The 57,671-nt window shown below is 35.9% G+C and carries 51 protein-coding genes and 1 pseudogene (1 of these 52 running past the window's edge); 20 read left to right on the forward strand and 32 right to left on the reverse strand.

Annotated features, from left to right (window positions below; all coding sequences use genetic code 11):
- Positions 1-225: 225 nt before the first annotated feature.
- From RV15_RS12135 to RV15_RS12180, 10 genes are all read right to left on the reverse strand, one after another.
- Positions 226-2,106 carry a serine hydrolase domain-containing protein gene (locus tag RV15_RS12135; protein WP_071878311.1) on the reverse strand — a complete coding sequence of 627 codons (1,881 nt, stop codon included), beginning with the start codon at positions 2,104-2,106 and terminating at the stop codon, positions 226-228.
- Positions 2,107-2,161: 55 nt separating this feature from the next.
- Positions 2,162-2,464, reverse strand: coding sequence for a hypothetical protein (locus tag RV15_RS12140; protein WP_071878312.1), 303 nt, complete (start codon positions 2,462-2,464; stop codon positions 2,162-2,164).
- Between the two features lie 93 nt (positions 2,465-2,557).
- Positions 2,558-3,331: a hypothetical protein gene (locus tag RV15_RS12145; RefSeq protein WP_071878313.1), complete on the reverse strand. Its 774-nt coding sequence runs from the start codon at positions 3,329-3,331 to the stop codon at positions 2,558-2,560.
- Positions 3,331-4,257: an ATP-binding cassette domain-containing protein gene (locus RV15_RS12150; RefSeq protein WP_071878314.1), complete on the reverse strand. Its 927-nt coding sequence runs from the start codon at positions 4,255-4,257 to the stop codon at positions 3,331-3,333. The genes RV15_RS12145 and RV15_RS12150 overlap by 1 nt, the downstream gene beginning before the upstream one ends.
- 187 nt (positions 4,258-4,444) lie before the next feature.
- The gene (locus RV15_RS12155; protein WP_071878315.1) at positions 4,445-5,575 is read right to left on the reverse strand and encodes a low temperature requirement protein A; all 1,131 of its coding nucleotides are present in this window, start codon (positions 5,573-5,575) and stop codon (positions 4,445-4,447) included.
- 300 nt (positions 5,576-5,875) lie between these two features.
- On the reverse strand, positions 5,876-6,424 hold the full coding sequence (locus RV15_RS12160) for a cysteine hydrolase family protein (RefSeq protein WP_071878316.1): 549 nt from the start codon (positions 6,422-6,424) through the stop codon (positions 5,876-5,878).
- A 31-nt stretch (positions 6,425-6,455) separates the two neighbouring features.
- The gene (locus tag RV15_RS12165) at positions 6,456-7,148 is read right to left on the reverse strand and encodes a 5'-methylthioadenosine/adenosylhomocysteine nucleosidase (protein ID WP_071878317.1); all 693 of its coding nucleotides are present in this window, start codon (positions 7,146-7,148) and stop codon (positions 6,456-6,458) included.
- A 16-nt stretch (positions 7,149-7,164) separates the two neighbouring features.
- Positions 7,165-7,461: a cell wall synthase accessory phosphoprotein MacP gene (macP, locus tag RV15_RS12170; RefSeq protein WP_071878318.1), complete on the reverse strand. Its 297-nt coding sequence runs from the start codon at positions 7,459-7,461 to the stop codon at positions 7,165-7,167.
- Positions 7,458-8,042, reverse strand: a complete 585-nt coding sequence (locus RV15_RS12175) for an NUDIX domain-containing protein (protein ID WP_071878319.1) — start codon at positions 8,040-8,042, stop codon at positions 7,458-7,460. Before RV15_RS12175 ends, macP begins: the two co-directional genes overlap by 4 nt.
- Before the next feature lie 251 nt (positions 8,043-8,293).
- Positions 8,294-8,992: a hypothetical protein gene (locus RV15_RS12180; protein ID WP_071878320.1), complete on the reverse strand. Its 699-nt coding sequence runs from the start codon at positions 8,990-8,992 to the stop codon at positions 8,294-8,296.
- Between the two features lie 276 nt (positions 8,993-9,268).
- Here RV15_RS12180 and RV15_RS12185 point away from each other — a divergent pair, with 276 nt between their 5' ends.
- A complete protein-coding gene (locus tag RV15_RS12185; RefSeq protein ID WP_071878321.1) occupies positions 9,269-9,931 on the forward strand; it encodes a 5-bromo-4-chloroindolyl phosphate hydrolysis family protein in 663 nt (220 codons plus the stop codon).
- Between the two features lie 268 nt (positions 9,932-10,199).
- Positions 10,200-11,387, forward strand: coding sequence for a toxic anion resistance protein (locus RV15_RS12190; protein WP_071878322.1), 1,188 nt, complete (start codon positions 10,200-10,202; stop codon positions 11,385-11,387).
- Positions 11,388-11,483: 96 nt separating this feature from the next.
- Here RV15_RS12190 and RV15_RS12195 read toward each other — a convergent pair whose 3' ends face one another.
- The gene (locus RV15_RS12195) at positions 11,484-11,798 is read right to left on the reverse strand and encodes a CHY zinc finger protein (RefSeq protein ID WP_071878323.1); all 315 of its coding nucleotides are present in this window, start codon (positions 11,796-11,798) and stop codon (positions 11,484-11,486) included.
- Position 11,799: 1 nt separating this feature from the next.
- The gene (locus tag RV15_RS12200) at positions 11,800-12,345 is read right to left on the reverse strand and encodes a biotin transporter BioY (RefSeq protein ID WP_071878324.1); all 546 of its coding nucleotides are present in this window, start codon (positions 12,343-12,345) and stop codon (positions 11,800-11,802) included.
- 257 nt (positions 12,346-12,602) lie between these two features.
- Between RV15_RS12200 and RV15_RS12205 the strand changes: the two genes are divergently transcribed.
- Both RV15_RS12205 and RV15_RS12210 read left to right on the forward strand, forming a co-directional pair.
- Positions 12,603-13,430 (forward strand): NUDIX domain-containing protein, encoded by an 828-nt coding sequence (locus RV15_RS12205; protein WP_139243027.1) that lies wholly within the window; start codon positions 12,603-12,605, stop codon positions 13,428-13,430.
- Positions 13,431-13,461: 31 nt separating this feature from the next.
- Positions 13,462-13,983 carry a GNAT family N-acetyltransferase gene (locus RV15_RS12210; RefSeq protein ID WP_071878326.1) on the forward strand — a complete coding sequence of 174 codons (522 nt, stop codon included), beginning with the start codon at positions 13,462-13,464 and terminating at the stop codon, positions 13,981-13,983.
- A gap of 146 nt (positions 13,984-14,129) precedes the next feature.
- Here the strand turns inward: RV15_RS12210 and RV15_RS12215 are convergent, their stop codons facing one another.
- The 7 genes from RV15_RS12215 to RV15_RS12250 all read right to left on the reverse strand — a co-directional run bounded on the left by RV15_RS12215 (position 14,130) and on the right by RV15_RS12250 (position 23,930).
- A complete protein-coding gene (locus RV15_RS12215) occupies positions 14,130-15,998 on the reverse strand; it encodes an acyltransferase family protein (RefSeq protein WP_071878327.1) in 1,869 nt (622 codons plus the stop codon).
- A gap of 595 nt (positions 15,999-16,593) precedes the next feature.
- Positions 16,594-17,847 (reverse strand): threonine ammonia-lyase IlvA, encoded by a 1,254-nt coding sequence (gene ilvA / locus RV15_RS12225; protein ID WP_071878384.1) that lies wholly within the window; start codon positions 17,845-17,847, stop codon positions 16,594-16,596.
- Positions 17,848-17,919: 72 nt separating this feature from the next.
- Positions 17,920-18,915, reverse strand: coding sequence for a ketol-acid reductoisomerase (gene ilvC, locus RV15_RS12230; protein WP_071878329.1), 996 nt, complete (start codon positions 18,913-18,915; stop codon positions 17,920-17,922).
- 54 nt (positions 18,916-18,969) lie between these two features.
- Entirely contained in the window at positions 18,970-19,452 is a 483-nt protein-coding gene (ilvN, locus tag RV15_RS12235; protein ID WP_071878330.1) for an acetolactate synthase small subunit, read from the reverse strand.
- A 1-nt stretch (position 19,453) separates the two neighbouring features.
- Complete coding sequence (gene ilvB, locus RV15_RS12240) at positions 19,454-21,148, reverse strand: biosynthetic-type acetolactate synthase large subunit (RefSeq protein ID WP_071878331.1); 1,695 nt, start codon at positions 21,146-21,148, stop codon at positions 19,454-19,456.
- Positions 21,149-21,161: 13 nt separating this feature from the next.
- On the reverse strand, positions 21,162-22,853 hold the full coding sequence (gene ilvD, locus RV15_RS12245; RefSeq protein ID WP_071878332.1) for a dihydroxy-acid dehydratase: 1,692 nt from the start codon (positions 22,851-22,853) through the stop codon (positions 21,162-21,164).
- Between the two features lie 561 nt (positions 22,854-23,414).
- Complete coding sequence (locus tag RV15_RS12250) at positions 23,415-23,930, reverse strand: hypothetical protein (protein WP_071878333.1); 516 nt, start codon at positions 23,928-23,930, stop codon at positions 23,415-23,417.
- A gap of 314 nt (positions 23,931-24,244) precedes the next feature.
- Between RV15_RS12250 and clpP the strand changes: the two genes are divergently transcribed.
- Complete coding sequence (clpP, locus tag RV15_RS12255) at positions 24,245-24,841, forward strand: ATP-dependent Clp endopeptidase proteolytic subunit ClpP (RefSeq protein ID WP_010760682.1); 597 nt, start codon at positions 24,245-24,247, stop codon at positions 24,839-24,841.
- 107 nt (positions 24,842-24,948) lie between these two features.
- The gene (locus RV15_RS12260) at positions 24,949-25,470 is read left to right on the forward strand and encodes a DsbA family protein (protein WP_071878334.1); all 522 of its coding nucleotides are present in this window, start codon (positions 24,949-24,951) and stop codon (positions 25,468-25,470) included.
- Between the two features lie 14 nt (positions 25,471-25,484).
- On the opposite strand, the gene RV15_RS12265 is transcribed toward RV15_RS12260, so the two are convergent.
- The 7 genes from RV15_RS12265 to uvrB form a co-directional block, all read right to left on the reverse strand.
- Positions 25,485-25,727: a hypothetical protein gene (locus RV15_RS12265; protein WP_245791361.1), complete on the reverse strand. Its 243-nt coding sequence runs from the start codon at positions 25,725-25,727 to the stop codon at positions 25,485-25,487.
- 6 nt (positions 25,728-25,733) lie between these two features.
- Positions 25,734-26,669 (reverse strand): DNA-binding protein WhiA, encoded by a 936-nt coding sequence (whiA, locus tag RV15_RS12270; RefSeq protein WP_071878336.1) that lies wholly within the window; start codon positions 26,667-26,669, stop codon positions 25,734-25,736.
- Positions 26,670-26,696: 27 nt separating this feature from the next.
- Complete coding sequence (locus tag RV15_RS12275; protein ID WP_071878337.1) at positions 26,697-27,695, reverse strand: gluconeogenesis factor YvcK family protein; 999 nt, start codon at positions 27,693-27,695, stop codon at positions 26,697-26,699.
- Positions 27,692-28,576 (reverse strand): RNase adapter RapZ, encoded by an 885-nt coding sequence (rapZ, locus tag RV15_RS12280; protein ID WP_071878338.1) that lies wholly within the window; start codon positions 28,574-28,576, stop codon positions 27,692-27,694. The genes RV15_RS12275 and rapZ overlap by 4 nt, the downstream gene beginning before the upstream one ends.
- Before the next feature lie 422 nt (positions 28,577-28,998).
- The gene (locus RV15_RS12285; protein ID WP_071878339.1) at positions 28,999-29,205 is read right to left on the reverse strand and encodes a hypothetical protein; all 207 of its coding nucleotides are present in this window, start codon (positions 29,203-29,205) and stop codon (positions 28,999-29,001) included.
- A 445-nt stretch (positions 29,206-29,650) separates the two neighbouring features.
- On the reverse strand, positions 29,651-32,467 hold the full coding sequence (uvrA, locus tag RV15_RS12290; RefSeq protein WP_071878340.1) for an excinuclease ABC subunit UvrA: 2,817 nt from the start codon (positions 32,465-32,467) through the stop codon (positions 29,651-29,653).
- Between the two features lie 347 nt (positions 32,468-32,814).
- A complete protein-coding gene (gene uvrB, locus RV15_RS12295) occupies positions 32,815-34,809 on the reverse strand; it encodes an excinuclease ABC subunit UvrB (RefSeq protein ID WP_071878341.1) in 1,995 nt (664 codons plus the stop codon).
- A gap of 465 nt (positions 34,810-35,274) precedes the next feature.
- On the opposite strand from uvrB, the gene RV15_RS12300 reads away from it, so the two are divergent.
- From RV15_RS12300 to RV15_RS12310, 3 genes are all read left to right on the forward strand, one after another.
- Entirely contained in the window at positions 35,275-37,431 is a 2,157-nt protein-coding gene (locus RV15_RS12300; RefSeq protein WP_071878342.1) for an amino acid ABC transporter substrate-binding protein/permease, read from the forward strand.
- A 1-nt stretch (position 37,432) separates the two neighbouring features.
- Complete coding sequence (locus RV15_RS12305; RefSeq protein ID WP_071878343.1) at positions 37,433-38,170, forward strand: amino acid ABC transporter ATP-binding protein; 738 nt, start codon at positions 37,433-37,435, stop codon at positions 38,168-38,170.
- 214 nt (positions 38,171-38,384) lie between these two features.
- Complete coding sequence (locus RV15_RS12310) at positions 38,385-39,572, forward strand: acyltransferase family protein (protein WP_245791362.1); 1,188 nt, start codon at positions 38,385-38,387, stop codon at positions 39,570-39,572.
- A gap of 194 nt (positions 39,573-39,766) precedes the next feature.
- Here the strand turns inward: RV15_RS12310 and trhO are convergent, their stop codons facing one another.
- Positions 39,767-40,708: an oxygen-dependent tRNA uridine(34) hydroxylase TrhO gene (gene trhO / locus RV15_RS12315; protein WP_071878345.1), complete on the reverse strand. Its 942-nt coding sequence runs from the start codon at positions 40,706-40,708 to the stop codon at positions 39,767-39,769.
- 188 nt (positions 40,709-40,896) lie between these two features.
- Between trhO and RV15_RS19185 the strand changes: the two are divergent.
- Positions 40,897-41,025, forward strand: a pseudogene (locus tag RV15_RS19185) (DUF3788 family protein); the annotation flags it as partial.
- A gap of 195 nt (positions 41,026-41,220) precedes the next feature.
- Here RV15_RS19185 and RV15_RS12325 read toward each other — a convergent pair.
- Both RV15_RS12325 and RV15_RS12330 read right to left on the reverse strand, forming a co-directional pair.
- Complete coding sequence (locus RV15_RS12325; protein ID WP_071878346.1) at positions 41,221-41,592, reverse strand: VOC family protein; 372 nt, start codon at positions 41,590-41,592, stop codon at positions 41,221-41,223.
- Between the two features lie 857 nt (positions 41,593-42,449).
- A complete protein-coding gene (locus tag RV15_RS12330; protein WP_071878347.1) occupies positions 42,450-44,303 on the reverse strand; it encodes an AAA family ATPase in 1,854 nt (617 codons plus the stop codon).
- A gap of 515 nt (positions 44,304-44,818) precedes the next feature.
- Here RV15_RS12330 and RV15_RS12335 point away from each other — a divergent pair.
- Both RV15_RS12335 and RV15_RS12340 read left to right on the forward strand, forming a co-directional pair.
- On the forward strand, positions 44,819-45,484 hold the full coding sequence (locus tag RV15_RS12335) for a recombinase family protein (protein ID WP_071878348.1): 666 nt from the start codon (positions 44,819-44,821) through the stop codon (positions 45,482-45,484).
- Positions 45,485-45,737: 253 nt separating this feature from the next.
- The gene (locus RV15_RS12340; protein ID WP_071878349.1) at positions 45,738-47,630 is read left to right on the forward strand and encodes an LPXTG cell wall anchor domain-containing protein; all 1,893 of its coding nucleotides are present in this window, start codon (positions 45,738-45,740) and stop codon (positions 47,628-47,630) included.
- Positions 47,631-47,733: 103 nt separating this feature from the next.
- On the opposite strand, the gene RV15_RS12345 is transcribed toward RV15_RS12340, so the two are convergent.
- Together RV15_RS12345 and RV15_RS12350 are read right to left on the reverse strand one after the other, a co-directional pair.
- Entirely contained in the window at positions 47,734-48,078 is a 345-nt protein-coding gene (locus RV15_RS12345; RefSeq protein ID WP_217265825.1) for a hypothetical protein, read from the reverse strand.
- 191 nt (positions 48,079-48,269) lie between these two features.
- Positions 48,270-49,499 carry a hypothetical protein gene (locus tag RV15_RS12350; protein WP_071878351.1) on the reverse strand — a complete coding sequence of 410 codons (1,230 nt, stop codon included), beginning with the start codon at positions 49,497-49,499 and terminating at the stop codon, positions 48,270-48,272.
- A gap of 474 nt (positions 49,500-49,973) precedes the next feature.
- Here RV15_RS12350 and RV15_RS12355 point away from each other — a divergent pair, with 474 nt between their 5' ends.
- The 8 genes from RV15_RS12355 (at position 49,974) to RV15_RS12390 (ending at position 57,213) form a co-directional block, all read left to right on the forward strand.
- Positions 49,974-50,294, forward strand: coding sequence for a hypothetical protein (locus RV15_RS12355; protein WP_071878352.1), 321 nt, complete (start codon positions 49,974-49,976; stop codon positions 50,292-50,294).
- Between the two features lies 1 nt (position 50,295).
- Positions 50,296-50,568, forward strand: a complete 273-nt coding sequence (locus RV15_RS12360) for a hypothetical protein (protein WP_071878353.1) — start codon at positions 50,296-50,298, stop codon at positions 50,566-50,568.
- 64 nt (positions 50,569-50,632) lie between these two features.
- Positions 50,633-50,800: a hypothetical protein gene (locus RV15_RS18765; RefSeq protein ID WP_167364103.1), complete on the forward strand. Its 168-nt coding sequence runs from the start codon at positions 50,633-50,635 to the stop codon at positions 50,798-50,800.
- 185 nt (positions 50,801-50,985) lie between these two features.
- Positions 50,986-51,195 (forward strand): hypothetical protein, encoded by a 210-nt coding sequence (locus tag RV15_RS12365; RefSeq protein WP_071878354.1) that lies wholly within the window; start codon positions 50,986-50,988, stop codon positions 51,193-51,195.
- Positions 51,196-51,199: 4 nt separating this feature from the next.
- Positions 51,200-53,404, forward strand: a complete 2,205-nt coding sequence (locus RV15_RS12370) for a type IV secretory system conjugative DNA transfer family protein (protein ID WP_071878355.1) — start codon at positions 51,200-51,202, stop codon at positions 53,402-53,404.
- A gap of 151 nt (positions 53,405-53,555) precedes the next feature.
- Positions 53,556-54,392: a replication-relaxation family protein gene (locus RV15_RS12375; protein WP_071878356.1), complete on the forward strand. Its 837-nt coding sequence runs from the start codon at positions 53,556-53,558 to the stop codon at positions 54,390-54,392.
- Between the two features lie 237 nt (positions 54,393-54,629).
- Entirely contained in the window at positions 54,630-56,297 is a 1,668-nt protein-coding gene (locus RV15_RS12385) for a recombinase family protein (RefSeq protein WP_071878358.1), read from the forward strand.
- 106 nt (positions 56,298-56,403) lie between these two features.
- Complete coding sequence (locus RV15_RS12390; protein ID WP_071878359.1) at positions 56,404-57,213, forward strand: MBL fold metallo-hydrolase; 810 nt, start codon at positions 56,404-56,406, stop codon at positions 57,211-57,213.
- 104 nt (positions 57,214-57,317) lie between these two features.
- Here the strand turns inward: RV15_RS12390 and RV15_RS12395 are convergent, their stop codons facing one another.
- Positions 57,318-57,671, reverse strand: partial view of an L-cystine transporter gene (locus RV15_RS12395; protein ID WP_071878360.1) — the 3' portion only. The gene runs 1,038 nt beyond the window's last position; 354 of the gene's 1,392 nt are visible here — the last part of the coding sequence; its start codon lies beyond the right edge, outside the window — the gene reads right to left on this strand; its stop codon occupies positions 57,318-57,320.

Below are 57,671 nucleotides of genomic sequence, written 5' to 3' on the forward strand. Positions count from 1 at the left end.
CGTTACTATTTTTTTCATATTAACTCCTCCAGCGTTTTATTTTGCATTCTTTATCTTATATCAATTCTATTCTTCAATTGAAACTAAAATTAAAAATTCCCTTACTAGTTTTTATTATTTCATCTATCTACCAGTAAAGGAATTATCTTATGAATCTTTATCTCAATCCTTTTTCATCAAGTAACATCATAATATGGTAACAGATCTCTTTAAAAATGTTATTCTTTAAAAGAACAGATGAACGTTATAAAACTGTACAGTAGTTAGCAAACCAACCATTATCAAGAAGAGCATCAGCCATTTTGTCTCATTTTTACGCCAAGTAACTGCTAACCAAACGATCATCCCGATAGTGAAGAGTGGTAATAAACAATTTATATAATATAACAGTTGCATTGAAGAAAAAACGATTGTCATATTTGTTACGAATTTCAATATCATAACAATGGCGGTTATCATCACAAGCAACCCAACTGTTGAGAAGGCTGTAAGTACAGTATAGTTCCGTGACCATCCAGCAACTTTCTTTTTACGTTTTTGTTTGACAAACTTAACCAACAGATAAATCAACGAACCTAAAAAGGCTATAAAGGAAACACCAAAGGCAATAAAGTTAAATAATTGTGTATTTAGAAAAGATACTGGTAGTGAATCAGTCGTCATGCCATTACCGGCGGTCAGGACTTGCCCTTTGTCATTTAGTTTAAAATACAGGTATTTATCCTTTGATCCTTTTTGAATTTTTTGATAGATCCCTGGCTTGACTTCCACATAATCAATGCCTTTTTTCGATTGAGGTGATATGACATTGATACCACCGTCTTTATTTGCTTTTACGACCATATCAAAATCAGCAATGATATAGGCTACTTTCCCTAAGGTAGAAACGGGTTGCCTTGCCATTCGATAGCGCCCAGCTACTTTTTGGTCAGTTGAACTCTTTTTCAATGGTAAATCAGTAGTTATGGTTTCTTTTCCTACTAAAAGTGTATTTAACTCGTTTCGAATCCCTGTTGCCTCATTATTAAGATTCATTAATAGGATATAGCCCAGTCCATCTTCTGGAACCAAATTCAGTTGTGAAGAAAAGCCTCCTGAGTTTCCAGCATGTCCAATAATACGCTTACCACTTACTTCCTCTTCCCAAAAACCATGGGCATTGCCTAGTGCGCCTGGTACTATTCCATAAGAATGGGTCTGCATCTGTGTTAACGTTTCCCCTTGCTCAAAGAAATTGTAAGGCGCTTTTCCATCATTATTTAATAGAGCCAACATAAAATGCGTCATATCTGTTGCTGTCGATTGTAGTGAACCCGCTGGAAAATCGTTCGTCAGATCAACAGTCATTTTTTCAAATCCTGAACCATCATATAAATAACCTGAACTTTTATTGTCCTTTATTATAGGCTGATCATCGTAAATCATGGAAAACGTTGAATAGTTCATTTGAAGCGGTTTTAGTACAGTTTGATTCATATACTCCATGTACTCTTGACCTGTCACTTGTTCAATAATATAGCCAGCCAAGTTTGCACCATAATTCGAATAAGAGGTTACTGTTCCCGGTTCATAGACTTGTTTTGGTTGATTTTCTTTAGTAAGGGTTTCTTTTAATGGTTTTAATTGATTCTCATTTTTTATGTCCATACCTTCGATTTTTTCTTCAAAACCTGCTGTGTGATTCATCAAATCCAAGATAGTTATTTTTTTGTCAAAGGCTAGGTTCAGCGTTCCTTTTGGCAAGTAATCTTGAATATCTGCATCTAGCTTAACTTTCCCTTCTTCTGCTAATTTCATTAGCATACTCCAAGTAAAAAGTTTCGTCACAGATGCTGTTTCAAAAACTGTTTTATCTCCAGTTACAGGTGTTTTTTTCTCAATATCTGAGACCCCGTAGCCTTTGGTTAAGATAACTTTCCCGTCTTTGACGATTCCGATTGACGCGCCGGGAATTTCTTTACCGATGTATTTCTCCATAATTTGATCCACTTGTTTTTCAATTGTTTCATTTGCACTTGCATCTTTTTGATCTTCTTGTGCATATACGACTAAACCTGATTGTAAAAATAACACTAACATGCCGATAACGGTCACTAATTTTTTCATTTTTCCACCTCTATAATTTTCATTATTTAATCTTTTCCCTGTTCAAAATCGCTAACTAGAGTGCCTCTGTATTCAAATAATTTATTAAGTCGCATCTAGACAAAATTGTAAATACTTCATAATAAATATTCGCAGCCATATCATGTTCGAAGTAGTACGCGACGCCTTCTTTTGAGTAGCCTAAGTAAATCAAAAAATGACTGATTTCTACTTCACTAGTTAAGATACTGTTTTTTTCAAAAGCGGATGACAAATTCTGTTCACTTAAAGTGATATCTGAATACCTTTCACTGATATACTTGATAACTTTTGCAGAATCTATTTTGTGATTATCCATATAAAAAAACATTGTTGACATTATACTCATACCTTACCTGTTATTTAAGGTTTTTATCTTCCGATTTTTTTAGGATAGCCTTAGAAACCATTCAAAACTGTTTCCACCATTTTTTTAGAATTCCTTTCTCTTGATGACTGTTATGCTAATAATCGTTGAGCAAATAATAAGCACACTATTTGCCACTATATATGGAACTAGTGCTTTACCAGAAAGTTCATAAAATGCCATAGATTGCGCAAGACTGACAAAATCAAAATATTTCATCCAATCCCAGCCTACGTTTAGCCTGATTATTGGAATGAACAATGGACATAACACTATAAAAACAGTTGCAATCACATTACTTGTAGTAATGATCAATATAATATTAGCTATACTAAAAATAAAACTCACGCCAAGTGCTAAACAAAAACCTGCAACAAACATATCGTTGATTAAGGCTCCGATATTGATGTTTGTCATATCATAGTTGAAGTAAGAGAGAATAAAGATCGATCCAAAGTAAATTGCTGTACCAAGTGTAACCATTAACAATTGCACACTATTTTTAGCTAAACAAAATGTGGTACGACTAACACCAGAAGTTAACGTATTTTTGTAACATTTCTGAGAAAATTCGTACCCCGAACTCATAATGAAAAAAACGATAAACAAATAAATTAAAAACGGATACGTAGCGAGTGCTCCTTGAAAGGCAATTTTTGCGTTCCATGCCTTATCTTTTATTTCTACTACCCAATTATATGTTGCTTCATTTGGACCAATTGCTGGAAAAAAATGAACACTAAGGACTACGCCGGCCATTCCCACAATTGCTACTACAATAAGATAAAAGCTTTTTGATTGAAATAATCGATACAGATCTGCTTTAATTAAACGCAACATTAGATTTTCTCCTCCATATTACGTACGAGATTTGTATAGTAACTTTCTAGACTATTTTCTTTTTTGCCTATGAAATCTACCATAACACCATTTACTACGAGCAATAAGTTAATTTCTCTAACCAGTAAATCGTTAGAAAAAATATGAATTTCATCTTCTTGAACCACTTCAAATTGGTCACCGATTCGTTCTTTCAGTACCACAGCAGCTTTATTGACATCCGCTACTTTTACAACAATCACTTCTGTATTAGAAGCATCGAATTTTTCTTTTGCTATTTCTTGTATTATTTGCCCATTATGAATAAAACCAAACCGAGTTGATACATGGTAAAGTTCCGTTAAAATATGACTTGAAATTAAAATGGTTGTATTTTTTTCACGATTGGTGCGCTCAATAATCTCCCTAAATTCAATGATTGCAATTGGATCTAAGCCGTTTATTGGTTCATCCAAAATCAGAAAATCTGGATTGTTGACTAAGGCCATTGCAATGCCTAAACGTTGTTTCATTCCTAAAGAAAAGTGTTTAAATTTTTTCTTATTTGTGTCAGCTAAATTCACAAAAGCTAACATTTCTTCAATAATGGTTAAATCATGAATCCCTTTTTGAATACAGATGATTTTCATGTTTTCGTAGGCTGTTAAATTATTGAATGCAGCAGGTTCTTCAATTACTGAGCCAATCCGTTGTAATACGGTGCTATATTCTTTTGAGTGCTTAGTTTTACCTAAAAGTATAATTTCACCAGATGTTTGTTCAGATAAACCCGCAATCAGTTTCATGATCGTCGTTTTGCCCGAACCGTTTCTTCCAATCAGGCCATAGATGTCTCCTTTTTTGACCTCTAGCGAGACACTGTTAAGCACTTCTTCTTTACCAAAATTTTTTCTCACATTTTTTAACGCCAATACTGTTTCACTCATCATTGTTCTCTCCGTTTCATTCAACATCTTAACTATATCAAGCATCTCTTAATTGATCTCTTAACCATTTATTAACTATTTCTTAAATCAAAAAAAGCCTGAAACAAAACTAAAAAATCAGTTTTATTTCGGGCTTTAGATCCGATTAAAAAGTGCTGAAAAAGCAACTTTTTCAGAAACAACTACTTTATCTTAGCTTCCTGCTTGCTCTCGTTAATCCTTTAAATTCTTGTTTAACCTGATAAAGTAAAAATAACAAAAATACCACGTTAACAAATAAGAATGGTACCATAAAATCTTGCAGTAGTAAACTTACCACGATCCAGCCAGCAAAATACAAAACACTTTTACTGATAAAAGGTCGATAATTGTGCTCTTTTTTGGTATAAAAAATCATATTAATAAGAGTCCCACCTAAAAAGCAAAGCAAACTGACCGCCAAACATAAGCTAAAAAAGAGTGGTTGGATATCATTGTCTACATAATTTTCATATAAAACGATCGACAGTCCTAGACCAACAAAAATAAAATAATGAGAGTGAATCAAGACCAACCCAGCCGTAGCCTTCTGCCTATCCATACCTGATTTGTAGATCGTATTGTAAAAAAGAAACAGTACAATAACCACTAAAAAGAAAAATACGCTGCCAATACTTATCTTATTAAAAACAATCGTACTTGCCACAGCTATTACTGCTTCACCAAACAACAGCAACGTAAATAAATTATAGCGCTCTGTCAAATGACCAAAATTCGTTGGAAAATCTTCCAACCCTTTTTTCATAACAATCGGGAAAAAAGCTGTAATAAGAATTGAAACAGCATAGACTGCAAAGCGAATAGCATAGGTGCCCCAAGGCAAAATCGTACTAAATCCAATCAATCCGCTAGCGCATAAAATCATGGTCAACTGGTAACATAATTTTTTGACGACGGTGTCCTCAGTACTTTTCATTTTCAAATAATACTGTAACGCAATGCTGAAAAATAAAATTGAGGTGGCCCCTACAAAAGTAAAATGTGTTTTTTCAAAGTCGACGTTGATCGCTTGTGCCAGGATCATTACCCAAAACATATCAAAGAATAAAAAGAGTGCACTTGTTTTGTTTTTAATAGAAAAGCGATTGGCAAAAACCGTTTGATACGTCCAAATCGTCCAAAAAACCAGCGTCAGCATTAGAAATTCACCCAGACTTTTGAAAGACAGCATCTGATTTGTATCGACAAACAAGATTGATGCAATACGACTAATCGCATAGGCAAAAATCAGATCGTAAAACAGTTCGAACTCGGAAACCTCTTTCTTTAGTACCTGCATTCTATCACTTCCATTCTGATTGATGAGTTATTTTAGTTTCTTTTTTTATTATAGTCTCGACTAGCTAGTTAATACAAAAATAGTGTCCTTTTTTATCCTTTTCGTCATTAAAAAGAGCCTGGGACATAACTTTTCAAGTTATGCCTCAGACTCTTTTTATCCGAATAAACGGTGGAAGCAGAAGCAATCCCTTCGGAAATAAGCTGAAATTCACAAAAATTTGAAGAGCAATTTTCGTGAATTCCTTCTTATTTCTCGGGATTAGACGCTTCTGTCCCAACCTCTTCTATAGCTATTTTACTATTCAACGATTTCTACGCCTAGTGTTTGTTTAAAATGATTTAATGCCCATTCATGGCCGATTGGATCAAAGCTAGCCACTGCATTCTTATGGATAATGATTTGATAGCCTAAATTATAAGCATCCACTGCCGTATGCAACACACAGATATCTGTACAAACACCAACTAAATGAAGCTCTGTAATGCCTCTTTCTCGCAGTCGAACATCTAGATCCGTTCCGCTAAAAGCAGAGTAATGACGCTTATCGATCCAATAAACTGTTTCCTGTTCTCGCGTTTGCTCATATACATCAGCAAGCTTTCCATAAAGTTTACGGCCGTTCGTGCCAGCAATATTATGAGCTGGAAATAGAGCATTCTCCGGATGATATGGATCATTTTGTTCATGACGATCAATAGCATAAACCACAAAATCATTATTTTCATTAAATGTTGCTGTCACGGTTAAAATGGCTTGCTCGATGGCTTGACCTGCACTGCCTGTCGTCAAGGTACCATTTGTTGCAACAAAATCATTGGTGTAATCAATTGAAATCAACGCTTTCATTCTAGAGCCTCCAATTTAAAAATCTGATTGTTTAAACAAGATGCTCCACAAAATTAATCACCATTTTTGCAGATTTTTCTCCTGCTTCTTCAATAAATTCATCAAATGTCTGAGATGCTTCGTGATCAGCTGTATCACTGATTGCTCTAACAACAAGAAACGGAATATTGAATTGCGCTGCCGCTTGAGCAATTGCCGCACCTTCCATCTCACAAGCTAATGCTTCTGGAAAGTCTGTAATGATGTCCTTGACTTTTTCCTTGTCATTCACAAACGAATCCCCTGTTACGATTAATCCATGATGAATCGACATCCCAGTACTTTCGGCAGCTTTTTTCATTTCTAATTTTAAATAATCGCTTGATTCATAATATAATGGCATACCTGGTAATTGTCCTGGTTTATAGCCAAATCCTGTAACATCTACATCGAAATAGGCTAATTTATCTGCGATCACTAAATCGCCTACAGCAAGACCTTTTCCAATACCACCTGCAGAGCCTGTGTTGATCACCATATTGACGCCATATTGATGAATCAATAACGTTGTTGTTACAGCAGATAGCACCTTGCCAATCCCAGAACGGACAACGATCACTTCATGACGTCCTAGAGAACCTGAAATGAATAGAGCGCCGGCTCTTTCCCAAGACCTAGTATCTGATAATGTTTCTTTTAAAATTTTTACTTCTTGATCCATAGCACCGATAATTCCAATTTTCATCGTGATTTCCTCTTCTCTATAAATTCAATACTATAAATATTACAATAGCCAACAAAATTGCCATAACAATAATCGCTTTGGTCAGTGTATTGCTGCGTTCACGAATTTTTGTTTGCTCATTTGAGCGTGATTTAGTGATCTCTTTTTGTTTTTTATGTTCTTTGCGGTAGAAATTAGATATTTCTTTTTCTTTTTTACGGTACTCTTTATCAGCTTCTTTTTGTTCTTGTTCATATATTTTTTGTGCTTCTTTATCAGCTTCTTCTTTGCGTCTCCGTAATTCCGTCCGAGTAACCAGCGGACCTTTGCTCATCGTTTATCCTCCTTCAGCAGCTTTTTTAGTTGCTGTAATTCCCAATATTGTACGGCAAAAATCGTTTTTGCATCACAAATCAGGCCAGTAGCAATTTCTGCTTTTGCTTCTTCTAATGTCAATGTATATAATTCTAAAACTTCGTCATCATCTTGAGGACGGGGATTGGGAACTTTTTCTAGATCTTCAGCAAGATAAATGTGAAGGAGTTCATTTGCAAAACCAGGCGATACATACATAGAAGTTACAAAGGTCAGCTGATTCGCACGATAACCAGTTTCTTCTTCTAATTCTCTTTCAGCAGTTTCTTTTGGGTAATCATGTTCGCCAGGATCGATTTTCCCTGCTGGGATTTCCAAAAGGACTTTCTCCATGGGTTTTCTAAATTGTTTTACCATGATCAATTTATTATCAGCTGTAATCGGAATAACCGCAACTGCTCCTGGGTGAAAAACTAATTCACGAGTGCTCGTCTCCCCATTTGGCAATATTACTTCATCTAAAACAACGTCAATCATCCGTCCTTTAAAAATTTCTTGTCTAGAAATCGTCTTTTCCTCAAACTCTTCAAAGTTCATCATGCAGTTCACCAATCTTTCTATGGATATAATACCTTAATTTTGAAATTTTATCACTTATCGTTCTTTTTGTGAATCCTTTCTTCGCTATAAACCAAGATTCTTAAGATTATCACTTCTATTTTATACGCTGAATTAGCTTATTTCAGGAGAGGTGCTTTTGATATGCATCTCGTCTCATACAAATAAAGAGAAGCAACACTAGCTGACTAGTTTTACTTCTCTCTTAATCTGTAATCCTTTTCAGCGGCTTATTATTTAGTCAATTCTGCTAGAGAGTTCATGATTTTAATCAAATCAGCGTTATTTTCATCTTTTTTGCTGTTTAAGGTCCAGCTGATACACTGCAAATAGTGCTCTTTGCTTTCTACCAAATCATAGATGTAATAAACCTCTACACCGTCTTTAGTTGCGGTAAACGTGCGACGTTCTCCCTTCAACCCATTGTATTTAACGTTCTCTTTTTTTTCATCTGTTCTTTCGCCTAGATCAGATAAATCCACTGAATTTTTAAACGCATCGAAGCTATCAAAGCCTTTTTTCGCTTCACTTAAGACCATATAATAGGCTTCACTTGCTGGATTCTTTAGACTCACATCTGCATTATCACTTAATTCTTTTGATTCAACGGATGCCCAGCCATCGGTTAATTCGAGCTTAAAGTCACCATTTTTAGTGTTGATTACTTCTATTTTTCCTTTTTCATTGCTTGGTTGTTCTTTGGTCTCTTCGGTAGCAGCTTTATCTTCATCTTTAGTGTCACTTACTGCTGAAGAATCTCGCGGTTCATAAAAGACTTCATCGTCACCATAAGAGCCTAGCTCTTCCACACTAGAACTTGTTTCTTCTATATAAACATCATCATCAACTTCTTCTTCGACTATCTTACGGCCAGAACAACCTGTGAGCACTAAACCTACTAATAGTATAGTAATGATTTTAATTTTTTTCACTATCTTTCTCCTTTAGTCCGAATCATTACCTTCTATTATACCTCACGTTTCATTTTTTTTCTCATGTTTCTTTTTGACTTTTTTGTGAACTGTTTCATTGGTTCTACATCTAAAGTAGTAAAAAGTGCCATTTTACCTTGCCATTTCTTACATTTTCCCTAAATATTAAAATCAACCTTTGGACTGATATTCTTTATGGACCCGAATGTGCTAAAATAACTTATATAGCGGAGGTTAACAACTTTCGATGAAATGAATGATTGGAGGGAACTTAAAATGAGAAAAGGAAAATTGATCAAAATAGTTGCTTGTTTATTTTTAACTGGTTTAGTGCTGCGTATTACTCTGGGTATACATACTCCCGTTATCGCCGTAGTTCTTTTGATTCTTATGGTTCTACTTTTTATGGGGTCAAAGAAAAAAAATGGGCCAGAGGAACAATTGCCTAACCTCACTAAAACAAAAGAGGAACATTATGCTAACCTAGGTATGACCGATCAAGAGATTAATTTTTTCCGAGATACAATGAATATAACTAAAAAGCAAATCGTTCAGTTGCAGGAAAATATGAGTGCCTCTACTAAATTAAGAGCGATCGACTTACGTAATGATACGTTACGGGTTTCAAAAGCACTCTTTAAAGAATTAGTGAAAGAACCAAAAAAATTGCATTTAGCGAATCACTTTCTCTACACTCATTTACCAAACTTAGTTGATTTGACAAGTAAATATTTAGAAATCGACGATCATGAGATCAAGAATAAACAAACGTATGAAAAATTAGAGGAAAGTGCTCAAATCATCGACCAAGTATCTAAATTAATCAAAAAAGATTACGAACAATTTGTTTCTGATGATCTAGAAGATCTAGATCTAGAGATAAACGTTGCCAAAAATAGTTTAAAAAGAGATAATGAAAATAATAACAATCAAGAATAGTTACTTTTATGCGTTTAGCTTTTCAGACTAACCTCTCGGGAAATAGATAAAATATGGTTGCGGCAAATAACGCCGCCCTCATATTTTCCTAATTTCCAGTCAAGGTTAAACGAGTCTGATCCGCTTTTATTTTTATCTAGCTGTTCAGACTAACCTCTCGGGAAATAGACAAAATATGGTTGCGGCAAATAACGCCGCCCTCATATTTTCCTAATTTCCAGTCAAGGTTAAACGAGTCTGATCCGCTTTTATTTTAGGAGGAATCATAATGGAAAATGACCCAAAAGATGTAACCCCAGTAAGTGATACACTGGATGATTTATTAAATAATCCGTTTTCGACACCGATCGATTCGTTGACAACAACACAGCAAAGTGAGATTTCTGCTTTGCAAGAACAACAAGTTGCCAGTCGCTTAGTCGATAAACTGCCTGCAGACAGACAAGCGCAAGCAAGAGAGCTTGCTTCAAAAATCGATGTTCAAGATTCACAAGCTGTCATTACTTACGGTTCTGCAGCCCAAACAAAGTTAAGTGAATTTTCACAGTCGATGTTAAACCATGTTCAAGCGCAAGATATTGGTCCTGTTGGCGATTCACTTACCGATTTAATGTATCGTTTGAATGAAGCCAATCCGGATCAACTACGTGCTGGTGAAGGGAATTTCTTTTCAAAAATGCTTGGAAAAGTGAAACAATCCGTTTTTGAGATCACTGCTAAATACCAAAAAATTGGTGCCCAAATCGATAAAATTTCAATCAAATTAGAGCACGAAAAAAATGGTCTTTTAAAAGATAATCTAATGTTAGACCAGCTATATAATAAAAATAAAGACTATTTTGATGCTTTAAATATTTATATTGCCGCTGGTGAATTAAAGATGGAGGAATTACAAACAACGATCATCCCTGAAGCAATGAAAAAAGCAGAAGAATCTGGTGATCAGATGGATGTTCAAATCGCCAATGATTACACGCAATTTTTAGACCGTTTGGATAAACGGACTCATGATTTGCGTTTAGCACGTCAAATCACAATTCAACAAGCACCACAAATTCGTTTGATTCAAAACACAAACCAAGCTTTGGCTGAAAAAATCCAAGCTTCGGTCAACACAGCGATTCCTCTTTGGAAAAACCAAGTTGTCATTGCTTTGACTCTATTACGTCAAAAAGATGCGGTTACAGCGCAACGTCAAGTATCTGAAACAACCAATGATCTATTAAAGAAAAATTCTGAAATGTTGAAAATCTCTGCAATCGAGACTGCTAAAGAAAATGAACGTGGAATCGTTGATATTGATACATTACAAAAAACACAAAATGATTTAGTCGAAACAATCCAAGAAACCTTACGAATTCAGCAAGAAGGAAAAGAAAAACGCCGTGCTGCTGAGATCGAATTAGGTCATATGGAAGAAGATTTAAAGAGCAGATTATTAGAATTAACGCAATAAACTGTTGCTGACAATTTAATTAAAAAACAAGAGCGATCCAATGCAGATAATGCATTGGATCGCTCTTGTTTTTCAATTTCTCTATTTAACACGTATTTAGCTAAAATAAATAGCGCTGTGTTTTGAACAATTCGGGTTGAATAACTGTCCGCAATTTAAGCATCCAGACTGTTTTTTATATTCATCTGCAGTCATTTCAAACTGACAAACTCCACATAATACAATTTTTGCACCAGGATCTGCTACAAGCGGCCACGGCATAAAATTGTGTGCTTCTAATTCATCATGACATTGAAAGCAAGCATAGTATTTTTTGCAAAGAAAACATTTATTCCCGACAACATCCACAGCAGAAGCATAATGAACGCATCGTCCTTGATTATCGACCACCGAACCATGGATTTTTTCCAACTCACACGCTCCTTTGTGCAAGACTCTTCGAGATTCTTTTAGCTATAACAGCAGCTAAAAATGCTTTGATCGTGTCTCCTGGAATAAAAGCCAGACTACCTGCTAAGCTTGCTGATAAAGACACATCAGATAACATACTGACTCCCACAGCTCCGCAAAAGTCAATAAACAATGCGCCAAAAAGAAACGTGATTCCAAAAGCGTAACCCAGCTTCTGATTATTTGGATTAAATCTTTCGCTCAACCAACCAATTAAGAAGCTAGCAAATGGGTAAGCAAAAAGGTATCCTGCTGTAACACTGAAAAAGACCGTCATTCCACCTCTACCTCCCGCTAAAATAGGAAAACCAATAGCGACAAGTAGTAGAAAAAGCAAGGTTGCAATCGTCCCATTTTTCTTACCAAGAAGTAAGCCGCTCAGCATAAAACCAGCATTTTGAATAACAATCGGCACTGGTAAAAGAGTAATCGGAATTGGCGGAAAAAAACCTAAAACGATAATAATACTGATCATAATCGCAATTTTAGTGATATCTTTTGTTTTCATTGATGCCCTCCAATATATATTCTATATTTAAAATACCTTTTCTGCTTTCTTTTGTCAACCCATTAATAAAACGAGTTAACCAAAAAAACACCTCAATCCCCCCCTCCTAAGAGCACTTTCAATGAGGTACTTATATTCCTTTGCTTTTTTTGGCTGATAAAGACAACTAAAAAACAAGTCTTTAGTTGTTTTTCTTGATGAGAATGATACAATAAAGTAAAAAGTACTTTTATCTAGATTTGGAGAGGATGAGCAACTTGATACACTTTAGTTCAAAGGAAGCAGAAAAGCAATATTATGAGCAACAAGCCGATGAGACTGAATTTTTGAAATGGTACCATCAACAAGAACTTCCTGAATATGAAAAACCTTCTCTGACTGTAGATATTGTTTTGATGTGTTATAACAAAGAAGAAGATCAATTAAAAATCTTGCTGATCAAAAGAAAAGGTCATCCTTATAGAAATTCCTGGGCTTTGCCTGGAGGATTTGTTAATAGAAATGAGTCGACTGGCGAAAGTGTCTTGCGAGAGACTAAAGAAGAAACTGGCGTAGTTATTTCTAAAGATAACATTGAACAGCTTCATAGCTTCAGCAGACCGGACCGTGACCCCAGAGGTTGGGTTGTCACGATTAGTTATCTAGCCTTTATTGGTGAAGAGCCTTTGATTGCAGGAGATGATGCAAAAGAAGTTCGTTGGTTTACGATGGAACGCAAGGAAAGCACTCTTTCACTTACAAATGGTGATGTAGAAATTATATTAGATTTGAAAAGCGGTGCTTCAACGGGAAAAGACACGCTAGCATTTGACCATAGCGAAATCATTTTAAAAGCCTTTAATCGTGTAGCCAATAAAATGGAACATGATCCGCAAGTGTTGCAAGTTTTAGGTAAAGATTTCACGATTACGGAAGCCCGCAAAGTATTTGCTAAGTTTTCTGGCGTTGATTACAAAACAATCGATCACTCAAACTTTAAAAAAGCGATGCTCCATCATTTTGAAGAAATTGGAGAACGACCTGTAGGTATTGGGCGTCCTTCTAAAATTTACCAGCTAAAACCTGAAACATCTTACAAAGATTAATCATTACCATCAAAAGAGAAGGGTTGGTATTATGGTCATTTACTTAAGAACAGCAACAGCAGCTGACCTACCTGAAATAATGCAAATCATCTATGCTGCTCGTCGGCTACTTGAAAAAAATAAAGTTCCTCAATGGCAAAACGGTGAAGGTCCGAATGTACTACAGCTAGAGCAAGATATTGCCCGTCAGCAGTGCTATCTATTGATTGTCGATCAACATATTGCTGGCCTTGGAATCATTTCGACAGATAAAGAAGCGCCATATGAACAGATAAAAAAAGGTCAGTGGCTGGAAACTACAAGAGATTATGCGGTGCTTCATCGTGTTGCACTCGCTCCTGCTTATCAAGGTAAAGGTCTGGCATTGACGTTAATGAATTTTCTGGTTACTGTTGCTAGGTTAAGCGATCATCTCGATATAAGAATCGATACACATCCGCAAAATATAGCCATGCAGCAACTAGTAAAAAAAGCGGGTTTCGTTTACCGTGGGGATATTTTACTCCCTGTACCTGATGGTGAGCGTGTAGCCTATCAATTAATCTTGTCATAAGATCACATCTTATTTATTATTATTCAGCAGGATTCACTTTAATATAATGAAATAGGTGAGCAGACCCCCACTCTACGAGGGGGTTCTGCTCACCTAAAATCAGTATAGAATAAGAAACGTTACTTCTGTTCCTCTTTCAAGAAAAATTATTTTAAGACTTGTTTAGCAATAAAGCTTGAATATTTTACTTGGCCCTCCACATTTGGATGAACACGATCATCATAAAACCACTCTTCATGCTCATTACTGTAATTGTACCAATCCAATACAACTAAATTTTTGTATTTCTTTTTCATTGTTTCCAACATTCCATTGACTTCGTTTTGCCATCTACGCGTTGGAACTCGGACGTTGATCCAGTAAACGTTACGTTTAGAACCAATCGCCGTCATAAATTCATCAAATTGTGCTTCTGTAAACGATCCATTTGTTCCAAGTCCAACCAAAACATTATTTTTCAATAGCTTCTCTTTGTCTAGCTTTTCAATAGTTGGGGTGCTAGTGTACAACTGTCTGCCAACTTCTCCATCGACAATCATTTTAGGGAAAATTTCTTGTAGACCTGCTGTTGCATCCAAAATAACCGAATCACCAAAAGCTGTGATCTCCATTTCTTGAGCTTTCTTGATTTCTTCTGCCGTCAAATCAAGATTCGCTTGTGGTGCTACAGTTGACTGCTTAGTAGAATCTGTTGTTTTTCCTTCGTTTTTAGCTTTTTCTTCGGCTTTTCTCTGATCAGCTTTCTTTTTGTTGGCTGCGATATTTTTTTGGAGTTGCTCTTGTTGGGCAGTAACTTCATTGGAAGGAGCCACGGCCAAAGCAAATAGTGCAAAACAAGATAGAACCACACTGATTAAAGCCGTTATTTTCGGTACAGCAACCCACGGTTTGCGGAAAAAGTCTTTGATAGCAAACCAAGTATACTGATAATAGAATTTTCCCAGTGGTTTTTCAATAAACCGATAAGAAAGTTCACTGATACCCAAAATCAAAGCAATCTCAATTAGCGAGTGTAAAAGGACATGATCACTTAAATTTTTGATTTTTGCTTCATAAAAAATCATAACTGGAAATTGATACAAATAAATACCATAGCTTCTTTTTCCAAACCAGCTAAATATAGGATTGGTCAGCCAACGATTTAAATCTGCTCCAGGATGGGCAGTCACTGCAACCAATAACGTTGCAAAAATGCTGACAATAAACATACCACCATAGTATACAAAAGCAAAGTGATCTGCTAAAAATAAAAAGGAAATTAATAGGACAGCTAGTGACGCAATACCTACTCCATTTAATAGTTTTTTTGCTTTTATCGGAATTTCTTCTTTTAAACGGAAACTTGGCCAAACAAATGCTAAACCACTTCCCATCAATATTGAAAATAGCCTTGTATCTGTTCCATAATAAACTCTTGTTGGATCTGCTCCTGGAGTGTACAGAGCAGCCATCAAAATCCCGGACCCCACGGCCAATGCCATAATTAATCCAAATATTTTCCCACTGTGTTTTACATACTTTTTAAGGACAATAAATAACAAGGGCCAAATCAAATAGTTCTGCGCTTCAACGGCAAGTGACCAAATATGAGTGAATGGTGACTGCGTAGTAAATCGATCAAAATATGAAAATCCTCTAAAGATCTGCCACCAATTATTATAATATAACACGCTGCTAGCAACCACACTGCGCAAGTTATTCAGTAAGTCTCTTTGAAAAAATACAATATATGCTGATGCCCCAACCAGCATGGCAATAAGCCCGGGGTACAGCCGTTTCATCCGGCGAATATAAAAGCCTTTAACATCGATTGTTTCATTTTGAAGCCATTCTTGTCTTAGTAAATCCGTAATCAAATATCCAGAAACCGCAAAAAAAATAGGGACGCCTAAATAGCCCCCACGCATGATATTAGGGAACAAGTGATAGAGAATCACGCCGACAACCGCAATAGTTCGGATCCCATCGAACCCGGTAATATAACGGCGATTTTCTAACCTTTTTTTATTATTCATTTATATTTTCCAACTTTACTAGTATTCTTTTTTGTAATTCGAGTAATTTTTAACAAAGGAAACATGATTTGAAAATGACAGATGATAGAAAAAATAAGTCGCGTTTGACCAAAAAAGGTGGTCTGTTGAAGTGTAGAAAAATTTCTATCTGGCTCATGTTCTTTGACGGTCGTTGTTTTTCTGACCGATTTAATGTAGTAAGTTAAATATACGTTCTTTCTTAACAAATGGCAAGGACTCTCCCTCTGATTCTTAATTTTTTTAAGTAAATTTTAGACATTTTTTTCTGGACAAAATCAAAGTGGTGAAAACGAACTAAAAAGGAGACTTTTAACGTCTTTTATTTTGAGTAAAAAGACTGTTTAATAAATGTAATATAATCTTGCAACTCAAATTTTGCTCATCTATTATGTTACACATTCTTTTTATTTAACCTAGCTTTTTTGACAATAACATATCTGTACTCTGTTCTATTTTTTGATGTAATACCCCTGTCATTTTTAACTAAAAATAGTAGAGCTATCCCAAAAGTTGATAAAAACTTTTGGGATAGCTCTACTACTCATTCTTCTTTAAACTTAACACTTTATTTCTTTTAAACAAGTAATGCGTATAATGATGGATTATCACTTAAATCAATATATTTAGGATCAAATTCCGCCATTTTATCTAACAAATTCGGTAATTCTTCTTTATTTTTCAATAAAATACCTAAGACAACAGGTCCAGTACCACGATTCACTTTTTTTGTATACTCAAAACGAGTAATGTCATCATCCGGTCCTAAGATATCCGTTACAAACTCTCTTAAAGCTCCTGGACGCTGAGGAAAATTGATTACAAAATAGTGTTTTAATCCTTCAAAAATCAATGAGCGCTCTTCAATTTCTTCCATGCGATTGATATCGTTATTACCACCACTAATTATACAGACAACATTTTTTCCTCGAATATCGTCTTTAATTAGTTCTAATGCGGAAACACTCAAGGCACCTGCTGGTTCTACGACGATTGCTTGTTTTGTATATAATTCTAAAATAGTCGAACAGACTTGTCCTTCATCTATGGCTAATAATTTGTCAACATATTCAAGGGCATGCTCATAGGTTAAATCTCCGACTTGTTTAACCGCAGCACCATCTACAAATTTTTCCACGCTATCTAGCATTACTGGTTTTCCTTCATCAAAGGCCGCCCGCATAGATTGAGCTCCAAGCGGTTCTACACCAATAACAGCCGTAGTTGGACTGACATTTTTTGTATAGGCTGAAACCCCGCTGACTAAACCTCCACCGCCAATTGCTGCCAATAAGTAATCCACTTGAAATTCAGATGCGTTAGCTTCTTGAAAGACTTCTACTGCTACAGTTCCTTGACCAGCCATAATATTTAGATCATTAAAAGGATCGATAAATGCTTTGCTATTGGCTTTGGCATATTCTTTAGCAGCTTTAGCAGATGCATCAAACGTATCCCCAATCAATTGTACCGTTACTTCGTCTCCGCCAAAAAATTTTACTTGAGAAATTTTTTGCTGTGGTGTTGTTGTCGGCATAAAAATAGTTGCAGAAACGTTCATTTCATGACAAGTATAAGCTACACCTTGAGCATGATTGCCGGCGCTCGCGCAAACCACACCATTTTTCAGTTTTTCTGGAGAAGTTTGTTTAATCGCATAATAAGCTCCTCTTAATTTGAATGAACGAACTTTTTGCAAATCTTCTCTTTTTAAATAAACATTACATTGATATTTTTGAGATAGATACAGATCGTATTGTAACGGTGTTTTTGTCACAACTCCGTTTAGTGCATCATATGCTGACTCAATTTTTTCTTTTGTTAACTTCACCAAATTCCCCTCACCTCTTACTATGTAAAAAGTTGAGAAAAAAACTCTTTTTCTCAACTTTTAATTACTAGTTTAGTCTTCTCTTGATACAAAAGGCATCATTTTACGTAACTCTGCCCCAACTTTTTCAATTGGATGTCCAGCATTATCTTTACGCATTTGATTGAAATCTTTAAAGCCATTTTTGTTATCGTCGATGAATCCTTTTGCAAATTTACCATTTTGGATATCGGTAAGAACTTCTTTCATATTAGCTTTTGCTTCAGCAGTTACAACACGAGGACCCGAAACGTAGTCGCCGTATTCAGCAGTATTTGAGATAGAATTACGCATTTTCTCAAATCCCCCTTCATAAATAAGGTCAACAATCAATTTCAATTCGTGACATACTTCAAAGTACGCTAATTCTGGTTGGTAACCTGCTTCTGTCAAAGTTTCAAAACCTGCTTCAATCAAGCTGGTTAAACCACCACATAATACCGCTTGCTCCCCAAATAAATCTGTTTCAGTTTCTTCTTTAAAGGTTGTTTCTAATACACCAACACGCGTTGCACCGATTCCTTTGGCATAAGATAATGCTACATCACTCGCTTTGCCTGTTGCATCTTGATAAACTGCAAATAATGCTGGCACTGCAAATCCTTCTGTAAAGGTACGACGTACAAGGTGTCCTGGTCCTTTAGGAGCAACTAAGAAAACATCCACATCTTTTGGTGGGTTGATTACATCAAAATGAATATTGAAGCCATGACCGAATGCTAACGCATTGCCTGCTTCTAAATTTGGTGCAATTTCATTGTCATAAAGATCTCCTTGAATTTCATCTGGAGCTAGAATCATGACTACATCTGCTTTTTTAGATGCTTCTTCAACTGTTAACACATCAAATCCATCATTACGAGCAGCTTCTGCTGATTTCCCTTCACGAATTCCAATGATTACTTGATTACCATTATCTCTAAGGTTTTGTGCATGCGCATGTCCTTGTGAGCCGTAACCGATGATTGCGATTGTTTTACCTTCTAATTGATTGTTCTCTACTGAATTATCATAATATACTTTTGCCATTGTTAAACCCTCCAAATTTTTTATGCTTATAAGCGTATGCTTTAAGACCTATTTTTAGTTGTTGCCTCTAGTAAATCCTGTCACACCTGTTCGTGCTAATTGTTTAATACCGTAAGGTGCAACGACATCTACAAAAGCACTGATTTTTTCACTGGTGCCTGTGACTTGAATCACGACAGAACGTGTCCCAACATCGATTACATTCGCTCGAAATGGATCAATCACTGAAAATAATTCAGCGCGAACCGCTGCTGGTGCATTGACTTTGACTAATGCTAATTCTCTTTCTAAGTGTGCTTCATCCGTGATATCAGAAACTTTGATCACATCGATTTGTTTGTTTAATTGTTTGGTCACTTGTTCACTTTCGTTTAAATCTGCCACTTGGACAACAATCGTAATCCGCGAAACATCAGCTAATTCTGTTGGCCCTACCGAGATACTATCAATGTTTACTTGTCGGCGTGTCAAAACGCCACTGAAGCGATTTAAGACACCAGAATTATTATTGACTGTTGCTGTAATAATACGTCTCATTTTAGTCCACCCCCAGCATCTGATAGTTTGCTTTACCTGCCGGAACCATTGGTAACACATGTTCCGTTGGTGACACCATGACTTCAATCAACAAAGGACCCGTTTCCTTAAATGCTTCGGTCAATTCAGCTTCTACCGTTTTTGGGTCTTCTATTCTAATCCCTCTGATATGATAGGCTTCTGCCATCTTCACAAAGTCCGGCTGTGTTTCAAAAACTGATTCCGAGCGACGTTCACCGAAGAAGCTTTCTTGCCATTGACGGACCATCCCTAATGATCGATTATTCAAAATTACGATTTTGATTGGAATATCATAAACATTTAAAATTGCTAATTCTTGGTTTGTCATTTGGAATCCACCATCGCCAACAAAAAGAACGACCTCTTTATCAGGGCAACCTAACTTGGCACCAATTGCCGCCGGAACACCGTAGCCCATTGTTCCTAAGCCACCACTTGTCACAAGTTGCTTTTCATTTTTAAATGGATAAAACTGAGCAGCCCACATTTGATGCTGGCCTACATCAGTTGCAACGATCGCTTCACCTTTTGTCAATTCACCAATAAATTCAATGACCTTTTGTGGTTTGATTTCTGCTGTTTGTTCCTTATCATACTTAAAGGGATGTCGTTTTTTTCTAGAAAGATTCAGCTTTTTCCAATCTGTAGTATCTACGCATGCTACCTCGATGTTCAGCATTTCTTTTAAGGTTTCTTTCGCATCAGCTACGATCGGAATTTGCGTTTCGATCGTTTTACCAATTTCAGCTGGATCGATATCCACATGAGCAATCACTGCATTTGGGGCAAATTCTTTTGGTGCGCTAGCTAAGCGGTCATCAAAACGCGAGCCTATGTTAATCAAAAAATCACAATCAGTCAAAGCCATGTTTGCTGCAAATGAGCCGTGCATACCACCCATTCCCAGAAAGAGCTCATTATCGGTTGGTACTGCGCCTAGCCCTAGTAATGAGCTTAATGCTGGTATTTGATATTTGTTAATAAATGCTACTAGTTCTTTTCCTGCATCCGCATGTAGAACACCCGCCCCAACCAATACCAGTGGTTTTTTTGCAGTAGCTAATGCTTCCATCAACTTTTTCACTTGAAGTTTATTCGGTTTTATTGTTGGTTGATAACTTGGTAAATTTAGTTTAACTTCAAGAGCTGTATCAGTTTCCATTATCGTTATATCTTTTGGTAAATCGATCACCACAGGACCTTTTCTACCAGTCGTTGCTATATGAAACGCTTCTTCAATGATTCTCGGTAATTCTTTTGTTTCTCGAACTTGATAATTATTTTTTGTGATCGGCATTGTAAGCCCTAGAACATCGGCTTCTTGAAAAGCATCTTTTCCGATTCCCTCTGAAACTACTTGCCCTGTGAAAACAATCATTGGAATCGAATCACTCATTGCATCTGCGATCCCCGTGATTGCATTTGTCGCACCAGGACCACTAGTTACGATGACAACACCTGGTTTACCAGTCGCTTTAGCATATCCTTCTGCCGCATGAACGGCCCCTTGTTCATGTCTCGTTAAAATATGAGGAATATCACCATCATATAAAGCATCATATAGAGGCAGGACTGCTCCACCAGGATATCCAAAAATCATCTCTACTTCTTGTTTCAACAACGCATCAATTAAAATTCTTGAACCGCTTTTCATTTTTCTCTCTTGTTCTGCCATGAGCTGCCCTCCTCTAGTCTAGCAAATCTTCTGGAATCTGCATGATTCCTCCTGTATGAGCTGATGTTACCAATGCCGTATAACGAGCGAGGTATCCTGTTTTTACCTTTGCTTTGAATTTTGGCAATTGGTCATTTCTTTTCGCCAGCTCTTCATCTGAAACATGTAATTCTAAGGTTCGATTTATTAAATCAATCTCTATCTCATCCCCATCATGAACTAGCGCAATTGGACCTCCTGCTGCTGCTTCTGGGGAAATGTGACCGACAGCGATCCCGCGAGTCGCTCCTGAGAAACGGCCGTCAGTAATCAGAGCAACATCTTTCCCTAAGCCTCGTCCAACAATACTAGATGTTGGTGCCAACATCTCCGGCATACCTGGACCACCCTTTGGTCCTTCATAACGAATCACCACAACATGCCCTTTTTTCACGGTATGATTATCGATTGCAGCAACTGCTTCATCATGAGAACTGAAACAAATCGCTTTTCCTACAAATTTTTTGATAGATGGATCTACTCCACCGACTTTGATCACACTGCCTTTTGGTGCAACATTTCCATATAAAATGGATAAACCGCCAACTGGGCTGTAAGGATTTTCTTTTGGATGGATGACTTCTTCATTTTTAATTACCGCATCCTGAACATTTTCACGGATCGTTTTGCCTGTAACTGTGATGCGGTCTGGATGGATGGCATCGCCCAAATCTACTAACTCTTTCATGATTGCAGGAACACCTCCTGCTTCATGAACATCGTGCATTGAATAAGCAGATGATGGGGCAATTTTTGATAGGTAAGGAACCCGCTCTGCAATCGCATTAACTTCTTCTAAGTTGTAATCAATCTCTGCTTCATTTGCAATTGCCAATGTATGCAGAACCGTATTGGTTGAACCGCCCATTGCCATATCTAATGCAAACGCATCATCGATTGCTTCTTTCGTAATGATATCTCTTGGTTTGATTTGTTTTTTGACTAGATCCATCAAATGGAAAGCTGATTGCCGAACAAGTTCTCTACGTTCATCAGATACAGCTAAGATCGTTCCATTTCCAGGTAATGCCATTCCTAAAACTTCCATCAAACAGTTCATAGAGTTAGCCGTAAACATCCCTGCACATGAGCCACAAGTTGGACAGGCATTTTGCTCCATAAAGTTAAATTCTTCTTCTGTCATTTTGCCTTCTTTAAAGGTACCAACGGCTTCGAACATATTCGAAAGTGTCAACGTATGCCCCGTTGGATCAAGTCCAGCTTTCATTGGGCCACCTGAACAAAAAATTGCTGGTACATTCGTTCGAACGCTTGCCATTAGCATTCCTGGAGTGATTTTGTCACAGTTAGGAATATAAAATACGCCATCAAACCAATGTGCATTAATTACGGTCTCTGCAGCGTCTGCTATGATCTCTCTACTAGGCAACGAATAACGCATACCAATATGTCCCATCGCAATGCCGTCATCTACACCAATCGTGTTAAATTCAAAAGGAATTCCCCCAGCCTCACGAATCGCTTCTTTGGCAACGTCCGCTAACTCTCTTAAATGAACGTGTCCTGGAACTATATCAATATAAGAATTACAAATTGCTATAAACGGTTTGTTCATATCTTTGGCATTTTTCACTTGCCCAGTTGCATACAGCAGGCTTCTGGCGGGAGCCGCCTCTATTCCTTTTTTGATTTTATCACTACGCATTTTCATCCACTCCAATTCAGTTATCTCCATAAGAACTCATTTTTGATTCTTCGGATTCATTTTCTTATTTATTCCGCTCGCCTCTTTACAATACTTTCTACAAAAAAAGCACCCCATCAATTGAATGGGATGCTTTAGTAAGACCCCCATTTACCAAAGACAAACAGGACTCTAACATCTGCGAAATTTCTCAGTGTTCTAAGTCCTACACGATAAAATAATGACTAATACGTGATTGTTTGTCTTCTTCATGGCAATGGTCTCCTCTTTTGAAAAATCTATAAAGATTAAAATAGCATGTGATAAATAAAAGCTTTTGTTAACTATAAACCTAATAAATGAGAATGTCAATAAATTTTGGTAAAAATATTCAGAAAATTCCAAAAATGTTTGTATTCACTTTCTTACTTATTGTTTACCATTCATGTAATAATTAAAATCAAACGGTTTTAATACGCTATTCATCTTCTGAAATTCACATAATTCTCCTAACATTTACTCATCAAAATAAATTAAAAACAGCCGCAGCTCGAGTTTGCTCGAGCTGCAGCTGTTTAAATCTTAACCTCTTTGGAAATAATATAGAGGCTTATGTGTTAGACGTTTCATTTGTCTTTTCTTATCTTCAATGATCGAAAGTAGCTCTTCAGAGAAACTTTCTAAGATAACTCGACCGCCTTTATAGGTGCTTCCTCCCATTGAAATCACTTCATCAGGAGTCAAAATCACCTTTCTATGGGCAATCTTTTTGAAAAATTCTTCAATCAAATATGTAGGCAAATAGAAATTGTTTTGAGCTGAAAATGATTCCAAATAGATAAAATCATCAATGCTGATATAACAGTCATCCATTGAGATAAAATTTACGGATTTATCAACATAAATATCCCTTTTCTGTAAAATCTCATTGATCTTCTTGTTTAAAAGATTCAGTGTTTCTATCTCTTTGACAAAGTTCTCTAATTCTCGATAACGTACTGCTTTTCGTTCTTCGTACGTTACACGTAATGCAACACCAACTGATACAATCACTGCACCAATCAAGACACCGGTTATACCTGCGATAAAAACAACCATTCGGATTCCCTCACTCTTTCGTTCTTGTTTTTTCAGTATAACATATTCTTTCACAAGCGTAAAAAAAAAGAGAACTAAAACAAAAAATTAAGCGTTAATATGTTTTACTTTCGCTCAGAGCTACTTTTGCTCTTCCTTTTGTCTAGTAACCATTACTTACATTTTCCAATGAAACATTTAAACCGCCTCCTAGATCATTTTTCAGAGCTTTAAGGTTGACCTTTATTGACCAATAAAGTATACTTTTTTTAGGCATTACAGTAAGCTTTGTGATAAAATGGTTTGAAGAGTTTTTTATATAGGAGGAATATACTATGAATTTAATACCAACAGTTATTGAACAATCATCTCGTGGAGAAAGAGCCTATGATATTTATTCACGACTATTAAAAGATAGAATCATCATGTTAAGTGGTCCGATCGATGATAATGTAGCCAACTCAGTCATTGCCCAATTATTATTCTTGGATGCACAAGACTCTGAAAAAGATATCTATATTTATATCAATTCACCTGGGGGAAGCGTTTCTGCTGGATTAGCGATTTTCGATACAATGAATTTTGTTAAAGCAGATGTTCAAACAATCGTCCTTGGAATGGCTGCTTCTATGGGAAGTTTCTTGCTGACAGCTGGTACAAAAGGTAAACGCTTTGCATTACCTAATGCTGAAATTATGATTCATCAACCACTAGGTGGCGCACAAGGTCAAGCAACTGAGATCGAAATCGCAGCTAAACACATTCTTGATACACGTGATCGCTTGAATAAAATCTTAGCTGAACGTACAGGACAACCACTTGAAGTGATTGAACGTGACACTGATCGTGATAACTTTATGACCGCTCAACAAGCCAAAGAATACGGTTTGATTGATGAAGTAATGGAAAACAGCAGCTCTTTAAGCAAATAATAAAACCTGTGCCCAAAATTTCTTTTGAAAATTTTGGGCATTTTTATTTAAACTAAATGCAAAAAGCGCTACACTAAAGGTAGAAGAAATGAAAGGATGTTACTAAAATGGATATTTCAATTATTGATGCAACAAAAGTTACTACAAAAAATGGTTTGGCTATTGGAAAAGATTCGGCGCCAATAAAAATGGTCGAATTTATGAATGTTCGTTGTCCCTATTGTAAAAAATGGTTTGAGGAATCATTTGATTTATTAAATGAATATGTCAAAGAAGGCAAAGTTCAACGAATCATCAAGCTGTTAGATAAAGAAAAAGAAAGCTTGCAACGCGGAAACGTGATGCATCATCATATTAATTATGAGTTACCTGAAAAAGGCTTGACTGATCTGAAGCAAATGTATGATACACAAGATCAATGGGGCAATCTTTCTTTAGAAGATGTGGCAGTCTTTGCTGAAGATAATTTACAGTTAGCTAAAAAAGAAGAACCTGAGATCGTTCAATCAGTCATTGCTGAAGCCGAAGCTGCAAATATCAAGTTTGTCCCAACAATCGTGATTGGTGAACATATCTTTGATGAGTCTGTTACTAAAGAAGAATTGATTGGATATTTAGAAGGAAAATAAAAAAAGAGACAAAGTTATTTAGGCTTTGTCTCTTTTTTTTCAGTTATCTGTTCAGAACTCAATTGCTTATCCAATGAAGAATCTTCAATTTCTTTTTGAGCATCTTCTCCAAAACTCAAAATCTTATCCACATCTTCTTTTCCAAGAAAAGCCCCTAGACCTTCTCCGAGTTGCCTGATTTGTCTCATAATAAAATCTTTATCTTCTACGCCCATCAGATTCACCCATCTCTCTGCTATTTCCTCATAGCGATTCATAAGCAGTTACGCACTTTTTTCTCTTAGTTTATCAGCAAATTCATTAATCTTACGAATTCGGTGATTAATCCCAGATTTTGAAATGGCACCTGATGGAATCATCTCACCTAGTTCCTTTAAACTTACTTCAGGATGCTCCAAACGTAATTCGGCGATTTCCTGTAATTTTCCTGGCAAGGCTGTTAAGCCAACTGTGCTTTCGATATACTGAATGTTTTCAATTTGTTTTGATGCGGCATCGATCGTTTTGTTGAGATTCGCTGTTTCGCAGTTAACTAGCCGATTCACTGAATTACGCATATCACGGACGATACGAACATCTTCAAATTTCAACATTGAATTTGTCGCACCAATCAACGTTAGAAAATCAGCGATTCGTTCAGCTCCTTTTAAATAGGAAATATAGCCATTTCTCCGTTCCAATGTTCTTGCATTTAAATCATAATAGTTCAACATCTGGCAAATATCATCGTTGTGTTCTTCATAGATCGAAAATATTTCCAAATGATAGCGGCTAGTTTCTGGATTATTGACAGATCCTGAAGCCATAAAGGCCCCTCTTAAATAGGATCGCATTTTTTGCGCATTTCCTATGATATCATCTGATACATGCGTATTAAACATCATTCCATCTAAAATATCCAAATCAGCAAGAACATTTTTAGTTCCTTGTTTTAAGCGGACAATATAGACATTATTCTTTTTTAACTTCATTTTTTTTCGAACTAATAATTCTGAACGAACATCGTAGTGATCTTTTAAAAGAGAATAGATTCGTCTAGCAATCGCGGCATTTTCTGTCTGAACGTTCAAGACAAATTGCTGATTCACAATGCTTAATGAACCGTTCATACGAATCAATGCAGCCAACTCAGCTCTAGCGTGTTCCCGATGAACTTCTAAAGTCGTCAGCTCTTTTTTTACATCTGCTGCAAAAGACACTCTTCCTTCCTCCTCTCTACTTTTTCTTTAATACCTTGCGCCAAATACAATACGGAATAGTTCATCCACAACTTTATCACCATCATGGAAAACGCCGCCATCTCTTAATTTCAAAAAATCAGTTGATATCACACGACAGCCTTCATTTCTCAGCTTCTGAAAATCATGTTCTACTTGCACTAAATATTCATCATAGACTTCTGGGTCCATATAGCCTTCAGGTACATTTTCAGTATTAACTAGAACCGTATCAACAAATTTACTTTTCAAGTGCTCATGTAACACACACACATGATCGGCATCACTAAAATGTTCTGTTTCGCCTTTTTGGGTCATGATATTGCAAATATACACGACCTCACCTTCTGCATTGATGATTGCTTCACCAATTTCTTTGATCACTAAATTAGGTAAAATACTTGTAAACATACTTCCAGGACCTAAAACAATCATATCGGCTTCTTCGATTGCTTTTACCACTTTTCTAGCAGCTTTTGGCTGTTCATCATCGTTAGTATTGGTCACAAAGACATGATCGATCGTTTTTCGGTCGACGGCAATACTGGATTCGCCAACTGCAACCGTACCATCTTTAAATACAGCATGGAGAGTCAGAGGTCGTTCTGATGAAGGATAGATATGTCCATCCACATGCATCATCTTTGAAAGTAGCTGAATGGCCTCATATGTACTGCCGCGCATTTCAGAAACAGCCGCAATGATCAAATTACCGATTGCATGATTGGCAAAATAATTATCCGATTTATCAAAACGGTATTGAAAAATATCTTCGTACAGCTGAGGCATATCCGAAAGCGCCACTAATACATTTCTTAAATCGCCAGGCGGTGTCATATTCATTGATTCCCGAATCTCACCACTGCTGCCACCATCATCGGCCACTGTGACAACTGCTGTGATATCTGCACTTTGATTCCGAAGGCTTTTTAAGATAACAGGTAAACCAGTCCCACCACCGACAACGACGATTTTTGGTTTTCTAATACGGTACGTTTTCATTTTCATGAGCGGTTCACCGTCTCTTTCCGCTTCCCTTTATCACGATGTGTAATATTTACATGATAGTCTTGTTCCAGCTCTTTACCAATGCGTTCGGTTAAAGCAACAGAACGATGCTGTCCTCCAGTACAACCAATAGCAATGGTAATGCTTGATTTTCCTTCTTTTTCATAGCCAGGCATCACATTTTTCAACAAATCGATAAAACGGGTATAAAAACTTTCCGTCTCTGGAAAACTCATCACGTAATCATAAACAGATGGATCTTGTCCTGTCAAAGGACGCAGCTCTGGAATATAGTGTGGATTTGGTAAGAAACGAACATCCATCACAATATCTGCATCGATCGGCAATCCATACTTAAAGCCAAAAGAAACTAATTCCACACGAAACTCATGTGTATCCCTCGATTTAAACTCTTCATTGATTCTTTCTCGCAATTGTCTAGGCGATAAATCGGTCGTATCAATAACAACTTGGGCATCCCCTTTGATTTCTTCCAGAATCGCCCGTTCTTTTCTAATTCCTTCAGTGATCAGACCATCCATTGCTAACGGATGGGCACGACGCGTCTCTTTATAACGTGAAACAAGTTCTTCATCCGTTGCATCCAAAAACATGATCGTTGTATCGATCAGATTTGTATTCTCTAGTTCAACCAACATATCTTGAATTTCTCTAAAGAAATTGCGAGAACGTAAATCAATTACCAATGCGATCTTCGTTACTTTCCCAGATTCTTTGATCAACTCCCAAAACTTAGGTATCAAGCTGGGAGGCATATTATCGATACAAAAATACCCCATATCTTCGAAACTTTGAATAGCCACAGTTTTCCCTGCTCCGCTCATTCCAGTAATTATCACTAATTGTAAATTATCAGCCATTTTTTAACGCTCCTTTGGAAACATTTTATTAATTATAGCATCCCGGGCGTATCAAAGAAAGCTTTTCAAGTAATTCTTATTTTTCACTCAGTGTTTCTTAGGATATAGCATAAAAAAAAGAGTAAGATTTGGAATTAAATACTTCCATCTCACGCTCATTTTTGATTGAACAATTTACTTGATTACTGTTCTCCGTCTTTCTCAATAATGCGGATATCTCCTGTCTTGGTCATGATAGTATTTTCTATCAAAGTGATAATATTTACATTAAAATATTTTATCAATCTGAAAAATAAGAACCCATGACAAATTTTAAATGTTTTGTCAGGGTTCTTATTTCTATCGTTATCATTTTTGATCGATCTTTCTATTGAAACATGCCTTACTTAAATATACTAGTTAAGGCCAAATACTTTATAATGTTACGCATCTTCAATTACATTAAAGTAATCCAGATTTAAAATAGGATCGTCACAATTTATGACTGGACGATCGCTAGGATGGCATTTAACCACTCTAACTTGAACATCTTTTTCTTTTTTGGAAATCGCTTCTCCCACAAAAAACCAAGAAAAGTTTGACCCATGACAAACATAATGTGCACCAATTTTTACTTCTCTTTTTTTCAAGAAATAATCATCCCTTCATACTCTTTTGTATGTATAGGATATCATGATTTTATCAAAATAATCATTCAACTTACGTATAGATTTTTTCTTTTTTTGACTACTTTTAGATTTAAGTGATTAAAAAACAAATGTTTTTACTTATTTTATTATTTTTTTCTCATTTATATTTATTGAATACTTATTCTTATTTTCTTTTTAATAGTAAAAAAAATTTTAAAAAAAGGTTAGGACCGAACTCTACGAGTCACATCCCAACCTTTTTTCTTTTTTGAACGGATTATTTATAGAAGAAAAGATATATACCAATTAGGTTGAACAATATACCTTTATTAGTGAGATTCTACTTCAATAGTTTAAAGAAATCAATAGCAATAAGTAATTTTGTTTTAAACTTCAGACTTTCTTAAAAAACAGCGATAATACTTTCAAAATGGAGTATACCAATTTATAAAACTCGTTTTAGATATTTTCCAGTATAGCTTGCTTTGACCTTGGCAATCTCTTCTGGTGTTCCAGTTGCGACAATCGTTCCGCCGCCATCTCCACCTTCAGGACCTAAGTCAATAACATGGTCAGCTGATTTGATCACATCTAAATTATGTTCTATAACAAGGACTGTATTTCCAGCTTCAACAAGTCGTTCTAAAACAACTAACAAACGGGCAATATCGTCCGTATGCAACCCTGTTGTTGGTTCATCAAGAATATAAAAGTTTTTGCCATTTGAATTTTTATGAAGTTCACTGGCTAATTTCATCCGCTGTGCTTCACCGCCTGATAATGTGGTAGCTGGCTGACCAAGAGTGACATAGCCTAATCCGACGTCAACGATCGTTTTCAATTTACGATGAATTTTCGGAATATGTTGGAAGAATGCTACTGCATCTTCAACAGTCAAATCTAATATATCTGAAATATTCTTTCCTTTATAATGAACTTCAAGTGTTTCAGAGTTGTATCGTTTACCATGGCATACCTCACAAGGGACGTAAACATCTGGTAAAAAATGCATTTCAATTTTAATGATTCCATCACCGCGACAAGCTTCACAGCGCCCCCCTTTGACATTAAAACTAAAACGACCTTTTTTATAACCACGGACTTTCGCTTCATTTGTCTTTGCAAATAAATCACGAATGTCATCAAAGACACTTGTATAGGTTGCTGGATTACTTCGTGGTGTACGACCAATCGGACTTTGATCGATATCAATGATTTTTTCGATATTTTTATAACCAGTAATACTCTTGTGTTTACCTGGTTTGTTAGAATTTCGATTTATTTTTTGAGCTAAAGCTTTTTTCAAAATTTGGTTAACTAAAGTACTTTTCCCTGAACCAGAAACCCCACTCACTGCAACAAACTCTCCTAGAGGAAACTCTACTGTAACATTCTTTAAGTTATTTTCAGTTGCGCCTGTCACTTTGATTTTCTTACCGTTACCTTTACGACGCTCTTTAGGAACAGGAATCACTTTTTTCCCAGAAAGATATTGTCCGGTTAACGAATTAGGATTTTTAGCTACTTCATCTGGCGTTCCAGATGCAACGATTTCCCCGCCTAAATGTCCAGCACCTGGTCCTACATCGATCAAATAGTCAGAGGCACGCATCGTGTCTTCATCATGTTCAACAACGATCAGCGTATTGCCTAAATCACGCATTTTCTTAAGTGACTCGATCAAGCGGTCATTATCGCGCTGATGTAACCCAATCGAAGGTTCATCTAAAATGTATAACACACCAGATAGATTTGAGCCAATTTGCGTTGCTAGACGAATCCGTTGTGCTTCTCCGCCAGATAAGGTGCCAGCTGCTCGGCTAAGTGTTAAATAATCCAGTCCGACATTTTTTAAAAAGTTCAAACGATCTTCTACTTCTTTTAGAATTGGTTTAGCAATCATTTGTTCTTGGTCAGACAATTTAACTGTTTCAAAAAATTGTACCGCATTTTTGATAGCCAGCTCACTAACTTGACCGATATTTGTATTATCGATTTTGACTGACAAAGCTTGAGGATTCAATCGATATCCCTTGCAGGTTTGACAGGTTAATTCTGTCATGTATAAACGCATTTGATCACGGGTAAAATCACTATTTGTTTCATGGTACCGACGTTTGATGTTCGTTAAAACTCCTTCAAACGGTACTTCTACATCACGGACTCCGCCAAAATCATTTTCATAATGGAAATGGAAGGGTTCACCATTTGACCCATTTAAAATAATATCTTGATGCTCTTCTGGCAACTCCTCAAATGGCGTATCCATGTCAATATTAAAACTATCAGCCGCTTGTTCTAGCATTTGCGGATAGTATTGTGAACTAATTGGATTCCATGGTGCGATTGCTCCTTCACGCAATGTTTTGGTTGAATCAGGAATCACTAGATCACGATCCACTTCCAATTTCATTCCTAATCCATCACAATCAGGACACGCTCCAAATGGTGCATTAAAAGAAAATAATCTTGGTTCTAATTCGCCCACTGTAAATCCACAGTATGGACAAGCGTAATGTTCGCTGAAAAGCATTTCTTCTCCGTCGATTATATCTACCAATGCATACCCGTCAGCAAGTCGTAATGCCGCTTCAAATGAATCAAATAAACGAGAACGAATCCCTTCTTTTACCACGATTCGGTCAATGACAATCGCGATATCATGTTTTTTATTTTTTTCAAGTTCAGGTGCTTCGCTGACATCATAGGTTTCGCCATCGACACGCATCCGCACATAGCCTTCACGTTGAATCATTTCAAAGACTTTTTTATGCTGGCCTTTCTTCTTAACAATTACTGGTGCTAATACTTGAAGTTTCGTCTTTTCTGGCTGTTCTAACACTTTATCTACCATCTGCTCAACAGACTGACTACTGATTTCAGTTCCGTCGTTCGGACAAATCGGATGCCCGACACGAGCGAATAACAGTCTTAAATAATCATTGATCTCTGTTACTGTGCCGACTGTTGATCGAGGATTTTTACTCGTTGTTTTTTGGTCGATAGAAATCGCTGGACTAAGTCCATCAATACTATCGACATCAGGTTTATCCATTTGACCTAAGAATTGTCTAGCATAAGCTGAAAGACTTTCAACATATCGGCGCTGACCTTCCGCATATAATGTATCAAAAGCTAGTGAACTTTTTCCAGAACCAGATAATCCAGTCACTACAACCATTTTGTCACGAGGAATCGTAACATCTATATCTTTTAAATTATGTGCACGTGCGCCATGAATGACGATTTTATCATTTGCCATTACTTCTCTCCTTTGCTGTGAAATACAGCGAGTATTCTTATGAGCTGATGTTGAACAGTACAAGGTGACCGTAGGGAACGTTGATCCTTGATTTTGTTGGTCCGACCTTCAATTCTTTGTACTTTAGCACTTAGAGATTGTTGAGATCGAAACGAAGTGTAGTGTCCCTTACTTCTATGCGAATAAATTCGCAAGAGTAACGGCTCTCCTTTGCTGTGAAACACAGCGAATATTCTTATGAGCTGATGCTTTCTCATCAACGATTCGTCGCAGATAGACATTGTTGAACAGTACAAGGTGACCACAGGGAACATTGATCCTTTTTAGTGAAACACAGCAACTATTCTTTAATCTGCTGCTTTCAATTCTAAAATCGTATCTCTTAAAGTCGCTGCAGTTTCAAAGTCTAGTGCCTTCGCTGCATCTCGCATTTCTTTTTCTAATTTCATCAATAAATCAGCTTTTTCTTGACGAGTCAATTCATGATAATCCTTATCAATTTTGAATGGCTCACCTTTTTCATTTGTTTTAGAAATTGAGATTAACTCACGTATTTCTTTAATGATGGTTTTTGGCGTAATGCCATGCTCTTCATTGTATTTTTCTTGGATTGAACGACGCCTTGCGGTTTCATCCATTGCTTTTTGCATCGAATCAGTAATTTTATCCGCGTACATAATGACACGACCATCTGAGTTACGAGCGGCACGTCCAATGGTTTGAATCAATGAGCGTTCACTTCTCAAGAAACCTTCTTTATCGGCATCTAAAATTGCAATCAATGATACTTCCGGTACATCCAGTCCTTCACGAAGCAAGTTGATACCGATCAATACGTCAAACTCACCTAAACGTAAATCTCGAATAATCTCGGTTCGTTCTAACGTTTTGATATCACTATGAAGATACTTGACTTTAATTCCTAATTCTTTAAGGTAATCCGTTAAATCTTCAGACATTTTCTTCGTTAAAGTTGTGATAAATACACGTTGATCCTTCTCTACACGATCATGGATCTCACCGACTAAATCATCAATTTGTCCCATGATCGGACGAACTTCAATCAATGGATCTAACAGTCCCGTTGGTCGAATGATTTGCGGAATTACGGTATCTGTTTGCTCATACTCGTAAGGTCCAGGAGTTGCAGAAACATAGACAACTTGATGAACATGTTCTTCGAATTCTTCTAAACGTAAGGGACGATTATCCAACGCACTAGGCAAACGGAAACCATAATCCACTAACATTTGTTTTCTAGCACGGTCACCATTATACATGCCGCGAATTTGAGGCATTGATACGTGGGATTCATCGATCACAAGTAAAAAGTCATCTGGGAAGAAGTCGATCAATGTATAAGGCGGTTCTCCTTCTGAACGACCATCCATATGACGAGAATAATTTTCGATACCAGACGTGTAGCCCATTTCTCTCATCATCTCAATATCGTAATTGGTTCGTTGCTCTAGACGTTGCGCTTCTAGCAATTTATTTTCACTACGCAAGACTGTCAAACGCGCCTCTAATTCTTCTTGAATTTGTGAAATCGCATGTTCCATATGGTCTTCATTAGTCACAAAGTGAGTTGCCGGAAAAATTGCCACATGTTCTGTTTCACCGATCACTTCGCCGGTCAACGCATCGACTTCTCTGATGCGTTCAATTTCATCACCAAAAAATTCAACTCTTAAGGCATGATCATCTCTTGAAGCAGGAAAAATTTCCACTACATCGCCTCGTACACGAAAGCGACCACGCTGAAAATCGATATCATTTCGCTCAAATTGAATGTTGACTAGATCTGTCAACAACTGACTACGATCCAGCTCCATGCCTACACGAATGGATACCACTTGTTCGCTGTATTCCTTAGGATCTCCTAAACCAAAAATACAGGAAACTGAGGCAACAACGATCACATCGTTTCTTTCTAATAAAGAACTTGTCGCTGAATGCCGTAATTTATCGATTTCATCATTGATACTAGCATCTTTTTCTATATATGTATCACTTGAAGGGACATACGCTTCTGGTTGGTAATAGTCATAATAACTAACAAAATACTCGACCGCGTTATTAGGGAAGAATTCTTTAAATTCTCCATAAAGCTGTCCAGCTAATGTCTTATTATGAGCAATAACCAAGGTTGGCTTATTCACTTCAGTTATTACATTTGAAATCGTAAATGTTTTCCCAGTTCCTGTAGCACCCAGTAAAATCTGTGCTTTTTCGCCACCTTCGATTCCTTCAACTAATCGTTTAATCGCTTCCGGCTGATCGCCATCCGGTTTATATTTTGATACTAAGTCAAATGTATTGGAGGTCTCTCTTTCTATCATTCAACATCCTCCTTTTGCTTTATTTAATAGTTGAGGTATTGCAACAAAACAACGAACTAAATTTGTCTAAAAAAAGACTACCGACCTGATTAAATCCTTACAGTTCTTATCTTTTGATTCAAACAATCTAATCCATTTACTAGCGATTTCAGCTTCAAAATAAAACTGAATATCCTCTAATTATTTTAACATACCGAACATATTTTCGCTAGTTTTAGAATTGATTTCGTATACGCAATTTATGTCAATTTATATTTTATTTAATCATTTGTTTGCTTTTTCATAATATTGCATCAAGTAATGATTCCTTCACTTCGCAGGCCTATGTATTAGCTAGAAATGTCACGTAACATAACATCAGATGTTAGGAAATGATTTTTTTTTGATTTTCTCATTGTGAATGACTTGTGTTTTTGCCTTTTTTTACTATATAATTATCCAATATGCAAATATAGGAGGTATTTTATGAAACGGAAACACTTTTTACTTTCATTCATTGTGATGATGGCAAGTCTACTGACATTTACCCTTGGGCATTCTGCTCAGGCTGAGGAAAAAACATATAATATAGGAACAGATTTGACTTTTGCCCCTTTTGAATTTCAAGATTCTAAAGGAGAGTATGTGGGAATCGACGTTGATTTGCTAAAAGCAATTGCCAAAGAACAAGAGTTTAAAGTAAATTTAAAACCACTTGGCTTTGACAGCGCCATTCAAGCCGTACAATCCAAACAAGTTGACGGCATGATTGCTGGCATGAGTATTACAGATGAGCGGAAAAAATCTTTTGACTTCTCAGAACCCTATTTCGATAGTGGACTTCAAATGGCAGTCAAAAAAGGCAATGACACAATCAAAAATTACGAAGACTTAAAAGGAAAAACAGTTGCAGCGAAAGTTGGGACTGAAAGTGCAACTTTCTTAGAAAAAAATCAAGACAAATTCGGCTACACAATCAAAAACTTCGATGATGCAACTGGTCTTTATCAGTCACTTGAAAACGCCGAAGCTGATGCGATTTTCGATGACTATCCTGTTTTAGGCTACGCTATAACAAATGGTCAAAAACTTCAATTAGTCGGAAAAAAAGAAACTGGTAGTTCTTATGGTTTTGCTGTAAAAAAAGGGCAAAATAAAGAATTGATTGAAAAATTCAATGCTGGTTTGAAAGGATTAAAAAACTCTGGTAAGTATGAGGAAATCGTAGGTAAGTATATTTCGACGGGCACTGAAACAACAGATACAGATTCTAAAATGAAAAAGATTCAACCTAAAAAAGACACTTACGTGATCGCTAGTGATTCTACATTTGCCCCATTTGAATTTCAAAACGCTGACGGGAAATATGAAGGAATCGATGTTGACTTAGTCAAACGAATCGCTGAGTTACAAGATTTTAACATCGAATTTAAATTTATTGGTTTCAGCTCAGCTGTTCAAGCGGTTGAGTCTGGTCAAGCTGATGCAATGATCGCAGGAATGACGATTACAGATGAACGTGAAAAATCATTTGACTTCTCTACTCCTTATTTCAACAGCGGCATTCAAATCGCTGTAAAAAAAGACAATGACAGCATTCATTCTTACGAAGATTTAAAAGACAAAAAGGTTGGTGCTAAAATTGGGACAGAGAGTGCTGACTTCCTTGAAGCCAACAAAGATAAATATGACTTCTCAATCAAATATCTAGATACAACAGATGCTTTATACAGCGCCCTTGAAATCGGTGAGATCGATGCCATGATGGACGATTATCCTGTGATCGGTTACGGTGTTGCGCAAAAGCAACCATTAGCCACCCCGATTCCTCGTGAAGAAGGCGGGAAATATGGTTTCGCAGTTAAAAAAGGCAAGAATCCTGAGTTGACTCAAATGTTTAATGAGGGGTTAGCTGAATTAAAACGGACTGGTGAATATGATGAGATCATCGGAAAATATGTAAAAGATGGTTCTTCAGAAAACAAAGTAGATGAATCAACATTCGTTGGTATGATCCAAAACAACTGGAAACGTCTATTAAGTGGTTTGTGGATGACAATTCAATTAACACTAATTTCATTTATTTTAGCTTTGATCGTTGGAGTGATTTTCGGATTATTCAGCGCTTCTCCATCAAAAGCTTTACGCGTGATATCAACTATTTATGTTGACATCATCCGCGGCATTCCTTTAATGGTATTAGCCTTTTTCATCTACTTCGGCTTGCCAGGAATTTTAGGTTTCAATATTCCTGTGTTCCTTGCAGGAATTATTACTCTGACACTAAACGCAAGTGCTTATATTTCTGAAATCGTACGCGGCGGGATCAATGCAGTACCTGCTGGTCAAATGGAAGCTTCACGTAGTTTAGGTCTTTCATACAACCGTACGATGCAAAAAATCATTTTACCGCAAGCAATTAAAATTATGATCCCATCATTCGTTAATCAATTTGTTATTTCTTTAAAAGATACAACGATTCTATCTGCAATCGGCTTGATCGAGTTACTTCAAACAGGTAAAATCATCGTTGCCAGAAACTTACAAAGTACAATGGTATACTTCGTAATCGCGATGATGTACCTGATTTTGATCACAGCCTTGACGAAATTAGCTAAAGTATTGGAAAAGAAGGTGAAATAATATGGCTGAAAAAATTCTAGTAGAGCATTTAGTAAAAAAATATGGTGATAATACGGTTTTGAATGATATCAACGTATCCATCCAAGAAGGCGATGTTGTTTGTGTTATAGGTCCTTCCGGTTCTGGTAAAAGTACTTTTCTTCGCTGTTTGAACCAACTTGAAGAAGCGACAAGTGGCGATATCATTATCGATGGTGCGAATCTAACAGATAAAAATACCAACATAAATAAAATCCGTCAACATATCGGCATGGTTTTCCAGCACTTCAATCTCTTTCCTCACCTGTCGATCATGGAAAATATTACTTTGGCTCCGACTGATTTAGGTCGTCTTTCAAAAAAAGAAGCAGCAGAAAAAGCAATCAAGCTATTAGATACAGTTGGTTTAGCGGATAAAAAAGACAGCTATCCTGAATCATTATCTGGTGGACAAAAGCAACGTGTCGCAATCGCTCGTGCCTTAGCAATGAATCCAGACATCATGTTATTCGATGAACCAACGTCAGCTCTTGATCCTGAGATGGTTGGCGATGTATTGAATGTTATGAAAAAATTAGCCAAACAAGGAATGACCATGGTAATCGTAACTCATGAAATGGGCTTTGCTAAAGAAGTAGCAAATCGTGTAATGTTTATCGATGGTGGTAATTTCTTGGAAGATGGTACACCGCAACAAATCTTTGAAAATCCGCAAAACGAACGGACGAAAGATTTCTTGGATAAAGTATTGAATATTTAAAAAATAACGTAAGGTACACACTAGATATGTCCCAGAGTAAAACCGAAGAAATTTTCATTTCTTCGGTTTTTTGTATATCGAAGGAAGTTCGAAAGGCTCTACAGGTCAAACTGCTACTCTCCACTCTCCAAAAATGAACTTGAAAAGAAAAGAAAAAACTGATAGACTTTTGCTTTAACTAAAATGAAAAGATGTGATTAATCTGAGCAACAAATTGAATAATTATAAAATGGTTGATATTGTGAAATATATTGCAGCTATTATGGTGATTTGTATTCACTGCAACCCCATTACTTCTCAAGAACCTTTAAATTTTTTTATAAAAAATATTGTGTGTCGAATCGCAGTTCCATTCTTTTTTATTAGTAGTGCCTATTTTGTACGAAAAGGTTCTGATCATAAAGAAAAATACATCAAGAATTATTTAAAAAAATTAGGAAAATCCTACCTCGCTTGGAGTATATTATTTATCTATGTTGGCATTAGTTGGATTAATGAGCATCTTGGATATTCAGGTTTTTTATTGATCATCTCCTTCTTTTTCGGGTTACTTCAAGTTGGAGTTTATTATCATTTGTGGTATATTCCAGCAATGATTTTCTCTTTATTCATCGTTAACAAGGCGTTGAAATACATATCTTATAAAACAGTTTTTCTGATTTCAATCTTGCTATTTATGTTCGGTAGCTTAGAAACGTATTATGGCTTTTTACCTGCTGGCATCCTAAAAAATACATTTGATGGCATTATTCAACTAATTTTCACAACAAGAACGGGCCTTTTATTTGGTTCAATCTTTGTTACAATCGGTTTTTTTATCTATGACTATCAAGAGCGATTGCAGTCGTTGCTAAAATTTCTCCCTTTTTTAACAATCTTATTTAGCTTCTTGCTTATGGTTGAAGGATTTTTCTTATTTAATGTTGAACGATTGGATATGAATTTTTTATTGATGCTAATCCCATTTAGTTTTTTCTTTTTTTTATGGATATTGTCATCTTCAATAAAAATAAAAATTGATACGAAGAAGATTCGTGAATTATCAATGTATTATTACTTTGTTCACCCCGTTTGTATTATCTTAGTCGAAGAAACTGGTAAAGGATACCAGTTATCATGGCTTCGTTCAGGCGTTATTAGTTTTTTTCTGATTGTTTTATTTACTCATTTTTTGAGTTTGATTATTATTGAAATACGCAAAAAAGCACGATCTCGCAAACAAATATTTCTTGCTGGATTTTTAGGAATTTTTGTTACATTTCCGGTAGGTATTTTATTCTTTGTAAATAGAGTTGATAATATTAACGTAAAATATGAAATGGTTCCATGTTTGTGGTTTGTATTTAGCTTCGTTGTCTATTATTTATTGCAGAAGCGGAAAAAAATAAAAGCCGTCAATTAACTACAAATCAGTTTAAAAAGAGTATGAGACAAAAGCTAAAATTCACTTTTGTCTCATACTCTAATTGTTAATAAACAGTGGATGTACATGTAAGCCCATCGATACTAATTATCATCAGTTCATAAACTCACCATAATGCTTGATAATTCCTGGAATTATTTCTTACTTATTAGGATCAAACGCCTCCGTCTTTCTTAATGTACAATAGCTTCAAGTCTATTAGCTACTTCTTGTTCCGAAAGTTCATTTCTCATCACATAGCGATTTGCAGGATGATGGCGACATTCATCTGAACAGCTGCCAAGATATTTCGCTTCATTTTCTTCTGAGGCTAAAATTTGTTTATTACAGAAAGGATTGGCACAATTGATGTAACGTTCACACAGTGTGCCGTCAAACCAATCTTTACCAATGATTTTTTTATCTACATGATTGATTTCAACACTGATTCGCTCATCAAAGACGTACATTTTGCCATCCCATAACTCGCCTCTTGTCTTAGGATCTTTTCCATAAACTGCGATACCGCCATGAAGTTGGGCAACATCTTCAAAACCTTCTTTGATCAACCAGCCAGAAAATTTCTCACAGCGAATACCACCAGTACAGTAAGTAACCACTTTTTTATCCATAAATTGCTCTTTATTGTCTCTGATCCATTGCGGTAATTCTCTAAAGTTACGAATATCTGGACGAACGGCTCCTCTAAAATGACCTAAATCAAATTCATAATCATTTCTCGCATCGATCACAACAGTATTTTCATCAAGTAACGCTTCTTTAAACTCAACTGGTTCTAAATATTTCCCAGTTAGTTCCAACGGATTAATATCTTCCTCCAAGCTTAAAGAAACAAGCTCTTTTCTAGGACGGACAAATATTTTATGAAATGCATTTTCTGGCACTTCATCAATTTTGAAATACGTATCTTTAAAACGTTCATCAGCTAACATTGCTTCCATATAAGCATCCGTATCAGCAATCGTTCCTGAAAGTGTGCCGTTGATTCCTTCTGTTGCAACTAGAATTCTTCCTTTTAGGTTCAATGATTTACAAAAAGCTAAATGCTCCTTTGCAAATTCTTCGGGGTTTTCAATCGTCGTGTATTTATAATAAAGTAATACGCGGTAATCCATTTTATCTTTCTCCTTTGTCTAAGAAACTGTTTTGCTATCTCCATAATAACTGTACAGTCCCTATTTTATCTTCATACGTATTTAGTATATAAAAAAAGAAATAGAAAAAGCGAGCTATTTGCTTGTGGAATAATGCACATATATATATAAGCGAAACAAACTATTTAGACCTCGAACAAATTAGGAAAATGAGGATGGGACAGAAGTGTTTAACCCCGAGAAATAAGAGGGAATTCACGAAAATTGTTCTTCAAATTTTTGTGAATTTCAGCTTATTTCCGAAGGGGTTGCTTCTGCTCCCACCGTTTATCCGGATTCCATGTGAGCGGGATATGACTCGAAGAGTTATGTCCCACTCACATTTTGTCTATTTTTTGAGAGTTCTGATTTGTGTAGCTAGATCACAGAAAAGCGGTACGATCCGTTTTTCCTTCAAGTTCACTGTCCTTCAAAAATAGTAAAACTGTTCAAGCTTTCTAAAAAAACTTGAACAGTTTTACTATTTTAATTTCTTATTGTCCAGATACCGCAAAATAATTCTCATCATTATCAGCAAAGTTAAAGACTAATCCAGTTGGTAATTGAACTAATTCTCCTACTCTTACACCAGCATCTTTCATTTTCTTGTATAAAGCTATCACATCGTCTGCAAAAAACATCAATGATGGTGTATTCCCAGCAACTTCTGGTGAATGTTGTTGAATAAATGCTAAATCGTATAAAACAATCATTGTTTCTGCACTTTCACTTGGTGCAATCTCCACAACAAGTGTGCCATCGACAGCATCTCTTTCTTTTTCTACAAAGCCGATTTTTTGCCAGAACTTACTTGATTCCTCTACGTTTGTTACATATAACATTATTTTGATTTGGTTAGTAAACATTTTTTTGCTCCTCATCTTTGTTTTTTCATTTTAAAATAAATGCTTATTCATTATATACTTTTTATGATAGCCTATGGTAACTTATCATAAAGAATAATAATATAAAAATTAATAATCTTGTCCACACAAAAAACTGCACTCCTTAAAGATTGTAGTTTTTTTTAGTTGCATTGCTATTAAGCCAAGCTAGGTACGAAATTAATTTCAATGTTAAGAAGTGTAATTTTTATAAAACTCATTAAAAATTATATCTTCAACTGACTTTTTTATATTCCTCAAGTTGGTTAAATCTTCTAATTTACTTAATTTTTTCGTTATAGCTTTTGTAGTGATATCTGTTCCAAACTCTTTATTTAATTTATTAACTAACTTCAATGCCGTATCATTGATATATTCCCGTTTTTCACTTACCTATAAGTCTTCAAATCTATATATCATGTCAAATCTGGACTTTAGCGAATCAGGTATGTTCTTTTGATAATACTCATCAGTCATATATGTATGGAGATTTCTTCCATAAAAACAATTGAACAAGAAAGTAGAGGATTTAGAGGAGGCAAACAAATAACCTTTTGTGTTTACAAGATGGAAGCGTTAACTTTCGTAAAGACAAATTAATATATCAAGTAACATAAAATGGATTCGCTCATGCCTAAAGAAAACCTACAGCTTCACCGGCAGTAGGTTTTCTTTATCTTAAATTTTAGTTTTCTTCATACTATACAAATGTATGGTAATGAACAACTTTTAAATAATAAAATTTAAACTCAGCAATAAATGAACTTTTACGGGTAAAAAGAGGCTTGTGAACTTCGTAAGTCTCTTTTTATTTGCATGGAATATTGAAGCCTATCAATCTAAGTGAATATTTTCTCTACTACCTCTCTCCACTCGGGATTAATTTTATTATAATCACTTTTCCATTTAACCTGCGTATGCTGATAAGCTTTATGAGGTTTATTACTTGAAGGGGGAGTGTATCCTAATATATCTTCAATGCAATTTTCTAAGACGGTTAATCTAGAATCATCGCTCAAAGCGTCTTTAATAGGTTTATTCATGACTTCGGCTCCTGTGACGCCCGAGTCAAGATCATGCATAACGTACGGCGTTATACCCATAGCTTTTAAATACTTTACGAGAGATATTATTGTTGCTTTACCTCTTGCTCTAACGATTTGCCAGTTACACAAGACATTCTTTTTAAGCTCGTCAGGCATTAAAGAGATAGTTTCTTTTAGAACTATTTCCTCAGTATCACCTTCAATAATTAGGATATTCTTTGCAAAAAATATTCTCGCAAGATAATCGTCAATTTTCAGAATTAATTTTACATAGTCCTTTTCATCAGACTGTAAGGTCTTGAATGCATCTTGAATATTGAAAGGTTGATTGTTTATCACTTCACAATCAAAACAAGTGCCATCTTCAGTTTCAACAGCAGAGATGTTAGTCGACAAGTAATTTAATACTTGACCTACTTGTTTACTTAAGTCAATCATGTAAGGAGAATGCGTAGAACATACAATTTGATTATTGGACGTCGTCGCTAGTGCATAAATTGTATCTCTCATTTGATTGGCGGCATTTGGATGTAAGTATAGTTCGGGCTCTTCAAAGCATATTATCAATGATCTACCATCAGATTTTTTCTCCATGTCTCTTATCGCCTTGTATCGTAGTAGGGCGAAAACAGTTGATCGGATTACTCCTGTTCCTTGCATTTCCACAGAAGTTGGTATATTACTTGTCATAGATACCGAAAACTTTGGTTTTATAGCATCGTCTGCGTCGGAAAGCTCTGCTTGAGCATTCAAACCTATGCCAGTAAAAACTCCGTCTAATACGCCATTCAAGCCTTCCATCATTTTACCAAACTCAGTCGTGGAATCTTCAGGGTCCATTTCGGTAGCTAGTTTATTTAAGTACTCCTGAGCTTTCTTATAATTATCGGACTCATTTCTGACATCAGTAAACAGTTCGCTTAATATGCTCTGAAATGTCCCTTTAGTTTCTCCAAGATTCTCTGAACCGTCATGAGCAGGTATATATAGCACTTTCGGCAGTCTCGAAAGTACGTTTCCAGCTATTCCACCAGGATTTTGAATCCACTCATCCTCAGCCGAAGAATAATCAAATAGCTCAATTTCATTCTCAAAAGTATTCAAAAATTCTTCAAGTTTACCTTTCGCTAGGTTAGTATCTTGATTTTCTTTTTCGTATTTCGTACCTTTAAGTGAATCTTTCGGAAGTCCTTTCTCGATGAAGTCAGAGATTTTTTTAACATCTTCAAACTCTTTGTTGAGGGTTTTTTTTCTTGATTTCATTTCGATAATTCGTGACATATCTGGAGTGAAAGTTTTTCTATAGAATATGGAGTTCCCTTTTATTTCAGTGCCATCGGGTAATGTCTCAACATAAGGAAACAAACGCCCCTTAAATCCTCTCCAGCTAGATGCCGTATCCGGAACTTCTCTAAACTCTGCAGTCAAAGTAATCTCTCTACACGTGTTAATATAGTCATCTTGGAAAAACTTGAAGAAGAAACTCTCTGGTAATTTACTAGTATCTGTAAGCAATAACTCAATAGCTTTTAGAATACTGCTTTTACCTGTATTGTTTTCCCCAATAAGGAAGCTAGCATTCGAGAACATAATATCTGTATTATAATGTCGCCTGTATCCTTCGATTTGGAATTTATGTAATTTCATCTTAACACTCCTTTTATATTGATAATTTTATTATATCAAAAATAAGCACGACAATATAGTTAATTTTCTAATTGAGCGAATAATTTTACTAATCATCAAGTCTTTTCATGATACTAAGTGAAATGTAGACCGAAAAGGTCTGCGAAGGTTTCAATCTGTAAGTTTTTTACTTACAGCGACCTTATACTAAAATCCTCCCTCGTAAAGACAAAAAACAAATTAATTATAACAGGAATACGCCCATACTAAACAAGCTCTTACCAGAAGCTAGTTTTCCATAAAACACTATTCTATACTATAAAATTAACTAGAATAAAACATGTAACTATATGAGTACACTCCATAAGATAGAAAATAAATTCAATAGCAAGACCGAACACCTAAAATTGATACTAACCAAAAAAAGTCTACAGGCATTGATACTATAGGACTTTTATTTACCTTCTTTTACTAATTTCTTCCATTTCGTTTTACCATATATATGCAAGACAAAATAATATATGGAGGTTTTCATCATGGAAAAGCAACAGAAAAAGAAAGTAAAGAAACTGGAGAAATTAGAGGAGGTAAAAATCGGATATATTAGAGTTAGTAGCTTGGACGACCGCCAGCGCTTGAGTGTTGAAATTCAAACAGAAGCATTAGCTAGTTGTCATATACTATTTACAGAAAAACAAAGTGGTAGCAACAACGCCCGCCCAATACTTTACCAGACCTTAGAGCTGGCTAAATATCTATCTAGTAAAAATAAGCATGTTTCTCTTTATATTTACAAGCTAGACCGCCTAACAAGAAGCATGAGTAAATTAGGTTCCCTAATTGACGAACTAAATCAACATAATATTAAACTGGTATCACTCCAAGAAAATATCGAGACAGATTCACTCACTGGACGCTTGCTGTGCCTTGTTCTTGGTTACGTAGCCGAGATTGAGCTAGATAATATACGCTTTAGAACCAAAGAAGGACTAAGAAAAGCCAGAGAAAACGGCGTTAAATTAGGGAAACCAGCATTGACCGAAAAGAAAAAACAACAAATTATTGACCTATACCAATTAAATTCAATGCCAGTCAGTACCATAGCAAAACGCCTCAATATTAGTGAGAGTTCTATCTACAAAACACTGCGAAATAGCCAAGTTAAGAGACGAAAGACTAAAAACATTTCTTTAAAACCCTAGTAATTTATGTTAAACTTTTGATATAGCCATTTGTTTTTATATCGAACGTTAAAAGCAGATAACTGATTAAGCAATTATACATATAAATATTTACTTCGAAACGCTGTTCTCATAAGGTTTTTACCTTGTTAGATTGGCGTTTTTTGTTATCTTCTTATTTCGTTCGATATAAACAGTCTAATAACGGAGGTGAAAAGTAGCTTTACTTAGTGGAAAAATGGTTTTAAAACACAATAAGGAGATGAAATGAAGAGTGAAACAAAACACACGTATTGCAAGACTAGTCCGCAATAAACGAGTTAAGAAACTAGCTAATTTTGCCACAGTAGCAATGTTAGTTTGTCCTTTAGCAATTGGAGCAGTCAAAGCTCTGGCTGAAAATGTTGAGGAGCCACTAGCAACCGAAGAAGTTATCTCTGTGGAGATTGGAAAAAATCAAGAAGAAACGCCTGAGATAGCTAATAGTGTGCTAGAAGTAGTACCAGAAACTAAAAAAGTAGAAAGTGAGCCAATTGCACCTTATATCATCAATGAAGGTTCTATTGGTGATTATGACTTAGGGAACTTTCAACTTCAATTTTTTCCTGTACAGGAAAGAATGTTTGCACTGGAAGATAAAGGTGTAGATGTTTCTTCAGCTGTAGTTATTCAACAAAAAATTCACAAATATTTAATCGATTTCGGAGACCATCCTAGTGGCGACTGGAATCAGTTAATGGCATGGTTGAATGAATTTGACGCAGAAGTAACTCGTTTAGAAAACGAGAATACTGGAGAAAGGCCTTCATCTTCACTCGAAGACCTTGGAATAGACGCAACAGAACTTAGAAGCTTAATGGATCAGATTAAGTATGCATTAGCTAATACGGGCAGTTACACTGAAGAATCCTATGCTTTATTTTTAGCTGGAGGAGATGGAACACCCCAACAAAATTTAGTGTATGCTCAAGGCACATTAGATAAAACAGATTGGTTAAGTGCAGCTATCGCTCAGCAAAACGTAGATATTCTCGTAGAAGAGCTAAGCTATTGCTTAAATCTTTTAGTATTAGCAGAAACTCCTGAACCAGAAGTAAAAGTTAATATTACAATCAATTACGTTAGCCCTGAAAATGGAACTATCAATACTCTGACGCAAGAAGCTATTGAAGGTAAGCCTTTCACTGCCACTGCGCCAGATACGTTTACACAGTCAACTGGACCTAAGTTCTATAGAACTAGTGATGCTTCTCAAACAATTGCATCTGCAAGCGAAGGAGCAGTTATTACATTCAACTACGAAAAAATCATGGCTACTATGAATGATGTTATCGTAGATGGACCAAGTACTGCTAAAGTTGGAGACACTGTGAATTACAGAATGGAATCAACTACCTACTTCAACTTTGGTGATCCTCGTATTGATTATCTAGAGTTTGAAGCTGGTCATCCAGTCACTATCTCAGATCCGTCTGCGGCAGAAATTACGGCAGGCAGCGTTAAATTCCTCAAAGCAGGAACTTACACACTAGCTGGTGCTGCTGTATCTGAACCATTCACGGTTACAGTCACTGACAAAGATGTAACACTGCCAGTTAAACCAACAATCATCTCTAAAGAATGGATTGTTACTGGTACTACATCTATAAAAGCTGGCGGAGTTCTAGAATTTGGAGTAACTGAAAAAGTTACTTACAGTGACGGTAAAGTTACAACTAAAGCAATTACATTACCAACTGGTTATGTATTTACAAGTACTGACCCCGCTGATGCGATTAGTTGCAATAAAGTAACATTTGGTAAGAACGAAGGTAAACGTACTATTAGTTTAGTAACTAAAGCTCGTACTGGCGAAACAATCGTTGGACTAGAGGTAACAGTTACTAAAGATGGTAAACCAGTTTACCCGACTAGCCCAACAAAACCTGTTCAACCTGAGAGTGGTAGTAAGGTTGCTGGTGGTAGTAACAACCAAAATAATACCACTAGCTTAAATACTACCGGTAAAAACCAGAATGGAAGTAATATAACCTCTAAACAAGAATCAAGTAAAAATTTACCAACAACTGGCGAAAAAGAAACTCTTACTATGTTCTTGAGTGGCCTTGTTGCTTTAGGAGGAATGTTGGTAGTTGTGTTTAAGAGAAGAAACAAAGAAGTACAATAAACAAAATGAATTAGCATGAGATATTTAGCCTTGTCAATTATTGACAAGGCTTTTATTTTTAAGAAAAAAAACCCTTATCTTACAAGATGAGGGCTAAAAGTGCTTAATTGATTGTTTCAAACGGTTCTGTATTTACTATGAATAGAATTTCTTCCTTTGTAAGTTCATAGGTAGGACATAAGATATCTTCAATAACATCTATTTCAAAAAAATCGTAGGTGCTTTTCTGGATTGAAACAAATGCTTTGATAACTTGATATACTTCACGTATGTCATTCTCATTTTTCTCGATCAGTGCTTCAGTAGAATATTCAAGATCATCAAGATTAAATATATCGTAAATAGGGGCTTCAATCGAACCATACTGTAAAATTCGACGTATTTTATCTTCTCTACTGCCACTAGCTGTTTTATCATGAATAATCTTATTGTAAATGAGTAGTTGCATATTTTGTTTCTTTGACATAATGAATCACATTCTTTCTATTAAATTAACCTATCTGCTACTAGATAGGTTTTTAGACCTTTCCCAGTAGCGGGCTAATTAAATAAAAATCATTATCATAAATCCCTGAAACCGTAATATTATAGCACATTTTAAATATATAGTCGACGTTTTTTTAAATTTCCCCTAATATTTTATATTGATATTACCCAACACAGAACCCCATCCGCCAATTCTAAACTTTCAGTGCGTTTTAAATATGTTTCATCATTTAGTAAATACTCATCTATCAGTTCCGAATACTCATAATATTCGTCATAACCTTCTATTTCTAGGTGATCATCGGGTATAAAACCCTTCTTATATGCTTGCCATGTTTCACTACTACTTGGTTCCTCTAAAACAATAACAGCAGGTCTTGTTAAATATTCTGAAGGTTCGATAATTTTCGATAACTCTGCATAGCAACTTTTCACAGAATCAAACCACCCCACATATAGACTGATTGGACCATCTTTGTCGTCAAACCCTTTTTTTATTATATTTTCAGTATAACGATCAATTGTCAATCCTGTACATAAAAATCCTCTTTGTATTATTTTAGAATTACAAATAGAATCTATTTTTAGCACATTAAAATCACCTAACCCTCTTAAATAAAGGTCCGCCCAAAAACCTATTGCCTCTCGACGTTTTCCATGTCTTAGGTTATCACTTGTAATAAAAGTTATTGTTAAAAAATTATTATACCAATTTTTTAGATTGATAGCTTCATTTGGATTTACATCAAAATGAAGTAAATTTCCTACTATATTATTTATTAGAATTTCGTCTAAAATATGATTATAGATTAAATCTTCAAATAGAGTTCCATCATGAAAAATAGTAATAGTGGAATCTTTTTGTCCGTTATCATCTTCAATAGAATCGATCATTTTACTGTACTTAGGTAATTTTTTTACTACATATATCAATAGTAAAGCTAGAAAGTCTGAAAAATTATTATTAATAAAATAATCACCCAGACTTTTAATACCGTCTTCTCCTAAATATTTGACAAGTTCGTTTTTATCCTCCTTGAAATAATTATAGATCCTTTGAGCACTGGTTGTAATATCCACTTTCCACATACTTAAATTTGATATATTTTCAAAAGCTTTTGAGAGTCTCTTTTGCTCTTCAATAAATAGATTGTCATTAGATATATCTATGGCAAGCAAATATTCGCTTCTAATATCCTTTTCTTTTATTTCTCGAGTTACATTTATTCCTTCTGGAAAATCAGGTATATGTATATCTTTACTATATTTTAATATTGGATGAATTACTTCATTTATAAATTTTACCATATTTTTTCCACCGAAAGATGGAGTAGAAACATGTTTAATTTGCATACAATACCAGTAAAAATGAAATCTCTTCATAAATTACACTCCTTTACTTGAAATCATTAAATTATTGCAAATAAAATACACATAAATTATCAATTAGGCAATTTTTTATGGTAATAACATCGATAATGAATGTAATTTTCTTTTACTTTAATATAGACTGTGTTAGCAAGAAAGCTAATTAAACACTCGTTAAAAATAGTATACCAAATACAGCTCGCGACTGCATTAGTATGTAACAGAAACAGGAGGAGATATTATGCTATATACAATATTTGCTAGCCTAATTATATTGTCACCATATCTAATTGTTGTATTAAGTTTTTTAGCCTGGTATTACAACTGGAAGAAAAAAATGTAATTACAAAATTAAGAGGAAATAAACAAAAGAAACAGTATTAAACATATAAAAGTTTTAACCTTCATTAATAAAGCTCTGGTTAAATTTTAGACTAGTCAGCTAGGGCTTTTATTATAAAAATCAAAAAAAGAAAGAGGTAATTTACTATGTACAACCAACAAAATCAGTATCTAGACATTTCAAATCAACCCGAAGTTTTTACTCCGAATGATTCAGGTAATTTGCCAGTTGCTGTTAAAAGACAAATCGCTAGAGATACCGCAGAAGTCGTTAGAAGATCAGTTAATATGAGTGCCAATCTGAAAGCCCAAGCCAATGTTGCCAATACTGCCCTAAATGAAACTGCGGGAATTGCTGCAAAAGTTGCCTATCTAAACGAAACGTTCCCGAATGGAGAAAATCATTTCAATCATATTTTAAATGTATTTACTTCGTCTGCCTCAGAAAAAGTAAGGAGGTTTTATTAATATGAATAGAATATTGCCAGTTATCGTTATAGCTTGTATTGCCGTCGTTATTGTTCTTGTAGGTTTCTGGATTTATGATCTTGTTACTACAACACCAGAACCAACAAGACAACCTGAGCCAAGAGAAACGCCCTTGAATGAGCTATATACAACAGAAGAATTAATGCAGGCTAGAGCAATTCTGACTGAAATAGAAATCGAATATGAAGCAAATGAAGCTCATCGAAGGCTAATAGAAGAAGCACTCCGACAGCAACAAAATTACTACCGTTAAAAAATAATCAAGAGAATGCTAACGTAATTAGTTAGTATTCTCTTGTAAATGGAGGTAATCAACTATGAGTAAGCCTTTCAATTTCAATGATCTATACGAAGAAATTAAACAAGAACAGAATGATAACCTTAATGCTAAAACAGTAACTGACTTCTATTCTCACTGGGGTAAGCCGTTTACTATCACTGGACTAAAAAATAAAGTCGAAAAAGAGCCAGAAATCCCGCCGTAATAGGTTACCCGATGTAAATAAAACAATAGTTAAATACTCCTCCCTTAACACTGTGTTCTAATCAGAGCGAAGCAGGTTTTTCGGTTACCTAAGAGCCTGTGGAGAAGATTTACATTGAATGAATAATAGTTTTTAATGGCTCTATTATTCGCTTTAAAACCCATGAAAGGAGTTGTATATGAATAATGAAAAAACAAGACAACGAAAAAAAGGACGTGGTTTCTTTGAAAGGCAAAATATCAGGCTGGATTTTCAGCATATTTGTTGGCTGTGTGGCTTTAAATATTGCTATCAAATTATTAGCAGAAGTCTGGCTTCCTCTAGTCTGTTTAATCATCTTCATTGTCTTACTAGCTATCGGCTATCGGCTGAAAAGGTTTAATGATTGGAGATGATGACATGAGAAAAATTGAAAACCTGACCTGGCATAAACTCTCATGGACTAGACCCATTGAGTTTGAAAATATCCAGAATCTGGTTCACCATCTAGCAGTTACAGAGAAAAAGCCTGTAGCATATGAGATTAGAGCTACTAGCGGTAAGATTACTTATTTTCTAGGTACTGAAAAAGATGAGTTTGCTAAGATTCAGAAAATATTTAAAACGCATGGTGTTGACTTTGGAGCAGAGCTAGTCAAGGATACCACTACTAGAAAGCCTATAAAGGTCGCTAGAAAGCTTTCAATAGCAAAACCTATACTTTCCCTTAAAACAGACAATGCTAATGAGCTAACCCGCATAATGACAGCCACTATTGCACAAGCTAGTCCTAAAGACGAAATAGTAATTCAGTTGCTTGTAGCTTCTAGCCTTCCGCCCGAACATTTACCTAATAAAAACGTACCTGATCCGCATGCTAGTTGGTGGCAGATAATCAGCAACGGCAATCCACCAGTCGCTTCAAGCGATACTAGAACGGCTATTAAGAACAAGATAAAATCACACCGCCTTAGAACGATGATTAGAATCGGAGCTTCTTGCAAAGATGAAGCTAAAGCTCGGAGCTATATTCTAAGCGTTTTATCGGCATTTAGAATGTTAGAAGCTGGCGGAAATAAACTGAATCTTCAACCAGAAGACCCGCTAAATATTGATATGGCTAAACTACCTTGGAAGTATTCGAAGCTTTCTGTTCCTGAATTAGCTAACTTTATGATTGCCCCAATCGGACAAGAGGATTTAAGTGGAATTACACCAATTCATCCGAAGCTACTGCTTCCGCCTCTAGGCATGAAAGACCCACCGAAAAATCAAGCTCGAGCATTTGGAACAACGCTAAACGAAAATTCAGAAGATAGACGATTACTCCACTTATCCGCAAATGATGCAAGAACAAATACTTTTATTGTCGGAAGTACTGGATCAGGTAAGTCAGTCATTCTTGAAAATCTTTGCCTAGCAGATGCGCAAAATGGGCATGGTTTTGTTTTGCTAGACGTAAAGCAAAGTCTAGTCGAATCAGTAGCTGAAAGATTACCAGAACACCGTTTAAAAGATTGTGTAGTGCTTGAAATTGGCGGACATAACCCAATAGGCATAAACCCGCTTCAATTTATTGACGGTAAAAATTCAGAAATAGTCGCCGAATCCGTTTTATCGGCTTTAAGAGGATTATTTCCTGAATTTGGAGTCTTTACAGAAGAGCTACTCACAACAGGTCTACTGACCCTAGCACAAAGTAAAAATATGACTCTATTACACTTGCCGATTCTATTTACTAATGCCAGTTTTCGTCACAAAGTCACTTCGAAGCTGACGGATATTTATTTAAAGAGCTATTGGGCAAATTTTGAGGCCATGCCAGAGAAAGAGCGTAAAGTGCAGCTAGGTGCGTTAAATCGCCGCTTGAATGTTCTTCTAATGCGTCCAGCTCTTAGAAATTTGTTAGGACAGCCACACCCAAAGTTTAACCTAGAGGATGTCTTTGATAAGAATGAAAATACCATTCTACTCATTCCGCTCAACTCTGGGATTGTCGGTGAGACGGCGGCGGAGCTTGTAGGTAGTCTAGTCATTAACTTGCTGTGGAATATCATTTTAAAACGTACCGAACAACCTGAAAAAGACCGTAAGCCGGTCATGGTTTATATTGACGAGTTCCATAGCTTTTTAAAATATTCGGAAGCTAATTTTCAACAAATGTTAGAAATGTGCCGTTCTCTAGGCGTTGGATACACTCTTGTTTGTCAGAATTTAGGACAACTTTCAAAGGAGTTAAAGGAGGTAGTATTTGCTAATGCAAAATCGAAGATAATTTTTTCAGTTCCAAATAAAAGAGACGCTGTTCAGTTTGCAGACCTAACAGCGTCCCAGTTGAGTGAGATAGATTTTACACTACCTCAATTTAGAGTATACGCGACTCTAAATAGAAAAGATATTGCTAATGTTTGGTTAAGCGGAAAAACTTTTCCTTCCAAACCTAGCAAGAGATTACCGATTGAAGTTTTTGCTCGAAGTGCCGAAAAATACGGACGAGATATTGCTGAAATTGAAAAAGAATATATCGACCTAATGACTCAAAATGATTCACAAGATGATGGCCTAAACGATTTAGATATTGACCTAATTATAGGCAAAAAACCAAAGAAAAAAGCAGACAATTAACTGTCTGACCGCCTGACCTATCGATCTAACCAAGCGCGGTTTGTTAAAGGTGGAAAAACTAAGCAATTTAAAATTAGTGGAGAGGACTTTATATTTATAATTTTCTCTAATTAAATGTATAAATCTAAACTCTCCCGAGGGGGAACCTACCATGAACGACAAAGAAAATAAACGTATATCTAAACCCGAGTTACGTCGCCTATCGGCACTACTGGACTCGCATGAAATTGAAATCGTGCAAACAATTAATCAAGTGAAATTTATTACTGCTAACCAATTGCAACGGCTATACTTTACCAAAACAGATAATCGAGTCACGAACCTTAGAAGATGTAATCGAAAGTTACGACGATTAAAGAACTTTGGTTTAATCGCTGACCTACCAAGACAGGTCGGAGGGAGAAAATCTGGTAGTAATTCTACTATTTGGGCTGTCAGCTCAGCAGGCTATCAGCTGCTAAGATTAGACGATATGACACTAAACGCTACTAGGAAAAGACTCTATGAACCAAACATTTTATTCTTGGAGCATACTTTAGCAATCACTGAAACCTATACTCGCTTGCATGAGATGAACCAAAAGAGTAAGATTCATGATTTACAAGTAAGTTTTGAACCGCAATGTTGGCGTTCCTATATGAAAAAAGACGGCGTGGCTACCTTTTTGAAGCCTGATTTATTCGCTCGTTTCGCTGTTGATGATGAAACGGAAGACTTCGTATATTATGAACTAGATCAAGCAACACAAGCACCGTCACGAGTCGTTAGGAAGTGTAAACAGTTTTTGGCTTATTATAAATCGGGTATAGAGATGCGAGTAAACGGCGTTTTGCCATGGGTAGTCTGGATAACGCCAAGTAAAAAACGACGAGAACAGCTAACTCGATATATTCATGAAGCTATTCCAAACGCCGAGCGGATTTTCAGAATAATTACAATGGAGGAATTAGAAACGTTAACCTTTGATACCAACAAGGAGGAGGATTAAAAACGAGAAAAAAGACAAGAATACTCAACCTAAAAAAGCGCCCATTTCTTCTAATTTACCAGAAAAAATCACTAAAATTGAAGTTGGTGAAACGACTGTATTTATAACCTTTAACAAAGACGGCGAGAGCTTAGAAACCTTGTTATTTAGGCACTTTAAAGGTGTGAATGATAGTGAAAACTAGCTTGCAATATGGTAAAATAGACATGTGGGCAAGATTTGAGGAGGACCTATAAAATGGAACAACTTGAAACTGCTTATAATCGAACATTGACAACTAGAAAAGTGTGGAAAGTCGCAATTTACTTGCGACTTTCTCAAGAAGACGGCAAAGAAGAAAGCCAAAGCATATCAAATCAGCGTAAAATCATCTTAGATTATCTAGATAATCGGTTTTCTGGTGAATATGAAATCATTGATACTTATATTGATGATGGTATTAGTGGAATTACAGCAATTCATCGACCTGAATTTTTACGCATGACAACAGATATTACTAAAGGACGAATTGATACAGTAATTTGTAAGAGTTTATCTCGTGCCTTTCGTAATTCTGGCGACCAAGCCGAATATCTAAGAGTTTTCTTTCCTCAACACAAAACTCGTTTTATCACGACTGACACGCCACACATTGACACTTACTTGAATCCTAAACAGGCTTTCGCAATGGATGTTAGTTTTTACGGCGCTTTTAATGAAAGTTATCCGCTAATGATTTCAGAAGAGATCAATAAAACATTTAAGTCTATGCGTGAAGATGGCAAGTTTACTGGTGGATTTGCCCCATATGGATATACCAAGGGTGATACTGAAGAAACTCGTCATAAACTATTTATTGATGAAGAAGCAGCCGAAACTGTTAGAAAGATTTTTAACTGGTTTGTCTATGATGGTATGCGAATGCGAACCATCACCGAAAAACTCAACTCTTTAGGAGTACCTAACCCAACGACTTATAAGCGCATTAAAGGAACAAAGTATAAAGGTAGATTTCCAATGAATGACGGTTTATGGAATATCACGACAGTTGGCGCTATCCTTAGTCATGAAGTATATATCGGAAACATGGTTCAAGGTAGGTATAGGACAATTAGCCCTGTTTTAAAGAAAAGCGAGCAAGTTCCTAAAGAAGAATGGGTTATCGTAAAAAATACCCATGAGCCGATTATTTCAGATGAATTGTTTGAGAAAGCTCAAAGCTTACGAGTTGTTCGGCACCGTACGCCTAAAAATAGGAAATCTATCGATTTGTTTTCTGGGTTTTTAAAGTGTGCAGATTGCAAAATGACAATGGTTTTTAGGCAAAACACCTATATAACTAAAAAAGGTGAAAGAGCTAGCCCTTGTTACCTCTGCTCAACATATGTAATGAGATCAAAAATAGCTTGTTCTAACCACTATATCAATCAGAAAAGCTTAAAACAGGTGGTTTTAAAGGCTATTCAAAATCAAATTGAAACAGTTTGTAATCTAGAGCAACTACTTGACCAAGCTCAACGCGGAAAAATTGCAAAGACCGAACAGAATCGCCTTGATAAAACGTTAAAAACTAAACTGAATGAATTGAGTAAGATGGAGAAAATCGCAGATAATCTGTATATTGACTGGAAAACTGAGGTTTTAACCAAAAGTGAGTATATCCGCATGAAGTCGTCTTTTGAAGAAAAAATTTCACACTTGGAACAAGTTATAGAGACTATTAAATTTGAACTTGAAGAGCGAAAAAATAAGACTGATGAAATCACACCTTATTTAGAAGCCTTTCGAGAACACAAAAATGTGACAGAACTCAATCGAGCAATTTTACTTGATTTAGTAGAGAAAATTTATGTTCATGAGGATAAAAGTATTACAATTGAATTTAAGTTTGCGAATACCTACAATAAAATTGTCGAATCTGTCTAAAAAGAATAGACTAATAATAGCGAGCTTTTCGCTATTATTAGTCTTTATGATAAGTTACCATATGGTAAGATTTATGAAAATAAATTTGCTTCAAAAAGGAGAAAAAATGAAATTAACTGTTTTGGTAGATAATAATGTCTACATTGATCATTACTACTTTGGCGAACCAGCTTTATCTTTTTATATCGAGGATGAAAACGAAAAGATTCTTTTTGATACGGGTTATAGTGGTGTCTTTAAAAAAAATGCTGATTTACTCAACATTGATTTAAGCCAAGTGACAAAGTTAGCCTTATCTCATGGTCACAATGATCATACTGGCGGTTTAAATATGATTTCAAGTATCTTTACCAGACAAAAGCCGCAAATTATTGCACATCCACTAACTTTCTTACCAAAAAAAGAAGACGAGTTGATCATTGGATCTGCAGTAACAAAGGAAGATTTACAAGTAGATTACGATCTACTTCTTACAAAAGAACCAGTTAAGATTTCCCAAAACATCACATTTCTAGGAGAAATACCCGAACTAGTAGATTTTGAACCTCGTAAACAGGTCGGTGAGACAAAATTATCAGAAGTCTTCACACCTGACTATGTTTTAGACGATTCTGCTTTAGTCTTTGAAGGTCATGATGGTATTTATATTATCACTGGTTGTTCTCACAGCGGTATCAGTAATATTTGCGAGTATGCTAAACAAGTGACCGGTATTCAAACAATCAAAAGCGTTATTGGCGGTTTTCATTTGTTTGAAGAAGATTTACAGTTAGACAAAACAATAAAATACTTTAAAAGTAATCAAATAGCCAGTCTATATCCTTGTCACTGCGTTTCATTTCAAGCCAAAGCGAAGATTCACTATCAACTTCCAATCCAAGAAGTTGGTGTAGGATTACAATTAGAATGGAAATAAAAATACCGCCCCCAAAAGTTACATTTTTTGGGGGCGGTTCATCTGTTGTGCATCTTACCTTCTTTTGTTTTTAACTCTCTTAGTAAAGAGAAATGAATGACTTCTTATGCATTTTCCTCAATAACTAAACTACTATCATTCAATACATCACGGTCTAACTCTTTGATCCGCGAACTAGTTACGATTCCCGCTACCATACTGTCGCTAACATTAACAGCAGTTCTAGCCATATCAATCAATGGTTCTACAGAAATGACCAAGCCAACAATTGCCACAGGTAAGTTCATTGCACCTAACACGATCAACGAAGCAAACGTTGCTCCACCGCCGACACCAGCTACACCAAACGAACTGATTGTTACAATTGCAACGAGCATCAAGATAAATTCTAAACTAAAGACGTTAATTCCAACCGTTGGGGCAACTATTGTAGCCAACATAGCAGGATAAACCCCTGC

Origin of the sequence: Enterococcus silesiacus (assembly GCF_001886225.1) — a bacterium.
Lineage (GTDB): Bacteria > Bacillota > Bacilli > Lactobacillales > Enterococcaceae > Enterococcus_L > Enterococcus_L silesiacus.

Bases quoted from the DNA above. Each gene is read 5' to 3' on its own strand.
- RV15_RS12135 (WP_071878311.1), bottom strand. From the start codon at position 2,106: ATGAAAAAATTAGTGACCGTTATCGGCATGTTAGTGTTATTTTTACAA.
- RV15_RS12140 (WP_071878312.1), bottom strand. From the start codon at position 2,464: ATGTCAACAATGTTTTTTTATATGGATAATCACAAAATAGATTCTGCA.
- RV15_RS12145 (WP_071878313.1), bottom strand. From the start codon at position 3,331: ATGTTGCGTTTAATTAAAGCAGATCTGTATCGATTATTTCAATCAAAA.
- RV15_RS12150 (WP_071878314.1), bottom strand. From the start codon at position 4,257: ATGAGTGAAACAGTATTGGCGTTAAAAAATGTGAGAAAAAATTTTGGT.
- RV15_RS12155 (WP_071878315.1), bottom strand. From the start codon at position 5,575: ATGCAGGTACTAAAGAAAGAGGTTTCCGAGTTCGAACTGTTTTACGAT.
- RV15_RS12160 (WP_071878316.1), bottom strand. From the start codon at position 6,424: ATGAAAGCGTTGATTTCAATTGATTACACCAATGATTTTGTTGCAACA.
- RV15_RS12165 (WP_071878317.1), bottom strand. From the start codon at position 7,148: ATGAAAATTGGAATTATCGGTGCTATGGATCAAGAAGTAAAAATTTTA.
- macP (WP_071878318.1), bottom strand. From the start codon at position 7,461: ATGAGCAAAGGTCCGCTGGTTACTCGGACGGAATTACGGAGACGCAAA.
- RV15_RS12175 (WP_071878319.1), bottom strand. From the start codon at position 8,042: ATGATGAACTTTGAAGAGTTTGAGGAAAAGACGATTTCTAGACAAGAA.
- RV15_RS12185 (WP_071878321.1), top strand. From the start codon at position 9,269: ATGAGAAAAGGAAAATTGATCAAAATAGTTGCTTGTTTATTTTTAACT.
- RV15_RS12190 (WP_071878322.1), top strand. From the start codon at position 10,200: ATGGAAAATGACCCAAAAGATGTAACCCCAGTAAGTGATACACTGGAT.
- RV15_RS12200 (WP_071878324.1), bottom strand. From the start codon at position 12,345: ATGAAAACAAAAGATATCACTAAAATTGCGATTATGATCAGTATTATT.
- RV15_RS12210 (WP_071878326.1), top strand. From the start codon at position 13,462: ATGGTCATTTACTTAAGAACAGCAACAGCAGCTGACCTACCTGAAATA.
- RV15_RS12215 (WP_071878327.1), bottom strand. From the start codon at position 15,998: ATGAATAATAAAAAAAGGTTAGAAAATCGCCGTTATATTACCGGGTTC.
- ilvC (WP_071878329.1), bottom strand. From the start codon at position 18,915: ATGGCAAAAGTATATTATGATAATTCAGTAGAGAACAATCAATTAGAA.
- ilvN (WP_071878330.1), bottom strand. From the start codon at position 19,452: ATGAGACGTATTATTACAGCAACAGTCAATAATAATTCTGGTGTCTTA.
- ilvB (WP_071878331.1), bottom strand. From the start codon at position 21,148: ATGGCAGAACAAGAGAGAAAAATGAAAAGCGGTTCAAGAATTTTAATT.
- ilvD (WP_071878332.1), bottom strand. From the start codon at position 22,853: ATGCGTAGTGATAAAATCAAAAAAGGAATAGAGGCGGCTCCCGCCAGA.
- RV15_RS12250 (WP_071878333.1), bottom strand. From the start codon at position 23,930: ATGGTTGTTTTTATCGCAGGTATAACCGGTGTCTTGATTGGTGCAGTG.
- clpP (WP_010760682.1), top strand. From the start codon at position 24,245: ATGAATTTAATACCAACAGTTATTGAACAATCATCTCGTGGAGAAAGA.
- RV15_RS12260 (WP_071878334.1), top strand. From the start codon at position 24,949: ATGGATATTTCAATTATTGATGCAACAAAAGTTACTACAAAAAATGGT.
- RV15_RS12265 (WP_245791361.1), bottom strand. From the start codon at position 25,727: ATGAATCGCTATGAGGAAATAGCAGAGAGATGGGTGAATCTGATGGGC.
- RV15_RS12275 (WP_071878337.1), bottom strand. From the start codon at position 27,695: ATGAAAATGAAAACGTACCGTATTAGAAAACCAAAAATCGTCGTTGTC.
- rapZ (WP_071878338.1), bottom strand. From the start codon at position 28,576: ATGGCTGATAATTTACAATTAGTGATAATTACTGGAATGAGCGGAGCA.
- uvrA (WP_071878340.1), bottom strand. From the start codon at position 32,467: ATGGCAAATGATAAAATCGTCATTCATGGCGCACGTGCACATAATTTA.
- uvrB (WP_071878341.1), bottom strand. From the start codon at position 34,809: ATGATAGAAAGAGAGACCTCCAATACATTTGACTTAGTATCAAAATAT.
- RV15_RS12300 (WP_071878342.1), top strand. From the start codon at position 35,275: ATGAAACGGAAACACTTTTTACTTTCATTCATTGTGATGATGGCAAGT.
- RV15_RS12305 (WP_071878343.1), top strand. From the start codon at position 37,433: ATGGCTGAAAAAATTCTAGTAGAGCATTTAGTAAAAAAATATGGTGAT.
- trhO (WP_071878345.1), bottom strand. From the start codon at position 40,708: ATGGATTACCGCGTATTACTTTATTATAAATACACGACGATTGAAAAC.
- RV15_RS12325 (WP_071878346.1), bottom strand. From the start codon at position 41,592: ATGTTTACTAACCAAATCAAAATAATGTTATATGTAACAAACGTAGAG.
- RV15_RS12330 (WP_071878347.1), bottom strand. From the start codon at position 44,303: ATGAAATTACATAAATTCCAAATCGAAGGATACAGGCGACATTATAAT.
- RV15_RS12335 (WP_071878348.1), top strand. From the start codon at position 44,819: ATGGAAAAGCAACAGAAAAAGAAAGTAAAGAAACTGGAGAAATTAGAG.
- RV15_RS12345 (WP_217265825.1), bottom strand. From the start codon at position 48,078: ATGCAACTACTCATTTACAATAAGATTATTCATGATAAAACAGCTAGT.
- RV15_RS12350 (WP_071878351.1), bottom strand. From the start codon at position 49,499: ATGAAGAGATTTCATTTTTACTGGTATTGTATGCAAATTAAACATGTT.
- RV15_RS12355 (WP_071878352.1), top strand. From the start codon at position 49,974: ATGTACAACCAACAAAATCAGTATCTAGACATTTCAAATCAACCCGAA.
- RV15_RS12360 (WP_071878353.1), top strand. From the start codon at position 50,296: ATGAATAGAATATTGCCAGTTATCGTTATAGCTTGTATTGCCGTCGTT.
- RV15_RS18765 (WP_167364103.1), top strand. From the start codon at position 50,633: ATGAGTAAGCCTTTCAATTTCAATGATCTATACGAAGAAATTAAACAA.
- RV15_RS12365 (WP_071878354.1), top strand. From the start codon at position 50,986: ATGAAAAAACAAGACAACGAAAAAAAGGACGTGGTTTCTTTGAAAGGC.
- RV15_RS12370 (WP_071878355.1), top strand. From the start codon at position 51,200: ATGAGAAAAATTGAAAACCTGACCTGGCATAAACTCTCATGGACTAGA.
- RV15_RS12375 (WP_071878356.1), top strand. From the start codon at position 53,556: ATGAACGACAAAGAAAATAAACGTATATCTAAACCCGAGTTACGTCGC.
- RV15_RS12385 (WP_071878358.1), top strand. From the start codon at position 54,630: ATGGAACAACTTGAAACTGCTTATAATCGAACATTGACAACTAGAAAA.
- RV15_RS12390 (WP_071878359.1), top strand. From the start codon at position 56,404: ATGAAATTAACTGTTTTGGTAGATAATAATGTCTACATTGATCATTAC.